Origin of the sequence: Ruegeria sp. 6PALISEP08 (assembly GCF_001238295.1) — a bacterium.
GTDB lineage: Bacteria > Pseudomonadota > Alphaproteobacteria > Rhodobacterales > Rhodobacteraceae > Ruegeria.
The window spans coordinates 111,055-152,105 of sequence record NZ_LGXZ01000011.1 but is presented as its reverse complement, the minus strand read 5'-3'; the positions used below and the strand labels follow the sequence as shown (position 1 = coordinate 152,105).

Here is a 41,051-nt window from a genome sequence, read left to right as displayed (position 1 = left end):
CCTGACCCTAGAGAAAGCGCAATGAAAGCCAGATCAATCGAGATTGATATCAGGTAAACAGCGACGCCAACAACGATGGCGGAAAATGGGTTTGGTAGGTTTTTATCCATGCATCTGTTTTGACCGGACCACCCAATAAGTCCGATATGGCCAGACCTAGACCCGCGAGATTTAGAAAAATACCGACGACCTAGATAACGCTCATGTTTGGTATTGAGGTGCCAGTACATCAACGCAGAAATCCGCCCGACCGATACTAACCTGGTGCGATTCAAATCGGAATCCCAGCCTTGTCAGGGTCTTATCAATATAAGATCGCGCACACCCGAGCCCTTGTGTCGCTAGAAGAGTTGAACCACCCGAAATCCGAATGCCCCAAGGGTCGCGTGCATTTGGTTTCCTGAAGGACCAATGCACATCCAAAGGCCCCCCCTTTTAGGATAAAGCGATACCCGTTGCCACCATGGGGCAACAAGTCAAAGTCTGCGCCGCCGTAGCTGATAGGAACGGGGTGCCGCTCTTCTTTGGCTCTTTCCCGTTCGGTGTTAAGCAAATCGAACAGCTCCTGAGAAATGTTCGCCTGAATCGAAAGCGCGAATGTGTCGAAGCCTCGATTTACTATGTGCATTTTGAGGTCTTCTTGGGTTCCGGTATTTCCAGAGGGGGGGCTACAATCACCCCCCTCTTTCGGCGAACGCCGCGCGATTTGGTTGAGGTTGGGAAAACAGGTCGGAGAACGATTGCTGGGCGCAGAACTCGAATGCAATCTTAAAGTGAGTCACGCTGCCAGCCCATCAATGCATGATTGCGAGCGCTATTTTGCTTATGCAAAATTGCTTTTTTTGCACAAATTCGATAGCCTTTCCAAAAAGGTGGATAACACCGGAGGCAGTGAGAGAGCAGATGCCACAAGCAAAAACACGTGTTTTGCGGGCCAGGGTGCCTGCGCGTTTGATGGGTAAAAGGGACGGTCTGTTTTTCCTATGGGGTGAGATTGAGCGCGCGCGCCTCAAATCAGAAAATGCACTTGCACCCGAGGCTGCCGCCTCGAACGGGACAAGAACGAAGCGGGCAGGATCGGCCAGTGGATCGTCACAGGTTCCTACCGACGAATTCATCTTTTACTGACGAGATGAAGGTCTGAGCCTACGTCGGCTATTTCTTTTCGAAGAACAGGATCACTTCGCCCAGGCGCATGCCATAGCGCGAGACATAGGCGCGGTTCAGTAGCCGGTCGTCATCCAACAACCACATCCAGTCGTCAAATTTGACACGCATCGTCCCGTCCTTGATCGGCAGGTCGATCTTGTATTTCCAGTTGAACGTATCCCCACGCTCAATCCCGCTGGCAGTGCCCAACACGCCGGGGGCAGTACCTGTCCAGGTATCTTCATCGGTTTTGGTCAGAGTCCAGATACGCTGTTCGGTGGCGCCATCGTCATAGACGAAATCTTCGACCAGCGTCAGGGTTTCGCCATCCCATGCCCCGTCGATATCAACGGTGAATCTGCGGGGGATATTGCCCAGAACATCCTGAAACTGACCATATGCCACCGTCTTGCCTTCGAAAAATTCCTCAAGGTTCAATTGCCGGTCGGACAAAAACGTCTTGGGCACTTTGGGCTTGCTGGAGCACGCCGCCAGAAGGGCAAGGCTTGCTATCGCAAGAAACGTGATCAGGGAACGGAAAACACTCATTGCAGCGGTTTCCCTTCGGATGTCGCATCATACCCGTTTGCACCTGGCACATGTGTGATTTTCACGTCGGGAGCGGGGCGCATCGTGGCCACCAGTTCAGCGACCTTGAGGCCGAATTTGCGCATCTCGGACCGATTCATGATGACCCCGTGTTCCGTCAGATACATCCAATCTGTCACATCTAAAGTGTGGCCACCGGCATCTTCAGGCAGGATGATCCGGTAGGTCAGTTTGACGGTTGATCCCGACATGATGCCCTGACCCTCACCGACAATATCGTCTGCCATTGCGGTGAACGTGTTGCCGGTGCCCAGTGTCAGATACCATTTTCGGGACATCTGTTTGCCGTTGGAATAGGTGAAATATTCGAACAGCGTGCCCGAGTTTCCGTTCCATTCGCCAACCATACGGGCGACGAAGTTGTTCGACATCTTCCCATTGGGGCCATAGATCAGCCCCTCGGACAGGATTTCCCCGTTCAGATGCTCTTTCAGCGAAAAGACAGGACCGGTTCCTGTGTAATCCGACGGAGATTGCGCGCGAAAGCTCAACAGTCGGGCGCGGATGAAAACTGCGATCAGAAGGACCAGCAGTATGATGGCGATAGCGTTCATTTGCTTGCGACCTCGGTCGGCAGGGTCAAGACCATTCCAAATGCCCCAACTTTCAGGATGCAGGGCAGCACTGCATAGGCCAGATTCAGTGTATCCAGCGCTTGTGCAGAATTGGTTTGACCGGGGGTGAAACCGCTGCGTTCCAACAGCGGCAAGGTGAAAAAGGCAGCCAGGGCGAGGCCCAGTTTGCCTGCGAAAGACCAGATACCAAACGCGGCAGATGCGTTCAGCCCGGCCCGGGTCAGGACGACCGAGAACATGGCGGGCAACACGACCATATCCGCACCCAGAGCAGCGCCCGAGGCGAGGCAGATCACAGCAAACCCGGCAAGATTTCCGGCGCTTAGGCTGGCGGCACCGATAAACCCCGCGATCGAGAGGGGCATGGCAATCAGCAAAGTCTGTTTCGGGCCAATTCGGTTGCTGAGCTTGGCCCAAAGCGGCACGCTTGCGCCTGCACTGAGGAAGAACAGGATCAACAGTGGGCCAGCTTTGTCCGGCAGTTGCAGTCGGTCTTCTACAAAGAACAGAAACAGGGTCGAGGTGATGGCTACCGGTAGGCTGTTCACCAGGGCGAGAGCCAGCAAACGCAATCCCCCAGCCTGACCCAGCCCCGCAAAAGACAGGCCGGTGCCAGTGATTGGCGTACGTCTCCAAATCGGAACGGTCAGCACTAAGGTCAGAACGGACAACAGTCCCAAAAACACTCCAAAAGCGGGATAACCTTGGGCTTGTGCTCCGAATGCAACCAAAAGCGCCGGGGCGCTCGCGGCGATGACCACGCCGGTCAGTTGCCCGCCTTCACGAAAGGCCGCCAAGGTCATCAGCTCTTTTGGATCGGTATGTTTTGCCAAGGTTGCGCTGCGTCCATACAGAAGAATGGTTCCGAGGCTGTATGCCGAGAACAGCAAGATCAGAATCGCGATCAGCGCTGATACACTGGCACCCTGCGGCAAGCTAAAGAGCAGAGGGAACCCAACCGCCAGCCCCAATGCAGCCAGAGAGGCAAACACAAGCTGCCCCTTTGGCCATTTGTCGATTGCCCAGCCAATCAACGGATCCTGCACCAGATCTACAAGGCGGATTACCAGCAGGACGGTTCCGATAACCCCCAGGCCAAAGCCCAGATTTACCGCCGCAAAGCGCGGCAGGTGTATATAAAGTGGGATACCCGCCGCAGCGAGCATCAGCGCGTACAGGCTGACCCGAGGATAAAGCATCAGCGCCCCTGAAGTTTCTGCGTGAAAGACGCGGACCGCGTGTTTTCCCCCAGAAAGACGGACATGAAACTGCGCTTGATGCCGGGATAGGACATGGTGCAGGTCTTTTGACCGTTCAGCCAGAAGCTCACGTTGTCCGGCCCGTTGGACACAGCCAGAAAGCTGTCCCCCTTGGTCACGGATTTGAAGCACCGGTCCAGTTGATCGCGCACGGGGGTGGAACGTCCGATCCGGTCCATCTCGTCCAGGGTCGAGTTGACCAGCGCTTTCTTCTTGATGTTTTTGCGGTACGTAAGTTGCAGGCCGATGTCTTCGCTCCAATTAAGCGGAGCGCCACCGGGGGTATAGAGTTTGGCGTCATAAATCGGTAGACCCAGATACCGAAAAGTCGCTGAGCCGCGCAGTTGCGCGTCGTTCAATTCTTCTTTCACTGGCGATGCCAGCACGCCAGGCGGGGCCAGGAGAGCCACTGTCAGCAGCGCCGCGCGCCGCATCCCGTTATTCGGCCGCCACAGCGATGGCCGGATCTTTCCCAGAAAAGCCATTGTCAGCTCCGATGGTTTGCGGGGTGCCATTTATTTGCGCAACGACATGCATCGCGCTGGCAATCCCGTCTTCGTGAAATCCGTGCCGGTTATATGCGCCGGCAAACCAGGTTCGGTTCTGTCCCTGCATCTCGCGGATTTGCCCTTGTGCCTTCAGGGCGGCTTTGTCGAACACCGGATGGGCAAATTCGACCTGATCATAGATTTTGTCCGCGGGAATTTCTGATGAAGCGTTCAGCGTCAGAAACAGCGGATCGCTGTCCGGGATGTTCTGAAGCCGGTTCATCCAATAAGTCACGCCCACATTTCCAGCTTGCGAGCGATAAGTCCAGCTGGACCAGCAGGCGCGCCGTTTCGGCATTTGCCCCGGGTCACAGTGAAGAATTGCGGTGTTGGGTTGATAGCGGATCGCACCCAGCGCGGCGGCCTCGGCGGGGGTTGCGCGTTGACCCAGAATGGCAAGGGACTGGTCCGAGTGGGTTGCCAGGATGATTTCGTCGAACTGATCCGTCTGGCCGTGACTTGTGACGCCGACGCCCATTTCACCACGTTGAACATCCTGAACCGGGGCGGCCAGCCGGATGTCGCAACCACGGGCGCGCAGGGCGGCGTCGATGCGGCGGACATATTCGATGCTGCCGCCTTTGACAGTGTACCATTGGTGCTGATTGGCGCGCCCACTCGCCAGCAGGGCATGGTTGCGGAAGAATTGTACTAGCGAACGGGCCGGGAACTGATCCACGAACTCGACCGGGGTAGACCAGATCGCGCCGCACATGGGCAACAGATAGTTGTGCCGGAACCAGTGTCCCAGACGCAGCTGATCGACCAGTTCACCAATTGTGGTGTCGTCGTCCTTGGCGGCTTCGGGTGCCTCTTTGCCAAAGCGCAGGATGTCAGCGATCATCTTGTAATAGGCGGGTCGCGCCAGGTTCCGTTTCTGCGCGGTCAGCGTGCGCAAATTGTTCAAGCCATATTCGATGCGACCGTTGTCGATGGTCGCGCCAAAACTCATCTCGCTTTTGATGACAGGTACGTTCAATTCGTCAAAAAGCTGGGTCAAATAGGGGTAGGTGGCGTAGTTGAAGACGATAAATCCGGTGTCGACCGGCTGCTCTCCGTTTTTGCCAGCCATTACCGTGCGGGCATGGCCGCCCAATCTGGGTTCGGCTTCATACACCGTCACGTCGTTGTTTTCTGAAAGGTAATACGCGGCGGAGAGACCCGAAATGCCTGCACCTACAATCGCAATTTTCTTCCGTACACCCCGGATTTCGTCGAACATTCCAGCCTCGTTATGTGACATTTTACAATGGGATACGCACGGTACGGTGCGCTGGATCACTCGGGATAGGAGTTTTTAACAGATGCACTACCTTGTGACTTCTGGTTACAGCATTCGTGATTTGCGATACCGTTTTGATCCGACGCGTATGCGGGGCCGTATTATTGTGAAACACAATTGAAACGGCCCACACATGAGCAGCTTTGACGGGAAAACCATTTGGATCATCGGCGCAAGCGAGGGCTTGGGCCGCGCCTTGGCTGAGGCGTTGAGCCGTGAGGGCGCGCATCTCATCCTGTCTGCGCGCAACTCTGCGCGTTTGAATGATATCTGTTCCAAGCTGCCTAATGCCCGGGCGATTCCCTGCGATGTGACTGATTTAGACTCTGTTCGCACCGCCGTGGCCGAGGCCAGCCATATCGATGGGCTGATCTATAATGCAGGCGCTTACGAGCCCATGCGCTCGGGCGACTGGGACACCGAGGCGTCGCTCAGGATCAGCGATGTGAACTATTCGGGTGCGTTGCGGGTATTGGGTGAAATCGTTCCGGGCTTTGTGCAGGCGGGTCACGGAGAGATCACGCTGATCGGATCGCTGGCCGGGTATCATGGTTTGCCTGCCGCTATCGGCTATGGGGCCAGCAAGGCCGCGCTGATCTCGCTGGCCGAGACGATGCGGCATGATCTTGCGGGCACGGGCGTGACGGTGCGCATTGTCAATCCCGGCTTCATCAAGACCCGCCTGACCGACAAGAACAGTTTCAATATGCCGATGCTGATGACTGCTGAGGATGCGGCAGAACGCGTGGTCAAAGCGATGTCGCGCCGCCGGTTCCGTACCGATTTCCCGGCACCGTTTTCGTGGTTTATTCGCCTGATTGATTATCTGCCGGACCTGTTGGTTTATCGCAGAAAATAGAGTCTAACAAAAATACCCCTGACAGAACCAGCCTGCCGACATAGTGCCGCCATGGCCGTAAAACAGCCATAGACGCTCCCCCTGTTCTGTCACCACCACCCAGTAATCGCGCACGCCGCTGCGCCAGTTGGGATCATCCAGCCACCATTCCGGTGCGATCCGTTCCGGGCCGGTGGCCTGCGCCAGTCGCCAGTCGCGCCCGCGCCAGCGGAAGGTGGTTGGAACATCCGGGGTCTCCGGCGCCATAACCGGCTCGGGCTGCCACATCTGCAAGGGCCGGGGGCGTGGCGGCGCAGGCCAGTCGCGTGCAGGCTCCGACCACGCCGCTGCCAGCGTCTGCGCCGTTTTCTCGGGGATGTGCGAGGCCGCTGGATGTCGCCGCGTGATCGCCTCCAGCCCTACCCTTGCGCCCAGCTTGCCGATCAGGTCATCCACGGCTGTATTGCCCTCAAGCCTGTTACGGGCCACGCGGCGCGCCTCGGCATGACCGGCGATCGTGCGGGCGTGGATGGGCTCGGTCTGGATCGCCTCAAGCCGCAGCATGTCGATGCCATAGCCTGCATCGATCTTGTCAACTTTCATCTCTAACAATGGACGAATCCGGTGTTTGTCATAGGTCGGACGGGCCAGCCCAATCTCGATAACCTCGGCAGCCTGATCGGCGCGATGCGCCTCCAGCCGCAAGGTGCGGACACCGCGATCTTTCTCTTCCAGCTTGGCGCAGAGCGTTGGCAGCACCCGATCGACGGCAGCCATGACATCTTCAATCAGACCAATCGGATTGGGCAGCGTCATCCGTACCGCAAAATGATGCGGTGGGCGGGCCGGAGAAACCGGCTCGGGCGCGCTGCCCATGGCCTGATCCAGCCGCAGCACCAGCCCACGCCCAAAGCGCCGCGCCAAATTGGCACGCGGCTGGCCCAGCAGGTCGCCGATCCGGCGCAGTCCCAGACGGTTCAGCTGTGCCACAACCGGATCGTCCAACCGCAGCGCCGCGATAGGCAGGGGGCTGAGTGCACCATAAGATTGCCCCGGTGCCGCAATGCGCGCGCCACCACCCAAGGCCATCACCTGTGGTGCAGCCCCGCCTTTGGTCCAGTGCCGCCGTTTACCCGCCCGGGCGCGGGTGGCGCGAGCTTCTTGGCTGATGGCATCGCCATTGCGGTCGGATGTGGCCTCTTGCCCCGCATAGCGGGCCAAAGCCCAGGCTGCGCCCAGCGTGTCGGCAATGCCCATCTGCACGCTGAGGCCCATATCGGCGCAGTCGGTTTCAAGCACGCTCAGCAGCGCCTCTTCTCCGCCAAACAGATGCGCGCAGCCCGACAGGTCGACGATCAGCCCGTCCGGAGCCTCTTCGGCTACCCAGGGGCTGAACTTACCCGCCCAGCGGCGTAGCGCGGTCAGAAACGCGGCCTCGGCCGGGGCGTTGCGATGCCGTGTGATCAGGCTGGCGCACATGGCATGGGCATCGCGCACCGGCTGGCCCACACGCAGCCCGGCGGCCTGCGCCTCAATATTCAGCGAGGTAATGACCTGCATGTTCGACTGCTCAGTGACCACGGCCAACGGCCCAGAATGCAGCCCCCGCGCGGCGCGGATCAGCCGTTCAGCCCCAAGACGGGGAAACCACAGTGAGAGTATTCGGCGTTTTGGCATCGGCAGACATCAAAATGTTCCCACTTTGTTCTTATCCGAGAATCAGCGGCTGAGTCCACGCTTACCCGCAGGTCAGGCGTTGAATAACACCCGCACCGTTTACATAGACGTTCAGCCTGTCGATCCGGTAATCCTGCGTCGCAATATCATCCGGCCCCAGTACGCGGGTGCGTTCCGGCAAATCGGCCCGAATGGTTGAAACCGGCTGGCCCACGGAGTTGGCAAATGCTTCGCCCTGACAAAAGGCCAGATCAACCGGCGCGGCCTCGGGCGCAAGGCGTGCGTCTTCGGAGACGGGTGTTTCGGCACAGGCGGCCAGAAGGATCAGAATCGGGATAAATCTGTGCATTGGCGTTCCTCATTCCGGCGATGTCGTTTCTGCAATATCAACCAATTAGCAAGTCTGGCATGAAAGCACAGTTGAAAACACCCTGCAATTGACGCAGGGTCGGGGCGAATAAGACAGGGAGATTAGCACCATGCGTACCCGTGCTGCCGTTGCCGTTCAGGCGGGCAAACCTTTGGAAGTGATGGACGTGAACCTCGAAGGCCCCAAGGCGGGCGAGGTTCTGGTGGAAATCAAGGCCACCGGCATCTGCCATACCGATGAATTCACCCTGTCGGGTGCCGATCCCGAAGGCCTGTTCCCGGCCATTCTGGGCCACGAAGGCGCGGGCGTTGTGGTTGAGGTCGGCCCGGGCGTCACAAGCCTGAAGCCAGGCGATCACGTGATCCCGCTCTACACTCCTGAATGTCGTGAGTGTGAATACTGTCTGCATCCTAAAACCAACCTGTGTCAGGCGATCCGCGAAACCCAAGGCAAGGGCCTGATGCCCGACGGGACCTCGCGGTTCTCGACGCTGGATGGCGATCCGATCCTGCACTACATGGGCTGCTCGACCTTCTCGAACCACACGGTTCTGCCCGAGATCGCGCTGGCCAAGGTGCGTGAGGACGCGCCCTTCGACAAGATTTGTTATATCGGTTGCGGCGTCACCACCGGCATTGGTGCGGTGATCAACACCGCCAAGGTGGAAATCGGTAGCCGCGCGATTGTGTTCGGTCTGGGCGGCATTGGCCTGAACGTGATCCAGGGCCTGCGTTTGGCCGGAGCGGACCAGATCGTCGGCGTCGACCTCAACCCGTCAAAGGTCGAGATGGCCACCAAGTTCGGCATGACCGATTTCGTCAACCCGACCGAGGTCGAAGGCGATCTGGTCCCTTATCTGGTCAGCCTGACCAAGGGCGGCGCGGATTATACCTTTGATGCCACCGGCAATGTTGGCGTGATGCGCGCAGCCCTTGAGTCGGCGCACAAGGGCTGGGGTGAATCAATCATCATCGGCGTGGCGCCTGCAGGGGCTGAAATCTCGACCCGTCCGTTCCAGCTGGTTACCGGGCGTTCTTGGCGCGGAACCGCCTTTGGCGGCGCACGGGGCCGGACCGATGTGCCCAAGATCGTCGATTGGTACATGGACGGCAAGATCGAGATCGATCCGATGATCACCCACACCATGGGTCTGGACGACATCAACCACGGCTTTGATCTGATGCATAAAGGTGAGAGCATCAGATCTGTCGTAGTCTACTGACAAAAATATGCAAAATGCACAGGGCGGGCTTTTGTCCGCCCTTTTTCATTCTTACATATCTCAATGCGAATTAAATTTTGAGTTGAGGAATTCAGGTGATACCAGGAAATACGGACCGCCTTGCGGTTCTGATTGATGCGGACAACGTTTCCGCAAAACATGCCGCTGAGATATTTGAAGAAATCGCAACATTGGGCGAAGCGGGTTTAAGGCGGATCTATGGGGATTTTTCCAATGGATCGCCCCAAGGGTGGGACGCAAAATCTCTGGCCGAATATGCCATCGTTCCACATCAGCAGTTCGCTAACACATCAAAGAAGAATTCAAGTGATATCGCGCTGGTGATTGACGCCATGGATATCCTGCATTCAGGCCGGTTCAATGGATTTGTATTGGTGTCCTCTGACAGTGATTTCACCCGTCTCGCCAGTCGTATCCGCGAACAGGGATTGGATGTGTTTGGGATCGGCGAACGCAAGGCACCAAGCGCGTTTGTCGCAGCATGCAACCGATTCATTTACATTGAAAACATAGAGAAGCCTGAAGTTGGCGCGCCTCAGGTCAAAAAAGCTGGTGACGTAAAATCAAAGCATGAGCTGAACCATGCATACCAGTTGATCCGGAACGTTGTACTAAACACGAACGAAGCCGACGGTTGGGCCAGTCTTTCATTTGTGGGAAGCCAATTAGGCAAGATGTATCCGGATTTCGACTCTCGAACTTATGGCTACAAAAGGCTGAGCGATTTGGTACGTGCTATCGATCGCTTTGATAAGAGAGGTACAAATGGTGATCTCAAGATCAGATGCAAGGATACTTGACGCCTGGGTTCTAGTCTCCCGGCCGTGTCGCACCTGTATCTGATCGAGGCGACCGCACGCGCAGAACAGGCGTGTTGACCGATGACGTATTCGCCCGACTCTCGCGCCAGACAACGTAGACGCCGGACGCGATGATGACGCTTGCTCCAACCGCGACCCAGATGTCCGGGCGTTCACCAAAGAAAACCATGCCAAAGATCGTCGCCCAGATGATCTGGCTGTACTGGCTGGGGGCGACAACACCGGCAGGCGCGGCCCTGTAGGCCAGAATGATCAGGTGCTGGGCGATGACCGAGAACACGCCGACCAGCGCCATCATCGCCAGGTGCAACAGCGAGGGTGGTTGATAGATGGCGGGTAGCGTCAGGCTCATCACCAAGATGGCCAGTAGCATCGGGTAGAGGATCAATACCGCCGAGCGTTCCTCATTTCCGATCTTACGTACCAAAACCGAGGCGAAGGCGCTGCAGAACGCGGCTGTCAAAGCGGCGAGGTGCCCCAGCGTGATATCTGTTGAACCGGGGCGCAGAACGATCAGGACGCCAATCAGGCCTACTCCGACGGCGGCCCAGCGCTGGGCGCGGACAACCTCGCCCAGAATCGGGATTGAAAGGACCGTTACGATCAGGGGAAAGGAAAACAGCAACGAATAAACCTCGGCCAGTGGCAGGACCGAAAACGCATAGAAAGCGCAGGACATGGCCGTCACCATCAGGCCTGAACGCAGCAGTACCAGCCACGGGTGATGCGGCAGGAAATTGCCCGTGGTCCTGTCGGTCAGGATCGTCACCGCCATAGGGACAAAGGAAAACAGCGTGGCAAAAAAGATGATCTGCATCACCGAATAAGTCCCGCCCAGCACCTTGATCAGCGCGTCATGGGTGGCAAAGACCGCAAAGCCCGCAAATGCATAGCCAAGACCCCGGAGAGTGGTGTTCTGAGTGCTCATGGGTCGGCCTCGGGTGATGTTTCGATGTGAAAGGGCAGCGCAGAGGGGCTGTCTTGCCTCTGAGTAACCCTATTCTCTCGGCCCGCATAGCCCCTATTTTACCGCTAACACCGCAAGCCAGCTATGATGTGGGATCAACGCAGGATCGGTGGTGCGTCCTTGTGCTGGCGGGCCGATTGCACCCCGGCCTTCATCCCCACGCCGATGCGCCGGGCCAGCGCGACCCAAGGGGTAGAGGTTTCTGGTGGCAGGGTCTGCGCGGCGACGTCTTCGAACAGGTCCAGCCAGTGGACGAACATCTCGGGTTTTACATCGGGCCGTTCGATGTGAACCCGCTGCGGATTGCCGTCATAGCTGCGCTCATAAAGGATGGCATTGCGCCAGAAGGCGGCGATCTTGTCCTCATGAGTGGGCCAGTCGGTGACATGGTTGGCAAAAACCGGGCCCAGCACAGCGTCTTCGCGCACGCGGGCATAGAAGGCGTGGACCTGAGCATTGATTTGCTCGGGCGTTGCCGGAAAGCGGGGTGGTAGGGTGGGTCTGGCCATGAGGTCACCAAATTCGACTCTGTTCATGGCCAATATCCGGTTGCGCGGTCAGGCAACAGGCGTGGTTTTGTCGCGCAGCTCGGGCGTCAGCAGATGTCGTAGCAGGGCCACCGGATGCGCCCGCAGGCTAAGACGGGTAGCGACGTAATCCTCGACCACCTGTTCACCCAATGTCATCTGCGGCAGATAGGCTTCGGGCTCGTCCAGCGCCTCGCCTTCCAGATCTTGCGAGAACAGGGGTAAGGGCTTTGCGGTGGCAATCGCCTTGGCCTGCCACAGTGCCTCGCGCCGGGTCAGGTCGCAGCCGGCGAAGGCATCGGCCTCGGCCAACCGTTCGATCACCGACGGGCCAAGGCCCGCGCGGCGCCAGACATCGTCGACTTGAGTGTAGCCATTGCCGCGCGCGGCAGTCAGCCAACTGGCGTCTTCCTCGCTCAGCCCTTTGATCTGGCGGAACCCCAGCCGCAGGGCCAGCCCGCCATGGCCGTCCGGCTCCATCACATTGTCCCAGAAGCTGGCATTGATGCAGACCGGGCGCACCTGAACGCCATGCTCGCGCGCATCGCGCACGATCTGGGCGGGGGCATAGAACCCCATCGGCTGCGAATTCAGCAGGGCGCAGGCGAAAATGCCGGGGTGGTGGCATTTGATCCAGGCCGAGGCATAGACTAGCAACGCAAAGCTGGCCGCGTGGCTTTCGGGGAAACCGTATGACCCAAACCCTTCGATCTGCGAAAAACAGCGCTCGGCAAAGTCGTCATCATACCCGTTGCGCTTCATACCACGCAGGAACAGCGCGCGGAATTCGCTGACATTGCCGTGCTTCTTGAATGTTGCCAGCGAGCGGCGCAGCCTGTCGGCCTGTTCCGGGGTGAAACCCGCGCCGACGATGGCGATCTGCATCGCCTGTTCCTGAAACAGCGGCACGCCCAACGTTTTACCCAACACCTCGCCCAGTTCGTCCGAGGGGAAGCTGACCTCCTCTTCGCCATTTCGGCGGCGGATATAGGGGTGAACCATATCGCCCTGAATGGGGCCGGGGCGGATGATGGCGACCTCGATCACCAGATCATAGAAATTGCGCGGCCGCATTCGGGGGAGAAAGTTCATCTGTGCACGTGATTCCACCTGAAACACACCGATGCTGTCGGCCTTGCAAAGCATGTCATAAACCACCGGGTCCTCGGGCGGCAGGGTCGCCAGCGTATAGCTGGTCTGATGCTGCTGCCCGATCAGATCGAACGCTTTGCGGATGCAGGTGAGCATCCCGAGGCTTAGGACATCGACCTTCAGGATGCCCAGACTATCGATGTCATCCTTGTCCCAGCAGATGACCGTGCGGTCCTCCATCGTGGCGTTTTCGATGGGGACAAGCTCGTCCAGACGCCCTTCGGTGATGATGAAGCCGCCCACGTGCTGAGAGAGGTGGCGGGGGAAGCCGTCGATCTCGTAAGCCAACATTAGAGTCTGTTTCAATCGGCGATCCTCGGGATCAAGGCCGATTTCCCGCATCCGGTGCGCCTCGAGCCCGACGGTCGAGAAGAACCCCCAAAGCTGCGAGGACAGCGCCGAGATCGTGTCTTCGGTCAGCCCCATCGCGCGGCCCACCTCGCGGATGGCGCGTTTGCCTCGGTAATGCACAACCGTGGCGCACAGCCCCGCGCGTTCGCGGCCATAGCGGTCATAGATGTGCTGGATCACCTCTTCGCGGCGTTCGTGTTCGAAATCCACGTCAATGTCCGGCGGCTCATCGCGGGCCTCGGACACAAAGCGTTCGAACACCATCGTGCCCATTTCGGGGCTGACCTCGGTAATGCCGAGGCAGAAGCAGACCACCGAATTGGCCGCCGAGCCGCGCCCCTGGCAGAGGATGTCACGCGAGCGCGCGAAATGGACGATGTCGCGGACGGTCAGGAAGTAGGGTTCATATTTAAGCTTGCCGATCAGGGTGAGCTCATGCGCCAGCATCTTCTGGGCCTTCTCGGACGCGCCCGCCGGATAGCGCCATTTCAACCCCTCATGCGCCAGACGGTGCAGACGCTCGGTTGGGGTTTCCTGTTCGCTACCCTCGCTGGGATAGTCATAGCGCAGCTCGTCGAGCGAGAATATGAGTTGGGTGCTGAGCTCATGGGCGCGGGCAACAGCGCCCTCATGACCTTTGAAGATACGCAGCATCTCGGTCTCGGAGCGCAGACGTTGTTCGCCATTGGCCAAAGCCTCTCGGCCTAACTCGTCCACCTTACGGCGCAGGCGGATGGCGGTCATGACGTCACCCAGCTTACGGCGGACCCCGTGATGCATCATCGGTGTGGCACTGGCGAGCGTGGGGATGCCAAGTTGCTTTGATTCAGTCTCTAATAAAGAGAAATATGAACCGTCGGCACCGTCATATCGTGGGTGCATCAACAGATGTATCCGCCCGGCAAAGCGGCGCGTCAGCTGTTGCGTCTGTGTTCGCCACGCGTTCGCGCCGCCTTGGGATCGGTCCGCCTGTGGCCAGAGCAGCAGGTGGAGGCCGTCAGAGAACTCCAAAAAGTCAGACAGGTGCAGGATGCAGTCGCCTTTCTCGGCACGCAGGCGGCCCGTGGACAGGATGCGGCACAGGTTGGCCCAGCCCTGCCGGTTCAGGGGCAGGGCGGTGACGGTCGGCGCGTCGGTGAAGATCAGCCGCGCCGCCGGGATCAGGCGGGGTACTGCGTGGACCGGATAGGACGGCGGTTTGGGGATATGATCGGGGCAAGGCGGGCCGATGGAGGTATTCTGTGCTTCCCACTCCAGCCGTTCGCGGACCCTACGGGCGATCTCGCGCGCTTGGGTATGGGCGCGGACGATCCCGGCGACCGAGTTGTCATCGGCAATCGCAATGGCGGGCAGGCCCAGGGTGACGGCACGCTCCATATACTCCTCGGGGTGGGAGGCCCCGGTGAGGAAGGTGAAGTTCGACGTGATCGACAGCTCGGCATACATGACGATTCCCTATTATATTCACGTTTTGTTCTTTTTCGAGTCCTTTGAGCAGGAAACGGGTCGCTTGGGATGTCCCGGGTGGACATGGTTAAAGAAAAGGAGACCCGATATGTTCAAGATCACCGCACTTCCCACAGACAAGGTCCGCGCCCTTCAGGCCGGAGGGCCAGACGCTTATGGCGCTACGCCCGAGCGTTCCGTTTCGACGGGCGCAGGCAACCCTTGCCGGCACTGCCTGCAGAACATTCCAGAAGGCAAAGAGATGCTGATATTGGCATATTGCCCTTTTTTAGAGACGCATCCTTACGCAGAAACCGGCCCGATTTTTCTGTGTGCTGCACCGTGTGAGCGGTACGAGGGGAAAGAGATGCCCGAGATCCTGACCACCTCTCCTGACTACCTGATCAAGGGTTATGGGTCGGATGACCGGATCGTCTACGGCACCGGAGCGATCACACCCACGGACCAGATCGGCGCAGCGGTGAAGGACATCCTGGCCCGAGCGGACATCGCCTATATCCATGTCCGCTCGGCCCGAAACAACTGCTATCAGGCGCGTATTGACCGGGTCTAGAGTTTGACCCGGTGCATCCCCCTGCGCGGCTGGTCCTGATCTTCCGCCGGTTCTTCGGCGCGCGAGGATGTCAGTGCAAGGAAAACATCCTCAAGATCGGCTTCTTCGGTACGTACGTCGCGGATGCGGATACCTACGGCGCGGACGGATTCCAGCACCTGCTCGGCGCTGGTTTGATTGCCCTGATACTGCAGGACAAGGCTGCCATCGTCGCGTAGCGCGGCTTCGACTCCTTCGGTTGTAGGCAGATCAACCACAGGGCTGTCCGGGACGATCACCATCGTTCGGCTGTCCATCCTGCCCAGCAGGTTTGCGGTGCTGTCCTGCGCGATCTTTTCGCCATGGTTGATGATGGCGATCTCGTCACACATCTCTTGCGCTTCTTCCAGATAGTGCGTGGTCAGGATAATCGTCATGCCCTGTTCATTCAGTTTACGCACATTGGTCCAGAGCATCTGGCGAAGCTCGATATCCACGCCAGCCGTGGGTTCATCCAGCACCAGAATCTTCGGGTGATGCACCAGCGCCTTGGCCAGCAATAGTCGCCGCCGCATCCCGCCTGACAGCGTACGGGCATAAGCCTCGGCTTTGTCGCTGAGGCCCACCAGTTCCAAAATGTCATCGCTACGGCGTTCAGATTTCGGTACGCCGTACAAACCTGCCTGAACCTCCAACGCGCCGCGCGGGGAAAAGAACGGGTCCAGGTTCAGCTCTTGCGGCATCACGCCAATTGCAACGCGGGATTGGCGCGGATTCTGATCCTGATCGAAGCCCCAGATCGAAACGCGTCCCGCTGATTTCACCACTAACCCGGCCAGAATGTTGATCAGCGTCGACTTCCCGGCCCCGTTCGGTCCCAACAATCCAAAAACCGACCCGCGTGGAACGGTCAGGTCAAGGCCTTTCAGCGCGTGTTTCTCAGGCTGACCCTTGCCGCCGCGATAGGTTTTGCGCAGCCCTTCGATCCTGATTGCCGCATCGCTCATGTGGCTCTTGCCCCCGGTTTGCTCATCGCTCATAAACGCACCTAGTACATGCCCGCGAGGCCGACAACCGAAGAAGGATCGCCAGCCGTGACCATCGAAGCGCCGGAAACCAAGATCGTCGAAACCGCCCGTGTCGCCTGTGATGGTGGCGAAGGCGCATTGGGCCATCCGCGCGTCTGGCTGCAAATTCCCGAAGATACAGGTTGGGTCGAGTGCCCTTATTGTGATTGTAAATATGTTCTTAAGGACACTGAACAGGGCTGATTGTCCGTCAGGTGCCGGGTGCGGTGAAATTCTGACAAAGCGCACCTGCGTCGACTTCGCCATATTTGTTGATCAGGAATTGATCGACATTTTTGCCGGACCACACATGAAAGATTTCCCCAGTGCTGAGGCGGCCAATTCCACTGGCGGTGCCGGTTTCTGGGTGCTGGTATGTAAAGAACGCTTTTCCTCTAAGCCCGTTGTCACATTCCAGTGTGGCTTCTCCGAAACCAAAGCTTCCTTGGGCACGCCACTGTCCATGACAACCAAAATTTGCACTTGTTTGACCAGCATGCGTTCCTTCGCCCCATCCGATGGCGCGACCGGTGAAGAAAATTCCGCTGTCGCCCAGACAAGCAAGGATCGGGACACAGTTGGATAAGTTACCCTGATTTGGCGCTCAGTTTAAGCCCCGCCAATGCGGTCGAGGCGACAAGAGCGATTGCGATTGCGGACGCTATCGCCGATAAAACGTGCAGACTGAACATGACTACAATCCTATAAGGCAGGACACCATGAGCAAGAGCGATTTCGGAAAAGGCTGTCACCTGCATCTGATCGACGGATCCGCCTTCATATTCAGGGCCTATCACGCGCTGCCTCCGCTGACACGAAAGTCGGACGGACTGCCGATTGGCGCTGTTTCAGGGTTTTGTAACATGCTGCAGAAATATGTTGAGGGAAACGCCGGGCCGGATGCGCCAACCCATGTGGCGGTGATCTTTGACAAGGGCTCGCACACCTTCCGGAATGATCTGTACGATCTTTACAAGGCCAACCGCGAGGCGATGCCCGAAGACCTGCGCCCACAAATGCCCCTGACGCGCGAGGCGACGAAAGCCTTCAATATCGCCTGCAAAGAGCTGGAGGGGTACGAGGCCGACGACATCATCGCCACGCTGGCTGTGCAGGCGCGCGAGGCGGGCGGGCGTGTGACCATTGTGAGTTCCGACAAGGATCTGATGCAGTTGGTCGGCGGCGGTGTGGAAATGCTGGATGCGATGAAGAACAAGCGCATCGACCGTGATGGTGTGTTCGAGAAATTCGGCGTTGGGCCGGAACGTGTGGTCGATGTGCAAGCTTTGGCAGGGGATTCGGTTGATAACGTGCCGGGTGCCCCGGGCATCGGGGTAAAGACGGCAGCCCTGTTGATCAATGAGTATGGCGATCTGGAAACGTTGCTGGACCGTGCCGAAGAGATCAAACAGCCCAAACGCCGCCAGACGCTGATCGAAAAGCGTGACCAGATCGAGCTGTCAAAGAAGCTGGTGCAGTTGGACGAAGACACGCCGCTGGATTTCACTCTGGAGGACCTTGAGGCCAAAGATCCGGACGCCGAGACGCTGCTGGGTTTTCTGGCGGATATGGAATTCCGAACACTGACCAAGCGGATTGCGGATAAGCTGGGGGCCGAAGCTCCGGTGATTGCCGACGCGCCTGCGCCTGCGGCTGAAGAACCACAGGCAGAGCTCGTCCCGTTTGATGCGTTGAAATACGAATGTGTTCGAGACGCGGGGGCCCTGCAAAAGTGGATCGATCAGGCCTATGAACGCGGTTGGGTCGCTGTCGATACCGAAACCACTGGCTTGAACGAGATGATTGCCGATCTCGTGGGCATCTCGCTGTGTGTAGAAGCTGGCGAGGCTTGCTATGTACCGCTGACCCACCGAGACGGTGCAGCGGACGATCTGTTCGGCTCGGATGCACTGGCTGAGGGGCAGATGCCCCTGAATGAGGCTCTAACCAAGCTGAAACCGATGCTCGAGGATCCGTCGATCCTCAAGATCGGACAGAATATGAAATACGATGCCAAGATTTTTGCGCGCTATGGTATCGATGTTGCCCCAATCGATGACACGATGCTGATGTCTTATGCGATGCACGGTGGTGAGCACGGGCATGGCATGGACACACTGTCCGAGCGTTATCTGAGCCACACGCCGATCCCGATCAAACCGCTGCTGGGGTCGGGCAAATCGGCCATTACTTTTGACAAAGTGCCGATTGACGAGGCCACCGCCTATGCCGCCGAGGATGCGGATATCACCTTGCGCCTGTGGCAACTGTTCAAGCCTCAGCTGCATCAGGTCCAAGTGACGACCGTCTATGAGACGTTGGAACGCCCCTTGGTGCCGGTTTTGGCCGAAATGGAGATGCATGGCATCAAGGTCGATCGGGACGTTCTTAGCCGAATGTCCAACGCGTTCGCGCAAAAAATGGCCGGGTTAGAGGCCGAAATTCACGAATTGGCTGGCGAGAACTTCAATGTGGGCTCGCCGGCGCAACTGGGCGAGATTCTTTTCGACAAGATGAGTCTTGAGGGCGGAAAAAAGGGTAAGACCGGGAAATACTCGACCGGCGCGGATATTCTCGAGGATCTTGCGACCGAGCATGAACTGCCGCGCAGGGTTTTGGATTGGCGGCAGCTGTCCAAGCTGAAATCGACCTATACGGATGCGCTGCAGACCCATATCAACCCGGATACGGGGCGGGTGCATACGTCTTATTCCATCACAGGTGCGAATACGGGACGTTTGGCCTCGACCGATCCAAACCTTCAGAACATCCCGGTTCGGACCGAGGAAGGACGACGCATTCGTGAGGCGTTTATCGCCGAACCGGGCAATGTTTTGGTGAGTCTCGACTACAGTCAGATCGAATTGCGGATTCTGGCGCATATCGCGGATATCCCTGCTTTGAAGCAGGCGTTTGCGGATGGGTTGGATATTCATGCGATGACTGCGTCCGAGATGTTCGATGTGCCTCTCGATGAGATGACGCCCGACATTCGCCGCCAGGCCAAGGCGATCAACTTTGGTGTGATCTATGGCATCTCGGGTTTTGGTCTGGCGCGAAACCTGCGTATCCCACGGTCCGAGGCGCAAGGCTTCATCGACCGATACTTCGAGCGTTTCCCTGGTATTAGAGCCTATATGGACGACACCGTCGCATTTGCGAAAGAGCATGGCTATGTCCAGACACTGTTCGGGCGCAAGATTCATACGCCCGAGATCAACGCCAAGGGGCCACATGCCGGATTCTCGCGCCGGGCGGCGATCAACGCGCCTATTCAGGGCACCGCGGCAGACGTCATCCGACGGGCCATGGTGCGTATGCCTGGGGCAATCAATGGGCTACCTGCCAAGATGCTGTTGCAGGTGCATGACGAATTGCTTTTCGAGGTGGCTGAGGATTCAGTGGATCAGGTGATCGACGTGGCACGGGATGTGATGGAAGGCGCCTCGGACCCGGCAGTCAAGCTGGACGTGAAGCTGAGTGTAGATGCCGGACAAGGCGCGAATTGGGCCGAGGCGCACTAGCGTCGCGTCTCATCCGACCCGCCGGGCCCTCTTCGTCGCGGGTCAGTCCTGCGGTCTGACCATGCGGTTCACCATACGTTGCACGGTTGGGCCCAACAGCAGAATCACGATGAAGGCTATCGGCCAGCAAAAGACCCAGGACGCCATCCAATCTCCGAACGTTCCGGGGCCGAAACCGATGGCTTTCACTGTTGCGATCCCCGTCACGATACAGGACATGAGGCCGGACATGATCAGGCTGAATACGGCGCGGGCATAACGGGCTGGTATCATGGCGGGTGTCCTGAAAGTCGTATTGCCTCTGATGTGCAGTATTCGCCGAGGAAATTCCAGTACTAAGCCCGTATCCAGTCAAGACTGCTGGATGTTCGCGATGTCGAAGGCGTGTATTCCGCACTGACCCAACCGGTATATCCCGCAGCGTCCATGGCTGAGAACAAACTTTGGAAATCCGTTGGTCCGCGTCCGGGTTCAGATCGGTCAGGGGCCGCGCCGATCTGTGCGTGGATGACCTGCGGGTGAAAGCGATCCCAAACCGCTTGTGCATCGCCGTGGATCATATGTGCGTGAAAACTGTCATATTGCAGGCCGACATTCGGGCGATTCACACGATCCAACACCTCGGCAGCCAAATCGTAGTCGTTCAGGAAATACTCAGGCTGCGACATCGGATTGAGCGGTTCTATCGTGAACTTCTGTCGTGGCGCAGTATCGGCGGCCCATTGCAGGTTTTGTACAAAGCACGCCAGCGCGTCCGGCCCCGAGGCATACCCCGACATAATGTGGATGAGCCCAGGACACAGCACATCGGCATAGCGAAGGACGCGGCGGATATCCGACTGAAACCGAACCTCGCCACCCGGAACGGCAGCATATCCCGGCTGACCGCCGGTGTAGTTGGGTGGAGGAGCGTTGATCAGAACCAGTTCCAACCCGTTGGCAAGCAAGGCGCGGTGGGTTTCTTTTGCGGCCACGTCATATGGGAACAAGATTTCGACAGCGGTGAAACCCACATCAGCGGCGGCCTGAAACCGTTCGAGATAAGGCAGTTCGGTAAAGAGCAGCGAAAGGTTGGCGGCGAATCTGGGCATGAAAGGTCTTTGGTTGCGGCAGCTCGACCCTAACCGCCTCGCGGTTTCCGGGGAAGGGACTGAAAACGACAAGTTGTCGAAAATCGGCCAGATCGTGGTTGAAGGATCAGGGACAGTCGGGCGGTAACAGCGAATCATTTTTCACGCTGCACCAACAAAAGGTTTGGACCCTATGGCGATGAGCCCGGAACCCGCGCGCGGGGTGACTCTTTTTATGCCTGCTGGCCGCAACTCGGCCCTGTCCGGCAATGGTCTGGCGGTGGCTTCGATGATGGCCTGGGCTGCGGGTTTCCCCGCCGCTGAGATCCTGTTGCAAAGCTGGCCACCTGTGGCACTGCTAGCGGCGCGTCTGGCATTGGCAGTGGCTGTGATGGTGCCGCTTTGGTTCCTTCTGGACGGACCCAGCCGTGTACTGAGGGCCAAATGGGGGCGGGCGATGGTCATTGGCGGATTCGGTTTTGGGATCAGCATGTTTCTTCTGATCCTTGCGCAAAAACTGACAGATCCCGTCACCGTTGCAATTATTGCGTCCTGTGCACCACTGGCGGCCACATTGCTGGAACTTGCTGCGGGCACACGGCGTCTGAAGTGGAACTTTGCACTTGGCGTTTTGGTGTCGATTGTAGGTGGTTTGATAGCAACCAGCGCCAGTTCACCGGAACAACTGGGGCTGGGTGCGGTCTGCGCAATCGCTTCAACCGGTCTGTTTTGCTGGGGTAGCATGGCAACGGCACGGGACTTTCCCGAGCTCAGCCAGCTCGGCCGCGCCACGATCACCTTTACCGGTGGGTTGCTGATGGCCAGTGTCCTGTGTTTTGGGGCCGCGCAACTGGGTATGGATGTAATGCCGAGTGCGGCGGTTGATGCGCAGCAGATCGGAATGCTCGCGATCTATGCGCTGATTGCCATGGGGCTCAGCCAGGTTCTGTTCATCGCTTCGGTTGGTAAATTGGGCGTTGCGTTGGCGTCGTTCCACATCAACATCGCGCCGTTTTATGTGATGCTGATCATGCTGATGCTGGGGGAAGACTGGAGCTGGACCCGCGCGCTGGGCGCGGGTGTTGTTGCTCTGGCCGTTGTGGTTGCGCAGGATCGGGCACCACGAGAGGTCCGTGGATCAGCCAAGTTCGGCTGAGGGGATCAACCCAAAGAAGTTCTGGCCAGACCAAACGCCGAACCAGCCGTCATGATGGGTGCCAATCTCGACAAGGCGATAGAAACTTTTGCGATCAATGCGCGCCTCAAGGTTCGATCGGATCAGGATGTAGGGTGAGGGTTCCTGCGTTTCCGGATCGATGACGATCCGAATCGGATGTTCTGCCCCGGCAATGGCGTGATCGCCGACATGAGTGGTAAAAGTCAGGCTTTGATGTTCGCTCTCACCTTCACGGTCGAAATCTACGGCTACAAAAGGGGCGTCCTCGACAGTGATTCCCACCTTCTCGACCGGTGTGACGAGGTAGTATTTCCCATCTTCTTTCTTAAGAATTGAGGAAAATAGCTTCACCAGCTCGAAACGGTTGATGGGCGAGCCTAAATAACTCCAGGTGCCATCTTTTGCGATATGGATGTCCAGATCGCCGCAAAACGGGGGATTCCACAGGTGAACGGGCGGTAAACCCTTGGTTTTGGTCGCTTTGACTGATGCAGCCAGACCATCGGGCGAAGGTTTCACAGGTTTTTGTCCGCTCATTGCTTTTGCCATTTCCTCTTAGCGCGATACACTTCATCTATAATAGTCCACGGAAGGGAAAGTCATGACCGAACCTGCCGACCTCGTAGCCGAGATCGAAGCGCTGGAAACCAAGCTGCAAGAGGCCAAGTCCTCGATCACCCGCCGCTTCATCGGGCAGGAAAGGGTTGTGGACCTGACCCTGACCGCGCTTCTGTGCGGCGGTCATGCGCTGCTGATTGGTTTGCCGGGGCTGGGCAAGACACGTCTGGTCGAGACATTGTCGACGGTGATGGGCCTTCATGGCAATCGCATTCAGTTCACACCTGACCTGATGCCGGCCGATATTCTGGGGTCTGAGGTTCTGGATACTGCGGATGATGGATCGCGGCATTTCCGTTTTATCTCTGGCCCGATCTTTTGCCAGTTGCTGATGGCGGACGAGATCAACCGTGCCAGCCCGCGAACGCAGTCGGCGCTGCTGCAGGCGATGCAGGAACGTACAGTGACCGTGGCGGGCGAAGATCGCTCGCTTGGGACGCCATTTCACGTTTTGGCCACGCAAAACCCGATTGAGCAGGAAGGCACCTATCCTCTGCCCGAAGCGCAGCTGGACCGTTTTCTGGTTCAAATCGACGTCGAATATCCAGATCGGCAGACAGAGCGCGATATTCTGCTGGCCACAACCGGTGTGGAAGAGGAAGAGGCGCATCAGATATTCAGCAAGGATGACCTGTTGGCGGCCCAAACCCTGTTGCGCCGGATGCCGGTGGGCGAGTCGGTGGTCGAATTGATCCTCGATCTGGTTCGCGCCTTCCGGCCCGAAGAAGCTGGCGCATCCGAGCGCGTTGCAGAAACGGTGGCCTGGGGCCCCGGCCCACGCGCAGCGCAGGCGCTGATGATGACAGTGCGGGCGCGTGCGATGCTGCAGGGGCGTTTGGCCCCGAATGCCGAAGATGTTCTGGATATGGCCCGGCCGGTGCTCAGCCACCGGATGGCGTTGAACTTTGCGGCGCGGGCTCGGGGTGACAGCCTTGCTGAGCTGATTGACTCGACGGCTGCCGGTCTGATCCGCACCGAGGCTGCGGCGTGAATGCCGCGCTGACCCTTCGCGAAAGATCCGAGGCCGAGGCATCACGGCTGCCGCCCCTATTGGCGCGAGCAGAGCATTTGGCCGGAACCGTTCTGCTGGGCGACCACGGTCGACGGCGGTCCGGAATGGGAGATGATTTCTGGCAATACCGTCCTGCGCAAATCGGGGACAGCCGCCGTATGATTGACCATCGCCGCTCGGCGCGGGGGGATCAGCAATTTGTGCGGGAACGGGAATGGCAGATCGCGCAATCGGTGATGCTCTGGGTCGATCAGGGGGCGTCGATGCGGTTTGCGTCCGACAAATCGCTGCCGACAAAGACAGATCGTGCCCGTCTGCTGGGGCTGGCGACCTCGATTTTACTGGTGCGCGGCGGTGAGCGCGTCGGCCTGACCGGTACAAAGTTGCCGCCCCGGCGCGGCAATGCGCAGATCATCCGCCTGGCACAAGCCTGGTCCGAAGATGATCACGCGGATTATGCCCCACCTGAACACCGCGCCATGATCCCTCATGCCCACGCGGTGTTTATTTCGGATTTTCTGGGTCCTATGGACGAAGTTGAATTGGCCCTGACCAAAGCTGCTGACCGTGGCGTGCGCGGCGTGGTCCTGCAAGTACTGGATCCGGGCGAAGAGACATTTCCATATCGGGGCCGGACGATTTTCGAAAGCGTCGGAGGATCCGTCCGGCACGAAACGCTTAAGGCCGCCGAGCTGCGGGATCGCTATCTGGAACGACTTGCACGCCGCAAGGATGCCCTGACGCAGCTATGCCGTGCGACCGGCTGGCAATTGGGTCTGCACCACACAGACGATAGCGCGCAAGCGGCTCTATTGTGGCTCTATCGGGCCTTGGATGGGGGCACGCGATGACGGTTCTGGCGGGCATTGGCTTTACCGCGCCATGGATTTTGCTGGGTCTTCTGACCCTGCCGATCTTGTGGCTCATCCTGCGCGCAGTACCACCTGCGCCGATCCGTCGGTTGTTCCCGGCGGTCACGCTGTTGCTGGGGCTGAAGGATGACGAAAGTGTCTCGGACCGCACGCCATGGTGGCTGTTACTGCTTAGGATGCTTGCGGCTGCGGCCATCATCATCGGTCTGGCCGGGCCGGTTTTGAATCCATCAAGGGATGAGACTGGCACCGGGCCGCTGCTGCTGGTTCTGGATGCCAGTTGGGCCGGTGCCACGCGCTGGTCGGCCACGCTGGACCAGATTGACACACAGCTGTCAGAGGCCGGGCGCGCGGGCCGTACCGTTGCAATTATGCGCCTGACCGAGCCGGAAACGCCTGTTTTTCAAGCGGCTGAGGCATGGCGCGGGCGCCTTCCGGGGCTGACACCGAACCCTTGGCAACCGACCGCAGATCAGATTTCGCAAACCATTTCTGCTTTGGATGCAGTTGATGGCAGCTTTGACACCCATTGGTTTAGCGACAGGTTGGACTATGCCCAACATGCCGGGCTGGTCTCTGCCTTGCAGGCGCGTGGTGATGTGACGGTTTATCAGGGGGCGTCTCGGCCCATTGCGATCCAGCCTGCGGCCTATCAGGACGGTCTGATCCAACTCACTTTACAGCGGGCAGGTCCCGGCCCGGAGGAGCGGGTGACGGTTTTGGCGCAAGGTCGCGACCCGGCGGGCACGGCACGGGTGCTGCATTCGGTCGACCTGACCTTTGAAGCCGGGGAAACCTCGGTGCAGGTCGAACTGGCGCTGCCTTCGGAATTGCGGGCACGGATTACGCGGTTCGAAATTCAGGGCCAACGGTCCGCCGGGGCCGTGACCCTGACTGATGACAGCTTGCGCCGACGCGAGGTTTCGCTGATTGCAGGAACCCTGAACCGAGAGGGGCTGGAGTTGTTGTCGCCTCTACATTACCTGACGCAGGTTCTGAACCCCACGGCAGATTTTGTCGATGGCGGCCTGCTTGAGGTTCTGCCTGCGAACCCGGATGTGATCGTTCTGTCGGATGTCGCGCAGATGTCTGATACGGAAGAGGCCGGTCTGATCGAATGGGTCGAACAAGGTGGCCTGCTGCTGCGGTTTGCCGGTCCGCGTATGGCGGCCAGCGATCTGGGGAGGGACATCGAAGATACCCTGTTGCCCGTACGGCTGCGAAGCGGCGGGCGATCCGTTGGTGGAGCGATGAGCTGGGGCGAGGCCAAGACATTGGCTTCGTTCCCCGAGAATTCACCGTTCAATGGTTTGGACATCCCGGACGATGTGGTCGTTTCGACCCAAGTCATGGCCCAACCAGACCCGAATCTTGCCGATCGCGTGATTGCCTCGCTTTCTGATGGCACACCTTTGGTGACGCGCAAGGCGTTGGGATTGGGGCAGGTGGTGCTGTTCCATGTCACTGCGGACGCTGAATGGTCTAGCCTGCCGCTGTCGGGCCTGTTTGTCGAGATGCTGGATCGTCTGGCCGTGGCCTCTGCCGCGAAGTCCCGGCAAGAGGCGCAGTTGCAGGGCACGACATGGGAGCCGGTACAAGTCATGGATGGGTTTGGCACCTTGTCGGATGCTGGTACGTTGGTCGGTGTGGATGGGGTACAGTTGATTTCGGGCCAGATCGGGCCAGAACTGCGCCCGGGTCTGTATGAAAGCGGTAAGCAGAAACTGGCGCTGAACGTTGTTTCCGAGGATACCGAACTGCGCCCGGTGGTCTGGCCCGCCAATGTTCCGATCAAAGGACAGGAGATCAGCACCGAAACTCCGCTCGGTGGCCTGCTCCTCAGCTTCGCTCTGATCTTGCTCACGATCGACGTGGTCGCGTCTTTGGCCTTGTCTGGCCGATTGGGTTTGGCACGCGCAGCCGCTGGGATTCTGGCCGCGTTTCTGTTGGTGCCCGAAGTTCAGGCGCAGACGCAGGAAGATACCGAGTTCGCCTTGGCGGCAACGCATGAACTTGTTTTGGCGCATGTGCTGACGGGTGACGCACAGGTGGACGATATTGCACAGGCCGGGCTGCGGGGATTGGCGCAAACCTTGTTTTATCGCACCTCAGTCGAACCTTCCGAACCTATTGGTGTGGATCTGGAACGCGATGAGCTGGCATTCTTCCCGTTGCTCTACTGGCCGATTTCCCCAAGCCAGCCTCAGCCTTCCGCCGAAGCTTATGTGAAACTGAATGCTTACCTGCGCTCGGGTGGGATGATCCTGTTCGACACGCGTGACGCAGATATCGCTGGCTTCGGTGCGTCCAGCCCGAATGGTCGCAAGTTGCAGCAACTGGCCGGACCGCTGAATATCCCTGCGTTAGAGCCGATTCCACGCGATCACGTCCTGACCAGAACCTTCTATCTGTTACAGGATTTCCCGGGTCGTTACTCCGGTACCGAGGTCTGGGTCGAAGCTGCGCCACTGGATGCGGAACAGATCGAAGGGATGCCGTTCCGTAACCTCAACGATAACGTGACACCCGTAGTCATCGGTGGAAATGACTGGGCTGGGGCCTGGGCCGTGGATCGCAACGGCCAGGCCCTGCTGCCGGTCGGACGCGGATATGCGGGGGAACGGCAACGCGAACTGGCCAATCGTTTTGGCGTCAATCTGGTGATGCATGTGCTGACCGGGAACTACAAATCCGATCAGGTCCACGTGCCCGCCCTTCTGGACAGGCTAGGACAATGACCGGAACCGTCATATTCGACCCGCTGATTCCGTGGCCCGTTCTGGCCGCTGTGGGTGCGATTGCCGTGACAGGGATTGCACTGGCCCTGAGGCGTGGCCTGTCAGGCTGGGCCTTGCGGGGTTTGGCGGCTTTGGTGGTTCTCGCCGCGCTGTCTGGCCCGGTTTATCAGATTGAAGATCGCGCGCTGCTGACAGATATCGTTTTGATGATCGAGGATGAAAGCGCCAGCCAAACGCTTTCGGACCGGGCCGAACAAACTGCGCAGGCTGCCGAGGAACTTGCTGCCGAGATTGAGGCGCGCAACAATACGGAACTGCGCCGCATTCAGGTTGGCGACGGGGGTGGGGATGAGGGTACGCAAGTTATGGCGGCCCTGAATGAGGCTTTGGCCGAAGAACCCCGGGCCCGTATCGCTGGCATCCTGGTGGTGTCGGACGGGATCGTGCACGATGTTGATCAGGCCCCGGACCTGCCTGCGCCGATGCACCTGTTGCAAACCGGACGTGAAAGTGACTGGGATCGCAGGCTTATCGTCCGCAATGCACCTGCCTTTGCCATAATCGGCGAGCCGGTCACGTTGACCCTGCGGGTGGATGACAGCGGAGCTGCTCCGGCAGGCGCGGTTACCGCGCCGTTGGAGATTTCTGTAGATGGTGCCGCACCTGAACAGTTCAGCATTCCCATTGGTCGTGATGTTGAGCTGCCCATCACGCTGCCCCATGGCGGGCGTAACGTCATTCAGTTCTCTGTGCCTCGGGCCGAGGGTGAATTGACCGACCGCAACAACACTGCCCTGATTCAGATGAACGGCGTTCGGGATCGTTTGCGCGTTCTGTTGGTCTCGGGTGAGCCGCATCCCGGGGGGCGCACATGGCGCAATCTGTTGAAGTCCGACAGTTCGGTCGACTTGGTGCATTTCACCATCTTGCGTCCGCCCGAAAAACAGGACGGCGTGCCCGTTGATGAACTTTCGTTGATCGCATTTCCAACACGTGAGCTGTTTTTGGAAAAGATCAACGATTTCGATCTGATCATCTTCGATCGGTATAAGCGGCGCGGCATCTTGCCTGCGATCTATCTGGACAACGTCACCAGTTACATCAACGACGGTGGTGCGGTTTTGATTGCGGCCGGTCCTGATTTCGCCAGTGCCGACAGCATCTTCCGGTCTCCGCTGGCGCCGATTTTACCAGCTCAGCCCTCAGCACGGGTGTTCGAAGAGCGTTATGTGCCGATGGTCAGTGATTTGGGGCAGCGGCATCCGGTGACAACCAATCTTGGCGATTCCGAGGATTGGGGGGCTTGGTTGCGTCAGATCGACGTGAATCATCGCTCGGGCGAGGTTTTGATGACAGGCATTGACGAACGCCCGCTGCTGGTTCTGGACCGCGTTGGCGAAGGGCGCGTTGCGATGCTGGCCTCGGATCATGCTTGGCTATGGAGTCGGGGTTTTGAAGGCGGTGGTCCGCAACTGGAGCTGCTGCGCAGGCTGGCCCATTGGATGATGAAAGAACCCGAACTGGAGGAAGAGGCGTTATGGGCCGAGGCCAACGGTCAATCCATGCGGATCATTCGCCAGACCCTTGAAGATGACGTGGGGCCGGTGACGGTGACACGCCCGAATGGCGAGACATTAGAGATCACATTGGAAGAGGTCTCTCCAGGCCGGTTCGAAGCGCGATATTATGGGCCAGAGATTGGTCTTTATCGTTTGCAGGAAGGCGACCATATGGCCGTGATTGGCCTTGGTCCCGCCGCACCGAAGGAGTTTGAACGCACCATCGCAACCAGTGATGTTCTGGAACCGGTCCTGGCCAGTATGCGGGGTGGCGTGATCCGGCTGGAGGACGGCTTGCCATCGATCCGCAACGTGCGCGCTGGGCGTCCTGCGGCAGGCCGGGGCTGGATCGGTCTGACCCCACGCGATGCTTATGAGACACGGGACGTCACGCAGGCCGGCCTGCTGCCGCCCTGGCTGGTTCTGTTGCTGGCAGGAGGTTTCCTGTTGGGTGGTTGGCTGCGCGAAGGGCGGCGCTAATCAATCCTGATTGCTGCCCGGTCCGAAAGGCCCTGCGCATCCACCACAACGAGCGAGGTAAAACCGGCCCCTGGATTGGGGATTTCGAACTCTCGCTGCCGTTGTCCGGTCAATACGGGAACGCCATCTGCCAGCACTGAAAATGGCCCGACGCCCCCGCGCAGTTTGACTGTCAGAGGTGCTCCAAACGTCTCTAACACGGCGTTGTCAGGCGGGAACAGCAAGTCCGGCGCGGACGGATCATTTTCGAAAGCCGCAGTGCGGGGGCGAAAACGCTGCAAGGGTTGAGGCAATTGTGCCGCGCCCACGAGCAGGGTTGAGGGAGGTGGCGGGCGCAGCGGGGCAAGTTCGGGTTTCAATAGGCTGAATGCCTCAGCCAGAAGAGGCGCAGCAAGATCGCCCCCAAATGCGCCGGGAACAGGCGTTCCATCCGCGCGACCCAGCCAGACTCCGATGACGTGCTGCCCGTCAAAGCCGATGGCCCAGGCATCGCGGTGGCCGTAAGACGTGCCGGTTTTGTAGGCAAGCGCCCCTGTCGCGCCGCCAGCGGGGGCTGAAACCCCGGCCAGAATGTCTGCGACCTGCCAGGCAGAGGTGTCTGACAAAACGCGCGGGGTCTGCCGCGTTTCAGCCAACGCGTCATGATGCAGAATCGGACCTTGCCCACCGGCTGCCAGAGTGGCGTAGATCTGTACCAGATCGAGCAGGCTTAACCCAACGCCACCCAAAGAGATCGCCAATCCCGGCGTGCCGCCGTTCAGACGCGGTTTTGATCCGGCGAAGCGTAATGCCGACATAACACGCGCGGCCCCCAACGCATTCGTCAGGCGTACAACAGGGATGTTGAGCGACAATTGCAGGGCGTCACGAATCCTTACATCGCCACGGAAAGCGCCATCGAAGTTGCGCGGGGCGTACCGGCCAAACATCACGGGGCTGTCGCTGATCAGGGTTTCAGGATGGGCCAGCCCCTGATCGAATGCTAACCCATAGACCAGCGGTTTCAGGGTCGACCCAGGCGACCGCAGGGCTTGAGTCATATCCACAAAACCCTGTCGTGCATCCTGATAACCGGCCGAACCGACCGAGGCCAGAACTCCACCGCTGCGATGATCCGCCACGATCAGCGCCCCGGATATTCGCGGCCCGGCACGGGTGGCGGCCTGTGCGACCAAAGTCTCCAACCGGGCCTGCAATCCGACATCCAGGGTCAGATCAAAGGCGCTGGTCGCGGGCGCTTGCCGCTTTACGCGGTCGGTCAAATGTGGTGCGAGGCGCGGAAACGGTTTCATTCGATCCGGAAGACGTTCGGTCAGAGCCGCATGTGTTTCAGCCCGGGTCAGGACGCCAAAGCGCTCGAGCCTGCGCAGAACCCGGTCACGTGCTTTCCGGGTCGCCTCTGGCCTGCGATCCGGGCGCCGGGCCTCTGGGGATTGTGGCAGCGCGACCAACAAGGCCGCCTGTGCCGCGGTCAACCGGGCTGCGTCTTTGCCAAACCACGCACGGGTGCCGGCGCGAATACCTTCCAGATTGCCACCATAAGGAGCGTGGGTCAGGTACAGGTCCAGAATCTGCTTCTTGCTTAGCCGCCGCTCCAATGCAAATGCGACCCTAACTTGCCGAAATTTGCCACGCCACCGCCCGGTCGAGCCATCCTCGATCAATCGCGCGACCTGCATGGTCAAGGTGGACCCACCCGACACCGTACGCCCATTCCACAGGCTTTGCCCCGCTGCCCGCAGCATTGCGATCGGGTCCACACCGGCGTGGGTCCAGAATCGTTTGTCCTCATACCGGATGAGCATGGCGGTGAAATTTGGATCGACCGCGCCGGGCAACAACCTCCAGATACCATCCTCGACTGGAAACGCGCGTAAAAGGTCGCCGTTCCGGTCTCGCATCTCAACCGATGTTTCGGCCAGAAACGGGGGAAGCACCGTGGCGTCAACCCAGCGGTCAACGCCATCCCGTGCCAGCGCAGTCATAAATAAGGCACCAGCCAGTACGAGCAAAAATCGCGACGACCTAGGCATCGCAGAAACCCAAGTAGTGATATGGCACCAGAACGATCACTGAACTTCAACCCGACCAGTAGACGTCCATGCGCGGTTCTGAGGGCGGTACATATCCTCGACCGAGGCCGCGGGATGATTGAACACACCTGGCGTAACCGCACGGGCGACATAGGCCAGCGTCACGGTTTCACGCCCGGACAGATCAACTGCGGCCAGGAAACGGTCTGAACGGAACTCGGTATGGGTGGCATCCGACAAATCCAGCCAATCCAGGGATCGCAAATCGCCTGAACGCAGCAGGCTGGGGTTGTCAATCTCGATCCCGGCGGCAAGTGGATCATCCACCATCAACCGCGCGCCACCGCCTTCAAACGGCGTTACCGTCAGAACGGTGACGAACCGGTCACCCACAGTGAAACTGCTTGCGTCGATCAGATCACCATCCATCGAATAGTACCGCCGCTCAATCGCGTAGCCGGTGCCGCCCGCTTCGGGCGGGGTTTCCGGAATCCCAGTGACCGTCAGGGTGATATCCGTCGCCTGACCGTCCATGGCCGTGATGTTGACCTCATCTGACTGTCCTGACTGCAGAACCTGCACAAACGGACCGGAAACCGGCGTGCCATTGACCGTCAGGCCCGACCCAGTCGGGTCAGAAACCAACGCGTGCGCTGCCAGCAGGGACCACGTGGCCTCTTGCGTGGACAATGGCGCGGCGCCCGCGCTTACCCTTTGGATCAAAGCGTCGCGGTCAACCGCCTCGCTGCCCGCGCCCACGGCAAGGGTCAGCAGACCCGCCGCATCCCGCAGGTGGGTGCCGTAATCTGCGCGCCAGTAGTTTTCCGGTTCGTCGGGCACCTGTTCCAGCATCCGTGCGGCACGGTTGAACATCGCGTCAGCTCGGGTCTGGTCGCCGTAGGATGCCAGTGCTGCGCCCAACTGTGCCAGCGCCAAAGGAGTGTCGAACGCATCCCCTTTGACGTCCGCGTAATAGCGCAGATCACCCATCGACGCGGCGCCTTCCCGCGCCAGAACCATAAGGGCATAGGCAATATCCTGACCGTCTTCGTCGAAATCGGGCGCATAGTTGACCCTGTTCCGAAGGTTATCCATCGCCTGCGCAAAGGCCCGGTCCTGCACAGGATGTCCCTGAGCACGGGCGCGGGACAGGAAGTCGGTCACATATGCGTCCAGCCAGAAGTCACCGCTGCCAGCGCGCCACAGACCAAAGGCGCCGTTTGCGGCCTGACGGGTCAGGATGCTGCGGATCGAGTCCGTGATGCGCTGATCCACCACCGGACCGTCCCCCAGCCCCGAGGCTTGCGCGACGGATGACAGATAGAGCAGCGGCAGGGCTTTACTGGTGATCTGTTCGGTGCAGCCATACGGGTATCGATCCAACTGATCCAATAGACCCGGCGTGTCGAATTTCGCAAACGCTCCGGCAGACAGGATGGCTTTGGCCGAGCCGGCCTGGAACCCGTCAAACACGTCCTGCGAAAAAAGGAAGCTGTCTCCGGCACCCAGTGCAAAACGCCGTGTCTGGGCAATCACCGGATCGGTTGCCCGCACGGGCATCCGCAAGGTCTGTGACAGGTCGCGCCCGTCCGGCGTGGTGATCGAAACACCGATTTCCGGGTCGCCGACGACATTCGCCGTGATCGGGACGTCGAACACCGCCTTGCCGCCGTCCTCCAACACAAAGCTGGTTGGTGCCGCGCCCAGTTCCAAGCCGCCCGATGCGGTCAGGCCAAGTGCCATGTCTCCGGATGTGCCTTCGGCATGAACGATCTCAACCCGCATCCGGCTTTGATCGCCTGGGGCCAAGAACCGCGGCAGGCTGGCGGTGACGACCACCGGGTCGCGGACGATCATCTCGGCTTCGGCTTGACCAACCGCTTTGGGTGACCACGCGACGGCCATCAATCGGACGGTTCCGTTGAAGGCGGGCAGGGGGATGTCGATCTCAACCTCTCCATCCGCGCCGACCTGCACCGGGCCGCTGAACACAGCCATCAGGTCCTGCGTTGGCGGTGGAGACTGACGGCGCATCCCGTTATCGGCGTCACCGCCGGATCGAACCGTGCCCATCGCTCCGTTCATACCGTCGATCAGACGCCCATAGACATCGCGCAGATCGACACCCAGACGACGTTGTCCAAAATAATATCCCTGCGGGTCCGGGCTTTCGAACCCGGTCAGGTTCAGAATGCCCACATCCACAGCGGCCAGAGTCAGCCAGACAGGATCGCTCTCCGAAGCGTTTTCGACCCTAACGCGGGCTTTTTGCGTCTGTCGAGGCGAAGTGATCTCGGGTACGTCAATGGCGACAGTCAACTTACGGCCTGCCGGATCGATGGTGGCGTGGGCCACACCCATGGCACGCGCCGGGTTCTGGCCTGCCGCGACATCCATCGGACGGATCACCGTGGCGGTTACATAGGCTCCTGCACCCCAATCCTGTGTGATCTCTATCGGGATCACGGATTCACCTTCCGGCACCTCGACCATCTGGCGATGGATCAGCCGGTTCGAAAGGACGTCGATCTGGGCGACACCCGCCATGCGCGGGACAATCCGGAGCTGCGCAGTATCACCTGCGCTGTAGGTGTCACGGTCCAGCGACATCTCAAGCCGGTCCGGCGTCGTCGACGCGTCAGCGGCCTGATACCAACCCGCATAGAAATCGACGGCAGTTTCGGCATATGCCCCGTCGATCCGCTGCACCACCAATTCATAACGGCCCCAATCCACAGGCTGCGTCAGCGTCAATGGGTCTGTCGCGAAGTCTACTTCACCCGTGGCAATGCGTGTACGGCGGGTTGTCGGTTCCCAATTCCAATCCCCATAAAGCTGATACCATTGATATCGCGTTTCAACCTTGTTCAGCGTCCAGCGCAGGCGCATCGGGCTAGGGGTCAGATCAGGGGCGAGGCCAACGATCTGGAACGCCGCCTCGGTGCCTTCCGGGATGACGTCTTCGAACAGAGATTTGACACCGATCACAGGTTGCGGCGGCAGAACCGGAGCAGTCAGGCGACGTTCAACCGGACGGCCCGAGCCATCGGTCAATCTTGCGATGATCTCGGCCTCAATAGGTTTTCCTTCAGTGTCTAACTCGGGGATTTCGACGGCAACAGTGGCCTGGCCTGCCGCGTCAGTGCGCATGTCACCAAAATACGTGCTCTTGATCGAAGTCTCGGTATCGTAACGGCCAAAGCGATAGCCTTCATAGCCCGGGATGGTATCTGCTGGGCGGGCAATGACCTGACCGTCGATGCTCAAATCCGAACCGGGCGCACCGAAGAGATAACGCGCATCGATAGAAAGCGGGGGGGTGTCGCCCGGGCGCAAAGGTGCGCTGGGCAGGGTCAGATCGAAATCGATACGCTCAGGCAGAAAATCCTCGACCAGCACCGTCTGACGCGCCAGCGCCTCGCCTTTGGGGTCGGACTTTATCTCGATCTTCCATGCCCCACGCGGAACGTCAGCGGCAACGGGCAAGCCAAAGACATGCCCCCCGGCGACGCCGCCATCCGAGACTGACCGGCGGTATTCAACCCCGTCCGGACGATACAGGATCGCAGTGAGTGGCAGTCCTTCAATGGCTTGTGCTTCGCCATCGCGGGATAGCGCAGTGGCATGGATGACTTCTCCGGCCCGATACGCACCACGGTCTGTGGTCAGGAAGACATCAACCGGCCCCGCGGGCGGGCGCCCTTCAACGCCGCGGTCCGACAGGTCAAAAGCGGGATCAGTCAGGGACAAAAAGCTGAAATCGTTGTCCTCGGCGGCCATCACCAAGGCAGGTGCACTGGCTCCTTTCCCGCGGATCAGGCCGGGTGCGAAGGCGGCATAGCCGGTTTCATCGGTCTGCGCCGTTGCGATGACTGCGTTTGCGTTTGTGACCAGCGAAACCTCGACCCCTTTGCGCGGCGCGGCATCGCTTAGGCCGCGCACGGTCACGTGCAGCCCATCCGTGCCAAGCGCGGTGCTGATCCCCAGATCGGACAGTACAAACCACTGCGTAGCGCCGGGGTCGTCATAGGGATCGGCCCCTGGAACGCGGGCCGTCAGCGCATAGATGCCAGCAGGCTGATCGGCGATGGCCTCCGCCATGGGCAGACGTGCCGTCATGGTCTGGTTCAACTGGTTGGAAACCTCGGCTGTGCCGGTCCAGATATCTTCGGCAATCTCGTCCGAGAATTCTTCTTCCTGCCATTCGCTGAGCGGACGGCCAAAGAAGTCCTGTTGCACAGCGCGCAACAGGTTGCGGTCACTGACCCGTCGCAGGATCAGATCCAGATCGGTGACATTGACGGTTTCGACAGGCAGTGCTGCGTCAGCAGATTTCGGAAGGACATAGCTGCGTCCGGGAAAGCGAACCGAAGGCGTCCGGTCGCGCACATAGTGGGTCAGTTCAATATTGCGGTTCAGGGCTTCACCTGAGGTGGCAGGCAAACCCTGGCGCACTGTCAAGCGATAGCGCTGGCCATGTGCCACCCCATCGACGCAGAGTTGCTTGTCCTCGGCCTGCACGACCAGCCCGTCTTCGCTGCGCTGAACGAAAGGATCGTAGTCGACCCCGGCCTTGACCAGCGGTTCGGAAAACTCAACACAGATTCGAGGTGCGGCGGCATCGCTATCGACCGAGCTGTCGACCACGCGGAAACCGTATTTTCCAATGGCGTTGTCCAGCGCGGCCAACACATCCTCACGCGGTTGCACCTGCTCGGCAAGGCGCAGAACAGGAATCATGTCACGCCCGCGCTCAACCTCTTCCAGCGCGTTTGCCATAGTCATCAGCGCCGCGATCTGAGTGCCCGGGGCCTCGGCGCGCAGATAGCCATTGATCGCAGCATTCAGTGCACGATCGCGCAGATCCCGTCGTTCGTTCCAGCCCGAGGGGTTCATAGTCAGCAACAGGCGTGCGTATTCCACCCACAGATCCGGTGCATCGCTGAGCGATACGGCAACGCCAGTCCATTGCATCGCTTGCGTGACACTGCTCGCATTGCGTGCCGCATCCAGAACAGCTTGCAGGTCATGCTCGCCAGCAGGGTGCAGGAAACCCAAATCTCGAGCTTGTTTCGTTACTGTATTCAGATCGGAAGACCCCAGTGCATTCAAGGTTTCGGCACGCGTTTTTCCCAATGTTAGGGCCTGTTGAGAGTTCTGTACCTTTTGCGCTGACAGAGCCCCTTGATAGGTCTCTTGTCGATTCACGCCGCTTTTGGGAAAGCACGCATCAGATCGGGTGTTGTAGGTGAATGCCGTACACTGTGCAGTGGCAGAACAGGCCTGAATGCAGGATTTCAGATCGGTGTCGAACAGTGCGTCCAGATCCGAGCCATAATAATCCGTGTCCCGTGAGGTAATATATCGGAATTCAGGCATCGCATCCTGCGCCAGTACGGCAGCGGGTAGGATCAGCAGTGAAAAGATGTAAGTAATTGAAATAAAAACAAAGCGGTGCATGGTGCCCTCCTCTTTGAACCGAAGTTTGCATGGCGCATGCCTGTCGCGCAACGGCTTAAACAGTTTTTCATTCTCTGCCGCGATGGTGGGGCCTGAACGTCCCGGAATCGATCATCATGAATCTTGCACACAAACTGGCACAGGAACGGCGTGCACGTCTGGCGGCCGAGCGTATGCTGGCCCTGAAACAGGCCGAGCTTTCGGCGGCCAACCGGAAACTGGGTCAGCACGCCATGGCGTTGACCAAACGTATTGGTGAAACACAGGCCGAAGTTGAAACCGTTCGGGATGAGAATGAGAAGGTCAAATCTGATCTGACCGTCGCCCATGCCAAGATCGAGGTTGCCGAACGCCGTCTATGGCATTCGATCCAAACCATTCAGGATGGGTTTGCCTTTTTCGACGGAGATGGTCGGCTGATCGGGGCCAACACCGCGTATCTGAGCGCTTTTGACGGGCTGGATGAAGTGGCACCCGGGATAACCTACACCCGTATTCTGGAATTGTTGACGACCGAAGGCATCGTCGACATTGGCGATGAATCCGCCGATGAATGGTGCGCCAGAATGCAGGCGCGCTGGAACCGTGCCAACCCGCCACCAATTGTGCTGCAACTGTGGAACGGGCAGTACATCCGTCTGATCGATCAGCGGGGCAATGGTGGTGACGTGGTCAGCCTTGCCCTTAACATAACCGCCTCGGTCCGGCATGAGACCGAGTTGAGAACGGCGCGTGAACGGGCCGAAGCGGCCAACCGTGCGAAGTCTGCGTTTCTGGCCAACATGAGCCACGAAATCCGCACGCCGATGAATGGTATCGTCGGGATGAGCGAGTTGCTGGGCGAAACCCCGCTGGATGAAGAGCAGCAGCTTTATGTCAATACTATCCGTAATTCGGGCGAGGCCCTGCTTGTCATCATCAATGACGTGCTGGATTACTCGAAGATCGAAGCTGACAAACTTGTTCTGCACCCCGAACACTTCGATCTGGAACGCTGCATTCTGGAGGTCGCAATGTTGTTGCAGCCCAGCGTGCGGGACAAGGGCCTGACGCTGCTGGTGGACTATGACCTGTTCTTGCCCACGCTGTTTGTCGGTGATCCCGGCCGAATACGGCAAGTCCTGACCAATTTGGTTGGCAACGCGGTCAAATTCACGTCCGAAGGGCATGTTCTGATCCGGGTCACCGGTGTGCCCCACCCTGACACACAGACCTGCGATATTCATGTTGCCATCGAAGATACGGGCATCGGTGTCGAGGCCGAAAAAATCAGCCATATCTTCGGCGAGTTCAATCAAGTGGAAGACGATCGCAATCGTCAGTTCGAAGGCACCGGGTTGGGCCTCGCCATCACCAAGCGCTTGATTTCCATGATGGAGGGCGCGGTTTGGGTTGAAAGCGAATTGGGTAAAGGGTCATGTTTCGGTTTTCGCATCTCCCTGCCCACGGCCGAAGGTCCGCAGCCCGAACCGCCGAACCTGGCGGACTGCGTCAAACATGTGATGGTGGTTGAGGATCTAGCTGTAAACCGGGCCATTCTGTCGAAACAGCTTGGCCGATTGGGTGCCGAAGTGACCGTCTGCGCATCTGGGGGAGAGGCGCTGGCAAAGATGAACGATCAAGTTGAACTTGTGTTGTGTGATCATGATCTGCCGGACATGGACGGGTTGGACCTTGCAACTTCGCTCAAAGATCGGGGCTGGGGGGATCTGTCGGTTATTGTGATGCCCACAAATCCCGGCCTGATCCACACTCACCCGGCACGCGACCTGATCGAAGGGGTTCTACAGAAACCCATCCCCCGATCCGAACTGTATAGCAGGCTGATGGTGCTCAAGGACCATTCCCAAAGCCCTTCCCAGCTTAGAAAGTTGAAATCAGTCTCTAATAAGGGTGAATTTACAACAACCAAAGTCCGACGCATGAGAATCCTCGCGGCAGAAGACAATCGCACCAACCAACTGATCCTAAAAAAGATGGTCAAGGATCTGAACATCGAGCTGAGATTTGCATCTCATGGGTTTGAGGCTGTTGATATCTATCAGGACTTCCAACCCGATCTGATTTTCATGGATATCTCAATGCCAAAAATGGACGGCAAACAGGCCACCGCTGAAATCCGTCGGCTCGAGGTTGAAACCGGCCGTCATGTACCCATCGTTGCCCTGACCGCCCACGCAATGGCCGGAGATGATGAGGGGATATTATCTGCGGGGCTTGATCACTACTTGACCAAGCCACTGCACAAAAACCTCATTCACCAGATGATCCTGCAACATCAACCCGATGATGTCAGCCAGGTTGTGCCTCTTGAAGACGATAATCATGTTGTACCCGGCGGTGACAGCAAGAGGGGTCCTGCTTCATCTGGCTAGAAATAACCCGGGGTGCGCGAGGCGCAGGCCCCTCGCTTCCTTCCTTGGCCGCAAGCGCAACCAAATTTACCAATGAAATTCAGACCGTGTAGGGTCTCACAAAGACCGGTTTGTCCACCTCAGAAAGGTCAGCACGATATACGTACCCTCCTGTGTCGAATTCCTGCAGTGCCTTGGGATCGGTCAGGCGGTGCTGGATGATATACCGCGCCATCGCACCGCGGGCTTTTTTGGCAAAGAAGCTGACGATCTTCGGGGTGCCGTTTTTGTCTTCCATGAAGACCGGCGTGACGACCCGAAGTTTTAGGGCTTTTGGGTCAACAGCGCCAAAATACTCCTGGCTGGCGCAATTGATCAAAACATCACTGTCAATTTCGGAGCCTTGGGTATTCAGCGCTTTGCTGAGTTGGTTGCCCCAATATTCATAAAGGCTTTTGCCACGCCGGGTTTTCAGTTTGCTGCCCATCTCCAGCCGATAAGGCTGAATCGCATCCAGCGGTCGCAGCACGCCATACAGCCCTGACAGAATGCGCAAATGGTCCTGGGCCCACGCCAGTTCGTCAGTGTCAAGTGAACTGGCCTCAAGCCCCTGATAGGTGTCACCCGCAAAAGCAAGCGCCGCGGGGCGCGTGGCCTCGGCCTCGGGCGCGTCCGTAAAGGCGCGATAGCGGTCGCGGTTCAGGCGTGCGAGATCGTCGCTGAGGTCCATCAGCTTTTTCAGATCGCCAAGCGTCAGGTTCCGTGCGGTCTTCGATAGACGGATCGCGTCATCCTGAAAGTCGGGTTGTGTGACCGCGACATTCCGTTCTGCCCAGTCCAGCCGCTTGGCCGGGGAAATCACTACCAGCATATCCGCCCTCTTTCCTTGCCTGAATTGGCGTATCTAGCCCGCCTCACGCAGCACGTCCAGAAAGGCAGCGCCAAACCTTTCGTGACGTCGATCGCCCAGCACCGTCTCGATCCCGCGAGAGTCATCGGGCCGCATCTGCGCCACCTTTGCCAATTGCGAAGCCGAGCAGGTCAGTGGCTTGTCGATTCCATCGGGGCCGCGCGATAACTGAGACTGCACTTCGAGCAAACGGTCATAAATCTCGCCCTGATCCCGCCCGGCCAGTTTGCGCCGCGCCGGGTGAACGACCTCAACCGCTCCTGCGATGACTTCAAGGAAAGTGTCACCATAGCGTTCCAGCTTTTTGGCACCGACTCCACCAATCCGTGCCACATCGTCCAGTGTCATAGGTCGTTTTTCAGCCATTTCGATCAAGGTGCGGTCAGTGAAGATGACATAGGCTGGAACGCGCGCAGATTCCGCCAAAGCACGGCGTTTGGCCTTGAGCGCCGACAGCAGCGGCGCGTCTTCCTCGGACACCATGGCTTTCACCGCTGGTCGGCGTGTTGTCTTGCGCAGGGTGTCTTTGCGCAGGTTGATCTTCGCCTTCCCCTTGAGAATCGGTTTGGCTGACTCGGTCATGCGCAACGCGCCATGACGCTCGGGGTCGGGACGGACCAAATCATGCCCCATCATTTGTCGAAAGATCGCCTGCCACTGCGGGCGCGACCATTCTTTGCCGATGCCCCAGGTGGACAGATCATCGTGACGACGTGCGCGGGTTTTATCGGTCTCATTCCCCTGAAGAATGTCGATCAAATGGCCGCTTCCGAACCACTCCTCAGTGCGAAGGATCGCGGATAGGGCCAT

The 41,051-nt window shown here is 58.9% G+C and carries 32 protein-coding genes (1 of these 32 running past the window's edge); 13 read left to right on the top strand and 19 right to left on the bottom strand.

The window, feature by feature from the left end:
* Positions 1-903 precede the first annotated feature (903 nt).
* Entirely contained in the window at positions 904-1,128 is a 225-nt protein-coding gene (locus ALB80_RS16455) for a hypothetical protein (protein WP_050605182.1), read from the top strand.
* A gap of 27 nt (positions 1,129-1,155) precedes the next feature.
* On the opposite strand, the gene ALB80_RS16450 is transcribed toward ALB80_RS16455, so the two are convergent.
* From ALB80_RS16450 to ALB80_RS16430, 5 genes are read right to left on the bottom strand one after another with little or no spacing between them, the layout of a single operon-like run.
* On the bottom strand, positions 1,156-1,698 hold the full coding sequence (locus tag ALB80_RS16450; RefSeq protein WP_050605181.1) for a DUF3833 family protein: 543 nt from the start codon (positions 1,696-1,698) through the stop codon (positions 1,156-1,158).
* A complete protein-coding gene (locus ALB80_RS16445) occupies positions 1,695-2,312 on the bottom strand; it encodes a DUF3833 family protein (protein ID WP_050605180.1) in 618 nt (205 codons plus the stop codon). The genes ALB80_RS16450 and ALB80_RS16445 overlap by 4 nt, the downstream gene beginning before the upstream one ends.
* Positions 2,309-3,532 (bottom strand): MFS transporter, encoded by a 1,224-nt coding sequence (locus ALB80_RS16440; protein WP_050605179.1) that lies wholly within the window; start codon positions 3,530-3,532, stop codon positions 2,309-2,311. The genes ALB80_RS16445 and ALB80_RS16440 overlap by 4 nt, the downstream gene beginning before the upstream one ends.
* Positions 3,532-4,077, bottom strand: coding sequence for a hypothetical protein (locus ALB80_RS16435; protein WP_050605178.1), 546 nt, complete (start codon positions 4,075-4,077; stop codon positions 3,532-3,534). Before ALB80_RS16435 ends, ALB80_RS16440 begins: the two co-directional genes overlap by 1 nt.
* Positions 4,031-5,362 carry an NAD(P)/FAD-dependent oxidoreductase gene (locus ALB80_RS16430; RefSeq protein ID WP_050605177.1) on the bottom strand — a complete coding sequence of 444 codons (1,332 nt, stop codon included), beginning with the start codon at positions 5,360-5,362 and terminating at the stop codon, positions 4,031-4,033. The genes ALB80_RS16435 and ALB80_RS16430 overlap by 47 nt, the downstream gene beginning before the upstream one ends.
* 193 nt (positions 5,363-5,555) lie before the next feature.
* Between ALB80_RS16430 and ALB80_RS16425 the strand changes: the two genes are divergently transcribed.
* Positions 5,556-6,281 (top strand): SDR family oxidoreductase, encoded by a 726-nt coding sequence (locus tag ALB80_RS16425; RefSeq protein ID WP_050605176.1) that lies wholly within the window; start codon positions 5,556-5,558, stop codon positions 6,279-6,281.
* Between the two features lie 3 nt (positions 6,282-6,284).
* On the opposite strand, the gene ALB80_RS16420 is transcribed toward ALB80_RS16425, so the two are convergent.
* Together ALB80_RS16420 and ALB80_RS16415 are read right to left on the bottom strand one after the other, a co-directional pair.
* Positions 6,285-7,937: a DUF6504 family protein gene (locus tag ALB80_RS16420; RefSeq protein ID WP_050605175.1), complete on the bottom strand. Its 1,653-nt coding sequence runs from the start codon at positions 7,935-7,937 to the stop codon at positions 6,285-6,287.
* 61 nt (positions 7,938-7,998) lie between these two features.
* Positions 7,999-8,286, bottom strand: coding sequence for an I78 family peptidase inhibitor (locus ALB80_RS16415; protein WP_050605174.1), 288 nt, complete (start codon positions 8,284-8,286; stop codon positions 7,999-8,001).
* 130 nt (positions 8,287-8,416) lie between these two features.
* Between ALB80_RS16415 and ALB80_RS16410 the strand changes: the two genes are divergently transcribed.
* Together ALB80_RS16410 and ALB80_RS16405 are read left to right on the top strand one after the other, a co-directional pair.
* On the top strand, positions 8,417-9,529 hold the full coding sequence (locus ALB80_RS16410; protein ID WP_050605173.1) for an S-(hydroxymethyl)glutathione dehydrogenase/class III alcohol dehydrogenase: 1,113 nt from the start codon (positions 8,417-8,419) through the stop codon (positions 9,527-9,529).
* Between the two features lie 98 nt (positions 9,530-9,627).
* Positions 9,628-10,350, top strand: a complete 723-nt coding sequence (locus tag ALB80_RS16405) for an NYN domain-containing protein (protein WP_050605192.1) — start codon at positions 9,628-9,630, stop codon at positions 10,348-10,350.
* 10 nt (positions 10,351-10,360) lie between these two features.
* On the opposite strand, the gene ALB80_RS16400 is transcribed toward ALB80_RS16405, so the two are convergent.
* The 3 genes from ALB80_RS16400 to ALB80_RS16390 form a co-directional block, all read right to left on the bottom strand.
* Positions 10,361-11,299, bottom strand: coding sequence for a DMT family transporter (locus ALB80_RS16400; protein WP_050605172.1), 939 nt, complete (start codon positions 11,297-11,299; stop codon positions 10,361-10,363).
* 134 nt (positions 11,300-11,433) lie between these two features.
* On the bottom strand, positions 11,434-11,874 hold the full coding sequence (locus ALB80_RS16395; protein ID WP_253276896.1) for a group III truncated hemoglobin: 441 nt from the start codon (positions 11,872-11,874) through the stop codon (positions 11,434-11,436).
* Between the two features lie 21 nt (positions 11,875-11,895).
* Entirely contained in the window at positions 11,896-14,814 is a 2,919-nt protein-coding gene (locus tag ALB80_RS16390) for an error-prone DNA polymerase (protein ID WP_050605170.1), read from the bottom strand.
* A 109-nt stretch (positions 14,815-14,923) separates the two neighbouring features.
* Between ALB80_RS16390 and ALB80_RS16385 the strand changes: the two genes are divergently transcribed.
* The gene (locus ALB80_RS16385; RefSeq protein WP_050605169.1) at positions 14,924-15,388 is read left to right on the top strand and encodes a DUF1203 domain-containing protein; all 465 of its coding nucleotides are present in this window, start codon (positions 14,924-14,926) and stop codon (positions 15,386-15,388) included.
* On the opposite strand, the gene ALB80_RS16380 is transcribed toward ALB80_RS16385, so the two are convergent.
* Entirely contained in the window at positions 15,385-16,374 is a 990-nt protein-coding gene (locus ALB80_RS16380) for an ABC transporter ATP-binding protein (RefSeq protein WP_050605168.1), read from the bottom strand. The two genes, ALB80_RS16385 and ALB80_RS16380, sit on opposite strands and share 4 nt — an antisense overlap.
* Positions 16,375-16,461: 87 nt before the next feature.
* Here ALB80_RS16380 and ALB80_RS16375 point away from each other — a divergent pair, with 87 nt between their 5' ends.
* Entirely contained in the window at positions 16,462-16,638 is a 177-nt protein-coding gene (locus ALB80_RS16375; protein ID WP_083445337.1) for a zinc-finger domain-containing protein, read from the top strand.
* 72 nt (positions 16,639-16,710) lie between these two features.
* On the opposite strand, the gene ALB80_RS22230 is transcribed toward ALB80_RS16375, so the two are convergent.
* Positions 16,711-16,932: a hypothetical protein gene (locus ALB80_RS22230; protein WP_157054230.1), complete on the bottom strand. Its 222-nt coding sequence runs from the start codon at positions 16,930-16,932 to the stop codon at positions 16,711-16,713.
* 221 nt (positions 16,933-17,153) lie between these two features.
* Between ALB80_RS22230 and polA the strand changes: the two genes are divergently transcribed.
* Complete coding sequence (gene polA, locus ALB80_RS16365) at positions 17,154-19,958, top strand: DNA polymerase I (RefSeq protein WP_050605165.1); 2,805 nt, start codon at positions 17,154-17,156, stop codon at positions 19,956-19,958.
* Positions 19,959-20,000: 42 nt separating this feature from the next.
* Here the strand turns inward: polA and ALB80_RS16360 are convergent, their stop codons facing one another.
* Both ALB80_RS16360 and ALB80_RS16355 read right to left on the bottom strand, forming a co-directional pair.
* The gene (locus ALB80_RS16360; protein ID WP_050605164.1) at positions 20,001-20,231 is read right to left on the bottom strand and encodes a DUF2798 domain-containing protein; all 231 of its coding nucleotides are present in this window, start codon (positions 20,229-20,231) and stop codon (positions 20,001-20,003) included.
* A 62-nt stretch (positions 20,232-20,293) separates the two neighbouring features.
* Positions 20,294-21,049: a hydroxypyruvate isomerase family protein gene (locus tag ALB80_RS16355; protein WP_050605163.1), complete on the bottom strand. Its 756-nt coding sequence runs from the start codon at positions 21,047-21,049 to the stop codon at positions 20,294-20,296.
* A gap of 178 nt (positions 21,050-21,227) precedes the next feature.
* Between ALB80_RS16355 and ALB80_RS16350 the strand changes: the two genes are divergently transcribed.
* Positions 21,228-22,184, top strand: a complete 957-nt coding sequence (locus ALB80_RS16350; protein WP_253276895.1) for a DMT family transporter — start codon at positions 21,228-21,230, stop codon at positions 22,182-22,184.
* Here ALB80_RS16350 and ALB80_RS16345 read toward each other — a convergent pair.
* On the bottom strand, positions 22,167-22,742 hold the full coding sequence (locus tag ALB80_RS16345) for a DUF1285 domain-containing protein (RefSeq protein ID WP_050605162.1): 576 nt from the start codon (positions 22,740-22,742) through the stop codon (positions 22,167-22,169). The two genes, ALB80_RS16350 and ALB80_RS16345, sit on opposite strands and share 18 nt — an antisense overlap.
* A gap of 64 nt (positions 22,743-22,806) precedes the next feature.
* Here ALB80_RS16345 and ALB80_RS16340 point away from each other — a divergent pair, with 64 nt between their 5' ends.
* Genes ALB80_RS16340 through ALB80_RS16325 form a run of 4 tightly spaced genes read left to right on the top strand, consistent with a single transcriptional unit; the run spans position 22,807 to position 29,484 of the window.
* Positions 22,807-23,814 (top strand): MoxR family ATPase, encoded by a 1,008-nt coding sequence (locus ALB80_RS16340; protein ID WP_050605161.1) that lies wholly within the window; start codon positions 22,807-22,809, stop codon positions 23,812-23,814.
* Positions 23,811-24,686: a DUF58 domain-containing protein gene (locus ALB80_RS16335; protein WP_050605160.1), complete on the top strand. Its 876-nt coding sequence runs from the start codon at positions 23,811-23,813 to the stop codon at positions 24,684-24,686. Before ALB80_RS16340 ends, ALB80_RS16335 begins: the two co-directional genes overlap by 4 nt.
* The gene (locus ALB80_RS16330) at positions 24,683-27,445 is read left to right on the top strand and encodes a DUF4159 domain-containing protein (protein ID WP_050605159.1); all 2,763 of its coding nucleotides are present in this window, start codon (positions 24,683-24,685) and stop codon (positions 27,443-27,445) included. Before ALB80_RS16335 ends, ALB80_RS16330 begins: the two co-directional genes overlap by 4 nt.
* The gene (locus ALB80_RS16325; protein ID WP_050605158.1) at positions 27,442-29,484 is read left to right on the top strand and encodes a hypothetical protein; all 2,043 of its coding nucleotides are present in this window, start codon (positions 27,442-27,444) and stop codon (positions 29,482-29,484) included. Before ALB80_RS16330 ends, ALB80_RS16325 begins: the two co-directional genes overlap by 4 nt.
* On the opposite strand, the gene pbpC is transcribed toward ALB80_RS16325, so the two are convergent.
* Both pbpC and ALB80_RS16315 read right to left on the bottom strand, forming a co-directional pair.
* On the bottom strand, positions 29,481-31,469 hold the full coding sequence (pbpC, locus tag ALB80_RS16320) for a penicillin-binding protein 1C (protein WP_050605157.1): 1,989 nt from the start codon (positions 31,467-31,469) through the stop codon (positions 29,481-29,483). The two genes, ALB80_RS16325 and pbpC, sit on opposite strands and share 4 nt — an antisense overlap.
* 84 nt (positions 31,470-31,553) lie before the next feature.
* Positions 31,554-36,977 carry an alpha-2-macroglobulin family protein gene (locus ALB80_RS16315; protein ID WP_083445335.1) on the bottom strand — a complete coding sequence of 1,808 codons (5,424 nt, stop codon included), beginning with the start codon at positions 36,975-36,977 and terminating at the stop codon, positions 31,554-31,556.
* Positions 36,978-37,093: 116 nt separating this feature from the next.
* On the opposite strand from ALB80_RS16315, the gene ALB80_RS16310 reads away from it, so the two are divergent.
* Positions 37,094-39,352 carry a response regulator gene (locus tag ALB80_RS16310; RefSeq protein WP_050605156.1) on the top strand — a complete coding sequence of 753 codons (2,259 nt, stop codon included), beginning with the start codon at positions 37,094-37,096 and terminating at the stop codon, positions 39,350-39,352.
* Between the two features lie 79 nt (positions 39,353-39,431).
* On the opposite strand, the gene yaaA is transcribed toward ALB80_RS16310, so the two are convergent.
* Both yaaA and recQ read right to left on the bottom strand, forming a co-directional pair.
* Complete coding sequence (gene yaaA / locus ALB80_RS16305) at positions 39,432-40,202, bottom strand: peroxide stress protein YaaA (protein ID WP_050605155.1); 771 nt, start codon at positions 40,200-40,202, stop codon at positions 39,432-39,434.
* 33 nt (positions 40,203-40,235) lie between these two features.
* Positions 40,236-41,051, bottom strand: partial view of a DNA helicase RecQ gene (recQ, locus tag ALB80_RS16300; RefSeq protein ID WP_050605154.1) — the final stretch only. It continues 1,224 nt past the right edge of the window; 816 of the gene's 2,040 nt are visible here — the last part of the coding sequence; its start codon lies beyond the right edge, outside the window — the gene reads right to left on this strand; the stop codon is at positions 40,236-40,238.

Coding starts and splice junctions, on each gene's coding strand:
- ALB80_RS16435 (WP_050605178.1), bottom strand. CDS start 4,077: ATGGCTTTTCTGGGAAAGATCCGGCCATCGCTGTGGCGGCCGAATAAC.
- ALB80_RS16430 (WP_050605177.1), bottom strand. CDS start 5,362: ATGTTCGACGAAATCCGGGGTGTACGGAAGAAAATTGCGATTGTAGGT.
- polA (WP_050605165.1), top strand. CDS start 17,154: ATGAGCAAGAGCGATTTCGGAAAAGGCTGTCACCTGCATCTGATCGAC.
- ALB80_RS16455 (WP_050605182.1), top strand. CDS start 904: ATGCCACAAGCAAAAACACGTGTTTTGCGGGCCAGGGTGCCTGCGCGT.
- ALB80_RS16360 (WP_050605164.1), bottom strand. CDS start 20,231: ATGATACCAGCCCGTTATGCCCGCGCCGTATTCAGCCTGATCATGTCC.
- ALB80_RS16415 (WP_050605174.1), bottom strand. CDS start 8,286: ATGCACAGATTTATCCCGATTCTGATCCTTCTGGCCGCCTGTGCCGAA.
- yaaA (WP_050605155.1), bottom strand. CDS start 40,202: ATGCTGGTAGTGATTTCCCCGGCCAAGCGGCTGGACTGGGCAGAACGG.
- ALB80_RS16385 (WP_050605169.1), top strand. CDS start 14,924: ATGTTCAAGATCACCGCACTTCCCACAGACAAGGTCCGCGCCCTTCAG.
- ALB80_RS16380 (WP_050605168.1), bottom strand. CDS start 16,374: ATGAGCGATGCGGCAATCAGGATCGAAGGGCTGCGCAAAACCTATCGC.
- ALB80_RS16445 (WP_050605180.1), bottom strand. CDS start 2,312: ATGAACGCTATCGCCATCATACTGCTGGTCCTTCTGATCGCAGTTTTC.
- ALB80_RS16395 (WP_253276896.1), bottom strand. CDS start 11,874: ATGAACAGAGTCGAATTTGGTGACCTCATGGCCAGACCCACCCTACCA.
- ALB80_RS22230 (WP_157054230.1), bottom strand. CDS start 16,932: ATGCTGGTCAAACAAGTGCAAATTTTGGTTGTCATGGACAGTGGCGTG.
- ALB80_RS16345 (WP_050605162.1), bottom strand. CDS start 22,742: ATGAGCGGACAAAAACCTGTGAAACCTTCGCCCGATGGTCTGGCTGCA.
- ALB80_RS16325 (WP_050605158.1), top strand. CDS start 27,442: ATGACCGGAACCGTCATATTCGACCCGCTGATTCCGTGGCCCGTTCTG.
- ALB80_RS16350 (WP_253276895.1), top strand. CDS start 21,228: ATGAGCCCGGAACCCGCGCGCGGGGTGACTCTTTTTATGCCTGCTGGC.
- ALB80_RS16340 (WP_050605161.1), top strand. CDS start 22,807: ATGACCGAACCTGCCGACCTCGTAGCCGAGATCGAAGCGCTGGAAACC.
- ALB80_RS16425 (WP_050605176.1), top strand. CDS start 5,556: ATGAGCAGCTTTGACGGGAAAACCATTTGGATCATCGGCGCAAGCGAG.
- ALB80_RS16410 (WP_050605173.1), top strand. CDS start 8,417: ATGCGTACCCGTGCTGCCGTTGCCGTTCAGGCGGGCAAACCTTTGGAA.
- ALB80_RS16390 (WP_050605170.1), bottom strand. CDS start 14,814: ATGTATGCCGAGCTGTCGATCACGTCGAACTTCACCTTCCTCACCGGG.
- ALB80_RS16450 (WP_050605181.1), bottom strand. CDS start 1,698: ATGAGTGTTTTCCGTTCCCTGATCACGTTTCTTGCGATAGCAAGCCTT.
- ALB80_RS16420 (WP_050605175.1), bottom strand. CDS start 7,937: ATGCCAAAACGCCGAATACTCTCACTGTGGTTTCCCCGTCTTGGGGCT.
- ALB80_RS16400 (WP_050605172.1), bottom strand. CDS start 11,299: ATGAGCACTCAGAACACCACTCTCCGGGGTCTTGGCTATGCATTTGCG.
- ALB80_RS16315 (WP_083445335.1), bottom strand. CDS start 36,977: ATGCACCGCTTTGTTTTTATTTCAATTACTTACATCTTTTCACTGCTG.
- pbpC (WP_050605157.1), bottom strand. CDS start 31,469: ATGACTGCGCTGGCACGGGATGGCGTTGACCGCTGGGTTGACGCCACG.
- ALB80_RS16330 (WP_050605159.1), top strand. CDS start 24,683: ATGACGGTTCTGGCGGGCATTGGCTTTACCGCGCCATGGATTTTGCTG.
- ALB80_RS16440 (WP_050605179.1), bottom strand. CDS start 3,532: ATGCTTTATCCTCGGGTCAGCCTGTACGCGCTGATGCTCGCTGCGGCG.
- ALB80_RS16310 (WP_050605156.1), top strand. CDS start 37,094: ATGAATCTTGCACACAAACTGGCACAGGAACGGCGTGCACGTCTGGCG.
- ALB80_RS16355 (WP_050605163.1), bottom strand. CDS start 21,049: ATGCCCAGATTCGCCGCCAACCTTTCGCTGCTCTTTACCGAACTGCCT.